At 42.9% G+C, this 49,830-nt stretch carries 42 protein-coding genes, 5 tRNA genes and 1 other RNA gene; 13 read left to right on the forward strand and 35 right to left on the reverse strand.

Annotation, left to right across the window (positions count from 1 at the left end):
- Positions 1-197 precede the first annotated feature (197 nt).
- Together galU and lon are read left to right on the forward strand one after the other, a co-directional pair.
- Positions 198-1,079 carry a UTP--glucose-1-phosphate uridylyltransferase GalU gene (gene galU, locus HZA10_09820; protein ID MBI5196607.1) on the forward strand — a complete coding sequence of 294 codons (882 nt, stop codon included), beginning with the start codon at positions 198-200 and terminating at the stop codon, positions 1,077-1,079.
- Between the two features lie 8 nt (positions 1,080-1,087).
- Positions 1,088-3,460, forward strand: coding sequence for an endopeptidase La (gene lon / locus HZA10_09825; GenBank protein ID MBI5196608.1), 2,373 nt, complete (start codon positions 1,088-1,090; stop codon positions 3,458-3,460).
- A gap of 98 nt (positions 3,461-3,558) precedes the next feature.
- On the opposite strand, the gene nadB is transcribed toward lon, so the two are convergent.
- Positions 3,559-5,154 carry an L-aspartate oxidase gene (gene nadB, locus HZA10_09830; protein MBI5196609.1) on the reverse strand — a complete coding sequence of 532 codons (1,596 nt, stop codon included), beginning with the start codon at positions 5,152-5,154 and terminating at the stop codon, positions 3,559-3,561.
- Positions 5,155-5,432: 278 nt separating this feature from the next.
- On the opposite strand from nadB, the gene HZA10_09835 reads away from it, so the two are divergent.
- The 3 genes from HZA10_09835 (at position 5,433) to HZA10_09845 (ending at position 8,465) form a co-directional block, all read left to right on the forward strand.
- Positions 5,433-6,986, forward strand: a complete 1,554-nt coding sequence (locus HZA10_09835) for a PxKF domain-containing protein (protein ID MBI5196610.1) — start codon at positions 5,433-5,435, stop codon at positions 6,984-6,986.
- 27 nt (positions 6,987-7,013) lie between these two features.
- Complete coding sequence (locus HZA10_09840) at positions 7,014-7,154, forward strand: hypothetical protein (GenBank protein MBI5196611.1); 141 nt, start codon at positions 7,014-7,016, stop codon at positions 7,152-7,154.
- Between the two features lie 117 nt (positions 7,155-7,271).
- Positions 7,272-8,465 carry an ATP-binding protein gene (locus HZA10_09845; protein MBI5196612.1) on the forward strand — a complete coding sequence of 398 codons (1,194 nt, stop codon included), beginning with the start codon at positions 7,272-7,274 and terminating at the stop codon, positions 8,463-8,465.
- Positions 8,466-8,926: 461 nt separating this feature from the next.
- Here the strand turns inward: HZA10_09845 and HZA10_09850 are convergent.
- The 8 genes from HZA10_09850 to HZA10_09885 form a co-directional block, all read right to left on the reverse strand.
- Positions 8,927-9,000 (reverse strand) — tRNA-Met (locus tag HZA10_09850).
- A 134-nt stretch (positions 9,001-9,134) separates the two neighbouring features.
- Entirely contained in the window at positions 9,135-11,264 is a 2,130-nt protein-coding gene (locus HZA10_09855) for an EAL domain-containing protein (protein ID MBI5196613.1), read from the reverse strand.
- On the reverse strand, positions 11,261-11,800 hold the full coding sequence (locus HZA10_09860; GenBank protein MBI5196614.1) for a YfiR family protein: 540 nt from the start codon (positions 11,798-11,800) through the stop codon (positions 11,261-11,263). Before HZA10_09860 ends, HZA10_09855 begins: the two co-directional genes overlap by 4 nt.
- Before the next feature lie 122 nt (positions 11,801-11,922).
- The gene (locus tag HZA10_09865; GenBank protein ID MBI5196615.1) at positions 11,923-12,228 is read right to left on the reverse strand and encodes a hypothetical protein; all 306 of its coding nucleotides are present in this window, start codon (positions 12,226-12,228) and stop codon (positions 11,923-11,925) included.
- 193 nt (positions 12,229-12,421) lie between these two features.
- Positions 12,422-13,279 (reverse strand): PhnD/SsuA/transferrin family substrate-binding protein, encoded by an 858-nt coding sequence (locus tag HZA10_09870; GenBank protein MBI5196616.1) that lies wholly within the window; start codon positions 13,277-13,279, stop codon positions 12,422-12,424.
- Positions 13,280-13,678: 399 nt separating this feature from the next.
- Entirely contained in the window at positions 13,679-14,536 is an 858-nt protein-coding gene (locus tag HZA10_09875) for a ParB/RepB/Spo0J family partition protein (protein ID MBI5196617.1), read from the reverse strand.
- The gene (locus tag HZA10_09880) at positions 14,517-15,290 is read right to left on the reverse strand and encodes a ParA family protein (GenBank protein ID MBI5196618.1); all 774 of its coding nucleotides are present in this window, start codon (positions 15,288-15,290) and stop codon (positions 14,517-14,519) included. The genes HZA10_09875 and HZA10_09880 overlap by 20 nt, the downstream gene beginning before the upstream one ends.
- A gap of 80 nt (positions 15,291-15,370) precedes the next feature.
- Positions 15,371-16,555: a hypothetical protein gene (locus HZA10_09885; protein MBI5196619.1), complete on the reverse strand. Its 1,185-nt coding sequence runs from the start codon at positions 16,553-16,555 to the stop codon at positions 15,371-15,373.
- A gap of 43 nt (positions 16,556-16,598) precedes the next feature.
- Here HZA10_09885 and HZA10_09890 point away from each other — a divergent pair, with 43 nt between their 5' ends.
- Positions 16,599-17,267 carry a SurA N-terminal domain-containing protein gene (locus HZA10_09890; protein ID MBI5196620.1) on the forward strand — a complete coding sequence of 223 codons (669 nt, stop codon included), beginning with the start codon at positions 16,599-16,601 and terminating at the stop codon, positions 17,265-17,267.
- A 17-nt stretch (positions 17,268-17,284) separates the two neighbouring features.
- Entirely contained in the window at positions 17,285-18,442 is a 1,158-nt protein-coding gene (locus HZA10_09895; protein MBI5196621.1) for an anhydro-N-acetylmuramic acid kinase, read from the forward strand.
- Between the two features lie 52 nt (positions 18,443-18,494).
- On the opposite strand, the gene tig is transcribed toward HZA10_09895, so the two are convergent.
- Positions 18,495-19,784 (reverse strand): trigger factor, encoded by a 1,290-nt coding sequence (gene tig / locus HZA10_09900; protein ID MBI5196622.1) that lies wholly within the window; start codon positions 19,782-19,784, stop codon positions 18,495-18,497.
- Positions 19,785-19,864: 80 nt separating this feature from the next.
- On the opposite strand from tig, the gene HZA10_09905 reads away from it, so the two are divergent.
- On the forward strand, positions 19,865-20,710 hold the full coding sequence (locus HZA10_09905; GenBank protein MBI5196623.1) for a pantoate--beta-alanine ligase: 846 nt from the start codon (positions 19,865-19,867) through the stop codon (positions 20,708-20,710).
- Here HZA10_09905 and recR read toward each other — a convergent pair.
- From recR to galT, 14 genes are all read right to left on the reverse strand, one after another.
- A complete protein-coding gene (recR, locus tag HZA10_09910; protein MBI5196624.1) occupies positions 20,707-21,315 on the reverse strand; it encodes a recombination protein RecR in 609 nt (202 codons plus the stop codon). The two genes, HZA10_09905 and recR, sit on opposite strands and share 4 nt — an antisense overlap.
- Positions 21,312-21,644, reverse strand: coding sequence for a YbaB/EbfC family nucleoid-associated protein (locus tag HZA10_09915; protein MBI5196625.1), 333 nt, complete (start codon positions 21,642-21,644; stop codon positions 21,312-21,314). The genes recR and HZA10_09915 overlap by 4 nt, the downstream gene beginning before the upstream one ends.
- Positions 21,645-21,828: 184 nt before the next feature.
- Complete coding sequence (dnaX, locus tag HZA10_09920; protein ID MBI5196626.1) at positions 21,829-23,421, reverse strand: DNA polymerase III subunit gamma/tau; 1,593 nt, start codon at positions 23,419-23,421, stop codon at positions 21,829-21,831.
- Between the two features lie 121 nt (positions 23,422-23,542).
- Positions 23,543-23,641, reverse strand: an RNA gene (ffs, locus tag HZA10_09925) — signal recognition particle sRNA small type.
- A gap of 127 nt (positions 23,642-23,768) precedes the next feature.
- Positions 23,769-23,859 (reverse strand) — tRNA-Ser (locus HZA10_09930).
- 93 nt (positions 23,860-23,952) lie between these two features.
- A tRNA-Ser gene (locus tag HZA10_09935) sits at positions 23,953-24,043 on the reverse strand.
- 199 nt (positions 24,044-24,242) lie between these two features.
- Complete coding sequence (gene tadA / locus HZA10_09940) at positions 24,243-24,815, reverse strand: tRNA adenosine(34) deaminase TadA (protein ID MBI5196627.1); 573 nt, start codon at positions 24,813-24,815, stop codon at positions 24,243-24,245.
- A gap of 12 nt (positions 24,816-24,827) precedes the next feature.
- A tRNA-Arg gene (locus HZA10_09945) sits at positions 24,828-24,901 on the reverse strand.
- A 71-nt stretch (positions 24,902-24,972) separates the two neighbouring features.
- Positions 24,973-25,509, reverse strand: coding sequence for a DUF2155 domain-containing protein (locus HZA10_09950; protein ID MBI5196628.1), 537 nt, complete (start codon positions 25,507-25,509; stop codon positions 24,973-24,975).
- Positions 25,510-25,609: 100 nt separating this feature from the next.
- A tRNA-Ser gene (locus HZA10_09955) sits at positions 25,610-25,702 on the reverse strand.
- Between the two features lie 301 nt (positions 25,703-26,003).
- Entirely contained in the window at positions 26,004-26,351 is a 348-nt protein-coding gene (locus HZA10_09960; GenBank protein MBI5196629.1) for a response regulator, read from the reverse strand.
- Positions 26,352-26,463: 112 nt separating this feature from the next.
- The gene (locus HZA10_09965) at positions 26,464-29,613 is read right to left on the reverse strand and encodes a GAF domain-containing protein (protein MBI5196630.1); all 3,150 of its coding nucleotides are present in this window, start codon (positions 29,611-29,613) and stop codon (positions 26,464-26,466) included.
- Positions 29,614-29,617: 4 nt separating this feature from the next.
- Positions 29,618-31,069, reverse strand: coding sequence for a glycogen synthase GlgA (gene glgA / locus HZA10_09970; protein ID MBI5196631.1), 1,452 nt, complete (start codon positions 31,067-31,069; stop codon positions 29,618-29,620).
- Between the two features lie 42 nt (positions 31,070-31,111).
- Positions 31,112-32,104: a galactose-1-phosphate uridylyltransferase gene (gene galT / locus HZA10_09975; protein MBI5196632.1), complete on the reverse strand. Its 993-nt coding sequence runs from the start codon at positions 32,102-32,104 to the stop codon at positions 31,112-31,114.
- 102 nt (positions 32,105-32,206) lie between these two features.
- Between galT and HZA10_09980 the strand changes: the two genes are divergently transcribed.
- The 3 genes from HZA10_09980 to HZA10_09990 all read left to right on the forward strand — a co-directional run bounded on the left by HZA10_09980 (position 32,207) and on the right by HZA10_09990 (position 33,936).
- Complete coding sequence (locus tag HZA10_09980; GenBank protein ID MBI5196633.1) at positions 32,207-33,175, forward strand: MBL fold metallo-hydrolase; 969 nt, start codon at positions 32,207-32,209, stop codon at positions 33,173-33,175.
- A gap of 153 nt (positions 33,176-33,328) precedes the next feature.
- Positions 33,329-33,562 (forward strand): ribbon-helix-helix protein, CopG family, encoded by a 234-nt coding sequence (locus tag HZA10_09985; protein ID MBI5196634.1) that lies wholly within the window; start codon positions 33,329-33,331, stop codon positions 33,560-33,562.
- Positions 33,559-33,936, forward strand: coding sequence for a type II toxin-antitoxin system VapC family toxin (locus HZA10_09990; protein ID MBI5196635.1), 378 nt, complete (start codon positions 33,559-33,561; stop codon positions 33,934-33,936). The genes HZA10_09985 and HZA10_09990 overlap by 4 nt, the downstream gene beginning before the upstream one ends.
- 347 nt (positions 33,937-34,283) lie before the next feature.
- On the opposite strand, the gene HZA10_09995 is transcribed toward HZA10_09990, so the two are convergent.
- From HZA10_09995 to HZA10_10015, 5 genes are all read right to left on the reverse strand, one after another.
- Positions 34,284-34,505, reverse strand: a complete 222-nt coding sequence (locus tag HZA10_09995; protein ID MBI5196636.1) for a hypothetical protein — start codon at positions 34,503-34,505, stop codon at positions 34,284-34,286.
- A gap of 77 nt (positions 34,506-34,582) precedes the next feature.
- On the reverse strand, positions 34,583-35,080 hold the full coding sequence (locus HZA10_10000) for a DUF3368 domain-containing protein (protein ID MBI5196637.1): 498 nt from the start codon (positions 35,078-35,080) through the stop codon (positions 34,583-34,585).
- The gene (locus tag HZA10_10005; protein ID MBI5196638.1) at positions 35,073-35,384 is read right to left on the reverse strand and encodes a UPF0175 family protein; all 312 of its coding nucleotides are present in this window, start codon (positions 35,382-35,384) and stop codon (positions 35,073-35,075) included. Before HZA10_10005 ends, HZA10_10000 begins: the two co-directional genes overlap by 8 nt.
- A 192-nt stretch (positions 35,385-35,576) precedes the next feature.
- Entirely contained in the window at positions 35,577-36,563 is a 987-nt protein-coding gene (locus tag HZA10_10010; protein MBI5196639.1) for a YncE family protein, read from the reverse strand.
- A gap of 20 nt (positions 36,564-36,583) precedes the next feature.
- The gene (locus HZA10_10015) at positions 36,584-38,545 is read right to left on the reverse strand and encodes a hypothetical protein (protein MBI5196640.1); all 1,962 of its coding nucleotides are present in this window, start codon (positions 38,543-38,545) and stop codon (positions 36,584-36,586) included.
- Between the two features lie 93 nt (positions 38,546-38,638).
- Here HZA10_10015 and HZA10_10020 point away from each other — a divergent pair, with 93 nt between their 5' ends.
- Together HZA10_10020 and HZA10_10025 are read left to right on the forward strand one after the other, a co-directional pair.
- Positions 38,639-39,295, forward strand: coding sequence for a histidinol phosphate phosphatase domain-containing protein (locus HZA10_10020; protein ID MBI5196641.1), 657 nt, complete (start codon positions 38,639-38,641; stop codon positions 39,293-39,295).
- A 17-nt stretch (positions 39,296-39,312) separates the two neighbouring features.
- Positions 39,313-40,038, forward strand: a complete 726-nt coding sequence (locus tag HZA10_10025; protein MBI5196642.1) for a tetratricopeptide repeat protein — start codon at positions 39,313-39,315, stop codon at positions 40,036-40,038.
- Positions 40,039-40,175: 137 nt separating this feature from the next.
- On the opposite strand, the gene HZA10_10030 is transcribed toward HZA10_10025, so the two are convergent.
- The 6 genes from HZA10_10030 to HZA10_10055 form a co-directional block, all read right to left on the reverse strand.
- On the reverse strand, positions 40,176-41,600 hold the full coding sequence (locus HZA10_10030; protein ID MBI5196643.1) for a transglycosylase SLT domain-containing protein: 1,425 nt from the start codon (positions 41,598-41,600) through the stop codon (positions 40,176-40,178).
- Between the two features lie 74 nt (positions 41,601-41,674).
- Positions 41,675-42,601: a transposase gene (locus HZA10_10035; protein ID MBI5196644.1), complete on the reverse strand. Its 927-nt coding sequence runs from the start codon at positions 42,599-42,601 to the stop codon at positions 41,675-41,677.
- A 129-nt stretch (positions 42,602-42,730) separates the two neighbouring features.
- Complete coding sequence (locus HZA10_10040; GenBank protein ID MBI5196645.1) at positions 42,731-43,348, reverse strand: hypothetical protein; 618 nt, start codon at positions 43,346-43,348, stop codon at positions 42,731-42,733.
- Positions 43,349-43,384: 36 nt separating this feature from the next.
- A complete protein-coding gene (locus HZA10_10045) occupies positions 43,385-46,891 on the reverse strand; it encodes a DUF2778 domain-containing protein (protein MBI5196646.1) in 3,507 nt (1,168 codons plus the stop codon).
- 10 nt (positions 46,892-46,901) lie between these two features.
- Positions 46,902-47,372, reverse strand: coding sequence for a hypothetical protein (locus HZA10_10050; protein ID MBI5196647.1), 471 nt, complete (start codon positions 47,370-47,372; stop codon positions 46,902-46,904).
- A gap of 48 nt (positions 47,373-47,420) precedes the next feature.
- Positions 47,421-49,830, reverse strand: a 2,410-nt coding sequence (locus HZA10_10055) for a right-handed parallel beta-helix repeat-containing protein (GenBank protein MBI5196648.1), incomplete at its 5' end; no start/stop codon positions are given.

Raw genomic sequence — 49,830 nt, forward strand, 5'->3', positions numbered from 1 at the left:
CGGCCGCTTGATGTTTTTTATAGCAAAATAGACAGCCTTGATTTGCGCCTCAACTATCCTTCAGATGTTTTGCGCTAAGGAAGTCTCCCACAGCAAAGAATAATCCACCCTCTCTATTCTCTTTCAATAATCCTTATTATCGTGCTAAAATATCAGGAATCCGAGATTAATTTTCAGGAAGGAATAAATTTATGAGTATGGAAGTGCGAAAGGCAGTATTCCCTGCGGCAGGACTTGGGACCAGATTCCTGCCGGCGACAAAGGCGTCTCCGAAGGAGATGCTGCCGATTGTTGACAAGCCCATGATTCAATACGCAGTTGAAGAGGCGGAAAAATGCGGAATCAGTGAATTTGTTATCATTACAGGCAAAAACAAACGGGCGATTGAAGACCACTTTGATTCTGTTATGGAATTGGAAGTGAATCTTAAGAATAAAGGCAAGCACTCCCTGCTTAATGAAGTTCAGCGGTTAAATCACCTGCATTTTGCCTTTATCAGGCAAAAAATGCCGCTCGGGCTCGGCCATGCCATCCTCTGCTCAAAGCCCGTTGTGCACGATGAGCCTTTTGCAGTTATGCTGAGCGACGACATCATAGACCCTGATGATGCCCTCTTGCAGGATATGCTGAAATGCTTCCAAAAATATCAGTCGCCTGTGCTTGCACTTCAAAAAGTACCCAAAAAAGATGTATCCCGCTATGGGATAATCAAAGGGACAAAGGTAAATAAAAACCTGTTTAAGATAGAAGACCTTGTGGAAAAACCGGGCCCGTCAAGGGCGCCTTCAAATATCGCAATCATAGGAAGATATATTCTTACGCCTGACATATTCCATTTTCTTGAGACAGTGACACCCGGTAAGGACGGCGAGATTCAACTGACAGATGCGCTGAAGGCGCTCCTTAAAACAAGGGACATTTATGGTTACCTGTTTGAGGGAAGGCGCTATGACGCCGGAGACAAGGCAGGTTTTCTTGAAGCCACAGTGGAACTCGCATTGAAAAATCCTGAAGTAAAAACACAATTCAGGAAATATCTGTTATCTTTAAAATCAAACCTTAAGACAAGGCAGGAATAAGGAGCATTATGGCAAACACAGTTATAAAAGAAGAGCGCGATGTTGAAATCCCGACCATTCTTCCCATTCTGCCGGTCAGGGATATGGTAATTTTCCCATATATGATACTTCCGCTTTTTGTCGGACGGGAAATATCAGTCAAAGCTATTGACCACGCCCTTGCGACTAACCGCATGGTTCTTCTTGTAACGCAAAAAGACATAAATATAGAAACGCCTTCTCCTGAGGACCTTTACAGGGTCGGCACAGTGGGAAGCATTCTGAGGGTATTAAAGCTTTCAGACGGAAGGCTGAAAATTCTCATACAGGGACTGGTCAAGGCGCGCGTTTACAGGTACACAAAGACAGAGGCTTATTATATAGGCGAGATTGAGAAAATCGTTGATGAAAAACCTGCTGAATTGTCAGTTGAAGTAGAAGCCCTTATGCGCAATATAAAAGAGCAGATGGACAAATCCGTAACCCTCGGCAAGCCGCTTATGCCGGACATAATGGTCCTTATTGAAAATATGGATGACCCGGGCAGGCTTGCGGACCTTGTTGCGTCCAATCTTGTTTTAAAGGCTGAGCAGGCGCAGGACCTTCTTGAAACCATGAACCCGATAGCAAGACTGAAGAAGATAAATGACATACTTAACAGGGAAGTTGAGCTTCTTATTGTCCAGCAGAAGATACAGTCCGACGCAAAGGGGGAAATAGACAAGTCACAGCGCGAGTATTTCCTCAGGGAGCAGTTGAAGGCAATACAGAGGGAATTAGGCGAGATAGACGAAAAGACAGAGGAAATCCAGGAACTGAAGGGAAAAATAGAGGCGTCAAAGATGCCCGAGCGCGTGGAAAAGGAGGCGCTGAAACAGCTTAAGCGTCTTGAAAAAATGCATCCTGACAGCGCAGAGGCAGGCACGATCAGGACTTATGTAGACTGGCTCATTGAACTGCCGTGGGCAAAAAGCACGCAGGACAACATTGACCTTAAAGGCGCCAAAAAAGTCCTTGATGAAGACCATTATGATTTAGAGCGGGTTAAGGAAAGGATACTTGAGTATCTGGGGGTCCGCAAGCTTAAGGAAAAGATGAAGGGCCCTATACTGTGTTTTGTGGGCCCTCCGGGTGTTGGCAAGACCTCTCTCGGAAAATCCATTGCGCGGTCGCTCGGCAGAGAGTTTTACAGGATGTCTCTGGGCGGAATGCGGGATGAGGCGGAGATAAGAGGGCACAGAAGGACTTATGTCGGAGCGCTTCCCGGCAGGATTATTCAGGGGATTAAAACAACAGGCAAGAACAATCCGGTATTCATGCTTGATGAGGTGGATAAAATCGGCATGGACTTCAGGGGAGACCCGGCGTCAGCCCTGCTTGAGGTCCTGGACCCGGAGCAAAACTTTGCATTTGTTGATCACTATCTTGGCGTGCCTTTTGACCTGAGCAATGTGATGTTTATAACTACTGCAAACCTGATAGACCCGATACCATCGCCCTTAAGAGACAGGATGGAGATAATACCGCTTTCAGGCTATACGTCTGAAGAGAAATTAGGAATAGCAAGGAATTATCTCATCCCAAAACAGTTAAAAGAACACGGTATCACCGGGAAAAACATAAAGATAAATGACAGCGCCGTGCTGCAGATAACTTCACATTATACGAGGGAGGCCGGCGTTAGAAACCTTGAGAGGGAGCTTGCAAACCTCTGCAGAAAAGTTGCAAGGAAGATTGCTGAGGGCAAGGAGAAGACTTATCATATTTCCGCCAAAAACCTCTCAAAATATCTGGGAGTGCCGAAATTCCTTCCTGAAGAAGAAATGGAAAAGGATGAGGTCGGGGTTGCAACAGGACTTGCATGGACAGAAGCCGGCGGCGACATAATATACATAGAGGCAACAACAATGAAAGGCAAGGGGCATCTGACACTTACAGGGCATTTGGGGGATGTGATGAAGGAATCCGCACATGCCGCCCTGAGCTATATACGTTCAAGGGCCAAGCACCTTGGAATAAACACTGACCTTTTCTCAAAAAACGACATACACATACATGTCCCTGCAGGCGCAACTCCGAAAGACGGTCCTTCTGCGGGAATAACTATGGCTACTGCAATTGCATCGGCATTTATAGGGAAGCCTGTTAGTAAGAGCACTGCAATGACAGGCGAGGTTACGCTTAGGGGCAGGGTGCTGCCGATAGGGGGATTAAAAGAGAAAACCCTTGCGGCAAAGCGGATGGGCATCAGAAAAGTTATTATCCCGCGGAGGAATAAGAAAGACCTTGAAGATATTCCAAAGTACATTAAGAAGGGGATGGAATTTGTGCTTGTTGAAGCCATGGATGAGGTATTGAAAAATACCTTAAAAGATAATAAGAGGGAAATAAAAGCCAAATAATAATTTTTATTAATGTCTAAATTACAAAGCTCAAATGCCAAATTATAACGGAAAGTCATTTGGCATTAATTTGACATTTGGATTTTGAAATTTTGAATTTACACATTGCCCCACCAGGGCGGTTTTTCATTCCGGCATATGCTGTGTCTGTGCCAGCCTTTGCCCTTTTCCTTAAAATCAGAGCGGTAATGTGCCCCAGAGCTGCCTTCCCTTAAAAGCGCTGAGTCTACGATTAGATTTGCAACGGTAAGCATGTTTTTAAGCTCAAGCTCTGCCCTGCCGGGGAAATTCAGCTTTGTAATAAAATCATGTTTCTTAAGCCATGCCTTTGCAGTGTTTAAAGACTTCCTGCATCTAATAATCCCTGCCTTATTCCACATTAACCGCCTGAGAGAAGTTCTTATTTTTTCAATGTCAAAATGGGGGTTAGGAGTTAGGGATTGGAGATTGGTGATTGATAAATTTTTGTATTTTCTGCCAAACGTTAACCCCAAATCCCCAACCCCTGCTTCTAATGCTGCTGTTCTTCCAGCCCTTGCCCCGTAAACAAGTCCTTCAAGAAGGCTGTTTGAGGCAAGGCGGTTTGCGCCGTGAACGCCTGTGCAGGCCACCTCTCCGGCAACAAAAAGACCTCTTATGTTTGTTTTCCCGTTCAGATTACTTTTTACACCGCCCATTATGTAATGAGCGGCAGGGCTGACTGGTATTAAATCCTCAGTTATATCAATATCAAACTTCAGGCATGTTGAATAGATGCGGGGAAAACGCTTTTTAACAAAATTCCTGTCAAGATGCCTCAAGTCAAGATAGACATGTTTTGCATTTGTCCGGACCATCTCAGAGATGATCGCCCTTGTCACAATATCCCTCGGCGCAAGCTCTGCCATTTTATGATAATGGGGCATGAAGCGCCTGCCGCGGATATTTTTTAAGACTGCGCCTTCGCCCCTCATCGCCTCGCTCAGAAGAAATTGCGGGGCAGATGGCGAGTAAAGGGTTGTAGGATGGAACTGAATAAATTCCATGTCTTCAAGCAAAGCGCCTGCCCTGTATGCAATCGCCATTCCGTCGCCGGTTGCAATCAGCGGATTGGTTGTGCGTGAGAAGAGCTGTCCGGCGCCCCCTGTTGCAAGCACGACAGCCTTTGCATAAATATATATAAGCTCCCTATTTCTGAAAACAACGGCGCCGATGCACCTGCCGTCTGCAATAATCAAATCCATGGTAAATGCAAACGCATGCCTTGAAACGCTTGAGAAAGAACGCGCCTTATTAATAAGCACACGCTCAAGCTCTTTGCCAGTTGAATCGCCGTGGGCGTGAAGTATCCTTTTCCTTGAATGCGCCGCCTCTTTTGTAAAGGCGAGCCTGCTTCCTTCTTTGTCAAACTGTGCGCCCCACGAGATAAGCTCGCGTATAACCCCCGGCCCCTCTTCAACCAGCGCCTTGACTGCATCTTCCCTGCATAAGCCGTTGCCTGCCTTTATGGTGTCTTTATAATGAATGCCGACCTCATCTTCATCGCTTAATGCAACGGCAATCCCGCCCTGGGCATATCCAGTACTGCTTTCAGCAGGATTATCCTTTGTGAGGACAAGAACGCTGCCCCTCTGCGCAAGTTCTATTGCCGCCCTCAGCCCTGCAACTCCGCCGCCGATTATTAAAAAATCTACCTTCTCGGTTGAAACACTCATAATGAAAATATAATGACATTTAAGGATTAAGTCAATGAAGGAATGAGCGTTTGTTTATAAAAAAATTTATTACGCACATAAGCATCATAAAAATAGTAACAGCAGCATCATAAAAATAGCTTGACATTTTTGTTTTTAAAGGTAAATCTTAATATAATCTGCTGTATTTAGAGGGGCAAGATATGAGACCACAGAATTTAACCACAGAGAACTCAGAGAGTATTTATTGCAAAATTATCAATTATCATTTCAAACTGCAAATTTTAAAGGAGGGTACTATGAATTTTAGCAAAAGGAGCTTGCCCTTAAAATTTATCGTATTACTGTTTTGTGTTTTATTGCCCAGCATCAGCGCATATGCGTCTGACTGGCTTATCAGCACACCGGATTCTGACGGGAGTATTGGCTGGGATACGTCAATAGCCGTTGATTCAAATAATAAGGTGCAGATCAGTTATTATGATGAAACAAACGGCGACCTCAGATATGCCACAAATGCATCCGGCGGCTGGGTTACTGTAACCATTGATGCAGAAGGCGATACAGGCTGGCTGACATCAATAGCCGTGGATTCAGACAACAAGGTGCATATAAGCTACTATGACAATACAAATCATAACCTTAAATATGCTACAAACGCTGAAGGGACCTGGGTCACAACCACAGTGGATTCTTCAGGAAACGTTTACTGGTTTAATGCGCTGGCCCTTGATTCAAACAACAAGGCGCACATAAGTTATTGGGACGGCATTAACTGGGACCTTAGATATGCCACGAATGCCGGAGGAAGCTGGGTCACAACAGCAGTAGATTTTGAAGGTGAAGTCGGCAGTTCCTGCGACATAGCAGTGGATTCCAGAGACAAGGTGCATATCAGCTACCGCGACAGCTATAACTCCACACTCAAATATGCCACAAATGCCGGAGGAAGCTGGACAACCACAACCATTGACCCTAATGAATTTTCAGGATGGTTTTCCTCCATAGCCGTTGATTCAAACAACAACGTGCACATAAGCTACTATGACGACATAAATTCCGTACTTAAATATGCCACAAATGCAGGCGGAAACTGGACAACTGCAACCGTTGACGCAGACGGCTATGTAGGCTGGTACACCTCCATAGCAGTGGATTCCGGAGACAATGCGCATATCAGCTATTTTGACTGGGGCAATGCTGATTTGAAATATGCAACAAATGCCTCAGGTGTGTGGGTTGCTGAAACGATAGATTCTGAAGGGTTTGTGGGCGGTTTTACATCTATAGATTTAGGCGCCGGTAACAGTGTGCATATCAGCTATTATGACTGGCTCAATTCTGACCTTAAGTATGCGGTAAAAGCCTCTGCGGTGGTTGACAATGACAATGACGGCTATGCCTCTGATACAGATTGCAACGACAACGACCCTACAATTAACCCCGGTGCTTTGGAAATCTGCGACGGCAAAGATAATGACTGTGACGGCTCGGTAGATGAAAATTATGTATTCGGCGGCTTCAGACAGCCGTTAAATCAGAATGGTTCAAACACATTTAATTCAGGCAGGACAATACCGGTCAAAATTACACTTGCAGATTGCGCGGGTCAGGAAATATCTTCTGCCGCGGTAACAATCGCTGTTTACAGAATCACGGCTTCAGGAACCGAAGAAGCAGTGCCTGTTTTCTCATCAGGGAATGCCAATACCGGGAATCTTTTCAGGCATGATGCGGCCGGAGGGCAATACATCTACAATTTAAGCACTAAAAATTATATGACAGGAAATTACAGGATTTATGCAGTACTTGATGACGGCAGTAAATATTCAGTAAACATTTTACTGCAATAAGGAGACAGATTCTTCCTTATCAGTCAGATGATTGTCCCCGGCTCAATCTACTGGAACATAGGCTTTGGCAGGGAAAAGGGCGAGGTTGAAAAGGATGAAGAGGGGCTCAAGACCATGCAGGCGCTCGGCGAAAACATAGCATGGCTGATGAAGAAGATAGGGAAATAAAAGGAACAGGGGAATATGGGGGTAGTTATAAAAACCCTTTCCCCTTGGAATCCATTATACCCATTCCAATCGTATAATATCTTGACTTTTTATACGATGGCATCGTATAATTTCAGCATGGAAGAGATTTTATACCGCTATAATCCGTGGTGGGAAGAAGGACACGTTTTTGAAAGCATTATTGAAAGACCCTGCCTATTGGAGAGAATAAAACATTACGAACAATCCAGACATGTTGTTTTTCTTACAGGCTTGCGAAGGGTGGGAAAAACTACACTTCTAAAGCTTCTGATAAAGCATTTTATAGAAAACCTGCACATCAAGCCCGGGCATATCTTTTACATCAGTCTTGATGATTATCAGCTTTCAAAGAAAACCATCCTTGAACTTGTTGAAGAATACAGAGCAATCCAACGGCTTAGTTATAAACAAAAAGTTATTCTCTTTTTTGATGAAATTGCCTATCAGAAAGACTTTGAGTTGCAGCTTAAAAATCTTTATGACAATCAGGATGTTAAAATATACGCATCATCTTCAAGCGCCTCCATACTCAAGAGCAAAAAACCGTATCTTACAGGCAGGAGCGCAATAGTAGAGGTTTTGCCGCTTAACTTCAGCGAATATCTTACTTTTAAACAAATTAAAATCAGCAAAGCGGATAAACATCTCAAAAAGCAATATTTTGAAGATTTTCTGCAAACCGGCGGATTGCCTGAATATGTTTTGCGCGGAGATATTGAATATTTAAAAGAGCTTGTTGATGATATTATTTACAAGGACATCACGGCTTTTCATAACATTAAGAACCAGCAAGTGCTTAAGGATTTCTTTTTATTGTTGATGGAAAGGGCAGGAAAGGCTGTTAGTATTAATAAAATTGCCCGTATTCTGAAAATTTCTCCGGATACTGCAAAGCGTTATCTAAAGATGTTTGCTGACACATATCTGATATATCTTGTTTCACGCTGCGGCAGAACCAATGAAAAGATTCTGTCGCCTAAAAAGGTTTATGCCGCTGATTTAGGAATCAGGACTTTTTTTACGGGTTTTAGAGATATTGGAAGTCTGTTTGAAAATTATGCATATCTGGAAATCAGACATCTGAAACCATGTTACATTTATGAGGACGGCTATGAGATTGATTTCTTAACTGAAGATAAAACCCTGATTGAGGTCAAATACTACAACGCCATGCCTGAAAAACAAAAAAAACTCTTTGACCGTTTTGCGGCTAAGAAAAAGATAATTATCAAAGACATTGATGAGTTGGAACGTATAACTCCCAAGCCCGCCGTAAAACAAAAGAAATAACTGCTGTCTCTATCCTTTCGCACTTCTCAATAGAAGCCCCTATAGTTTTTTTAAATGGATAGTGAGCGTATTCCCCGTGGTTTTGCCACGGAGTTAAGCGAGCGAATATGATAAAGAAAATTCTAACATTAGATTCCCTGCGGTCATGCCGTAGGGAATATCAATTTCCAATAGAATAAATACTCCTCTGTGGAAAATACGGGAAGTGTCCCTCCCTCCAAATACAACTGGAATATGCAGCTTCAGAAAGGAGATGCCTTGTTACAAGAAACAGAAATGATTATATTATCCTGACACGCCAGTTTTTTGCCGGACACAAATCGCATAAAGGGGTGCTTATTATTTCATCCTCCCACCGTTTTGATGATTTTAGCGCAATAGCAAAGGCTGTTTTAAAATATATTGAACACTATGACCAGCCTACGGATTATCTTTTTGATTTTGTATGAAAAATTTTTAAATGGCGGTGGCTGGACTCGAACCAGCGACACTACGGATATGAGCCGTATGCTCTAACCGACTGAGCTACACCGCCGGATTTGGAGAGATAAGAAACGGAGTTATCAACAGTAACAAAATCAAGCCGTCAAAGTCAAATTGAAGGCTCTTCTTAAAAACCCTGGATTCCCGCCTTCGCGAGAATGACGACTTTTTATGGAGGAACCAGTTTTACAAGCTCTTATTCCCTTCTTTTTCCCAGGGATTATTTTTAAGAAGCTGTTCAAGTTCTTCAGGAGGCAGGGGCCTGCTGAAGAAGTATCCCTGCATATCATCGCACTGACCGGAGCGCAGAAAATTCAACTGCTCCTCTGTCTCAACTCCCTCGGCGATTACCTTTAATTTAAGGATATGCGCCATGGCAATAATGGCATTGACAATAGCCGCATCATTGGGGTTGATGGTGACTCCCATTAAAAAGGCACGGTCAATTTTCAGCATATCAATGGGGAATGCCTTTAAATAGCTTAATGAGGAATACCCTGTGCCAAAGTCGTCAATGGCGATTTGAACACCCATGTCGTGAATCTTGTTCAGGACACGGACCGTACGGCTGACATCCTTCATAATAGTGCTTTCGGTAATCTCAATCTCAAGCCAGGCCGAACTGAGTCCTGTATTATTTAGGGCTAACGAAATCATCTCAACAAGATTCTGCTGCTGAAACTGCCTTGCAGAAAGATTAACGCCGACACGGAGATGCGGAAGCCCTGCGTCCTGCCAGATCTTATTCTGCCTGCAAGTCTTCCAGAGTATCTGCTCGCCGATTGGTATAATGAGCCCGGTTTCCTCTGCAATAGGGATAAACTGCGCCGGAGGGACTAATCCGAACTCCGGATGCTGCCACCTGACCAGCGCCTCCATGCCTGTAATCCTGCCTGTCTTTATATCAACCCGCGGCTGGTAATGCAGAATAAACTCATCTTTTTTTATTGCCTTTCTCAGGCTGTTCTCCACTGTCAGACGCTCAAATACTGAGGCATTCATGGCAGAGGTGAAAAACTGATAATTGTTTCTGCCGTGTTCTTTAGCCGTGTACATTGCAATATCCGCATTTTTAACGAGCGTTTCTGCATTATCGCCGTCTGCAGGGTACATGCTTATACCGGCGCTTGCAGAGATAAAAAGCTCGTGGATGCCGACACTGAATTTCTCTGTCAGTATATCCAGCACCTTTTGCGCTACTCTGGCGGCGTCGCGGACATGGTTAACGCCGGGAAGGAGTATAGTGAATTCATCGCCTCCATGGCGTGAAATTGTAAATTCATCAATCACATCATGTGAAATGGTATCTGACTGACGGAGTGATTTTGACAGCCGGTCTGCCACTGCCTTGAGCAAAAGGTCTCCTGTCGGATGCCCCAGTGTATCATTGATATTTTTAAACCGGTCCAGGTCCAGAAATATCACGGCAAGTTTTTGATTATTGCGCTGTGCCTGCAGTATAACCTGCGAGAGCCTGTCATTAAACAGTGAGCGGTTAGGCAGACCTGTAAGCGAGTCATAATAAGCCATATATTTTATGGTATCTTCCGCCTGCTTGCGCACTGTAAATTCCTGCAGCAGTTGTTCATAGGAACGTTTAATTTCCATATCTCTTGACTGTATCTGTTCAAGCATTTCGTTAAATCCGCCGGACAGGACTCCTATTTCATCCTGTCTTTCAATGGACGACCGCAATGTGTAGTTTTTGGTCGTAGATATGGTTTTCATGAGCTGGACCATGCTCATCATCGGCTTTGTTATGCTTTGCAGCAGCTTTGACATCAAAAGAAAGGCGACAAAAATAGACAAAGCCAGTAAAACAAGCACCACCCCTATATTCCATGAGATCCTCTTATAAAGCTCGTTTAAATCGCACCGTATATAAACCGTGCCTATTACCTCATTGTCAAGGACAATGCTTTGAAATAGAGTTAAATGTTCTACTCCAAAATCATAGCCGTCTTCCCGAATCTCCGGGGGGGAATAATCTTTCTTCACGTCTTTCCGCTTGTATTTGGCAAAGACGCTGCCGTCTTTTGCATAAATCAGGGCGAAATCAATATCCGGGACAGATTTCAGCGCTGAAAGCGTTTCCTCTGCGGCGTTCTGATCATTAAAAGTCAGTGCGGCAGTGGAATTATTTCCTATTATCTTTGCCTGCGCAGTAATATTTTCCACCAGCGACGACCTGAATGATACAATCTCCCCGGCAATCAGCACAAGGCCTGTCAGAAGCAGTGCAACCACAGTCGTCAGCAGGCTGATAGATATAAGCTGTTGTTTTAGCGGGATGTCTTTAAACGGCTTTATTTTCAATGGTCCACCTTGACTATTCTCCCGAGTTTCAGGAGTTTTGAACTTATTTTCAGGTCGGCGCTTTCTGCCGCCTTCGGATTAATCTCAAACCGGACCTTTTCATCTTCAATATAAAAATTGATTATTACCCCCTGCTGGATGAATCCATTTGTATCGCCTATTGTCAGGACGCTTAAATTTTCAACGGCATCCAGTATCTGAGCCAGGTGTTCTTTTTCCGAGGCGCTTATAAAAACAATCTGGCAGGTTTTTAACTGCTGATGAGATTTAATCCGTTTGACCGCTACATTTTTATCTCTCACAGGTTTGCCGTTGATTGAATCAAGCGCGGCGCCGAAAGGGTCTTCTCCGAGAACACAAAGATTTATATTGGCTCCGGTATCTGCCGGCCACTCTATAAATTTGGCAAAGTTATAGATAAATGCCGCCTTGACTTCATACTCGGCAGGCTTTGCATGCTCTGTATACGCTTGCGTTGCTGCGAGTAATAACGTAGACAACGATAATAAAATTAAAAAGCTTATGCGGTTTTTCATAGATAAACAGGTCAAGTGTTGCGTCTCTTAAATTCCATGCTATTATTTTTTACTTTTATAAGGAACTGGATTCCCCGATTTAATCGGGGAATGACAGCTTATTTATGAAATGTTACAATAGTCTAAAATCTATAAGTAAGTTTTGTCCTGAAACTCCTGCCGTCCTGCTCTATGATGTCCTGTGTGTGCTCTCCTGCCCCGGGGTCTCCGTATTTTTTTATTTCATCAGCGCTGACAATGCTGATAGAGGCAGGGGCTTCGGTGACTTTCTGCTCAAACTTTGAGGCGCCGTAGACAGTGACAACCTCAAGCTCCATGAGTTGTTCAATGTCAAGCTGGGTCAGGTCAGCCGAAGCTCCGGTGGCCTGCGCTAAGACTGATACTATGAGTAAAACTATAACCGGCAGGAATTTTATCAGTTTCCTCATATAGGTTTAAAAATTATACCACAGGATAACGAGTTCAAGGCATAATTAATAGGATAATTATGAAAATTTATCAATTCCTGAATTAATGGAAATTGAAGAATTTTTTTACCGGACAGTACTGATGATTAATGGTAGAAATAGGACTGAAAAATCCCGATAATAAATTAACCGCTGCCAATGCCGGCACAGCATATCACTTAAAGACAAAGTCAAACGACTTATCCACTCCGGCTTTTTTCAGTAATGCAAGGGTATGCTTGAAATCTCCTTTTGTTGTCTTAATATAGCCCTGAATATCCAGTTCATTCCGTGCCAGATAAGCCTGTGTAGAGGTATCATCTTTGAGTGAAAGCAATACTTCAGAAATCTTTGCTGTAAGTGTTGGGTCGGTTTTATTGGAAACAATCAGTGTGCCGTCTGGATTTTCACCGGTATCCTCGCCTATAAGCTTAAGCTTCGGATATCTGCTTTTTATTTTATTCCATACATGATTTTTCACTATTGCAACATCGCCGAGACCGCTTGCAAGCATCTCAATTGCACTGTCATGAGAGGCAGCCTTGATAATTGTTGCGTTAACAGCGCTGACTCCCGGGATTGAATGATAATAAAATTCACCTGCCGAGGCCAGAGAGCAGAATACAACCTTTTTACCTTTAAAATAGTCTCCGGAACCGGTAAATTCAGGCGAGCCCTCATGCGCAATAATGACAGCATGATAGGTACTGTGGCCTTCCCTGCTTAAGGGCCGTACTAACGGCACGGCCAAGCCCTTGATAATCATGGTGCCTGCTATGCCTGAGCCGCTGAACATGGCATCAACAGTCCCTGCAGCAAACATCTTTGCGGCGGCAGCGAAATTGGGCGCTTCAATAAGGTTAACTTCAATGCCCTTATTCTGCAGATATGCAACCAACGGCTTAAATTTAAGGGCGGCATTTTTTTCACCCTGCATTATTGCGAGGTTAAATTTTTCAGCCCGGGCAGCGCTGTGTGTTAAAATAATTGCAAATATAACAAGAAAAACATAAAACAGTTTTGTCGTCTTCATGCCGTCTCCTTATATTAAAATTGAAGTTATGTTTAATGATATGCCCAAATCAAAAAACTGTCAATAGTTAAGCTTGATAGTTGTAGCCGCAGGCTTCAGCCTGCGTTAAACATACCTGAGACGCTGAATATATCAGATGCTTGCAGCGCAGACTAAAGTCTGCGGCTACATTTTTTAAAAAGCAAAAAAAGTTGACTTTATTTTGTGAAATGGTAAAATGATAATTAGATTTGCAGTTGACATATGAATTTTTTAAAGGAGGTAAAAATGGGCTGCGGAACTTGTGCGCCGAAGAAAAAGGCTAAAAAAACCAAAAAGAAAAAATAACTAATCATTTCAGACAAAAAGAGGCTGACCATGCATGGTCAGCCTCTTTTTGTTTTCAGGTTTAAACACCATTTAAGTCGCCAATATTTCCAGAAGCCTGTCCAGCTCGTCAAGGGAATAATACATTATCTCTATCTTTCCGCCTTTTTTGCCTTTATGAATCAGGTGGACCTTTGTTCCGAGGCTGTGCATGAGCTGTTCTTCAAGCGCTGCAATCTGAGGCTCCTTCCATCCTGATGAAGCCTTTGCAGGGGCATTTGAAAGGGCTTTCTTAGCCAGCGCCTCAGTCTCCCTGACGCTTAATCCTTTTTTTATTACCCTTCTTGCCGTATCCATCTGAACCCGCGCGTCTTCTATCTGAAGCAGGGCCTTGGCATGCCCGATGCTTAATGCACCCTCTGCAATCCATGTCCTGATTTCAGCGGGAAGTTTTAATATCCTGAGATAATTGGTTACAGTTGCCCTGTCTTTTCCAACTCTCATGGAAAGGTTGTCATGAGTAAGATTAAATTCATTAATGAGTCTTTGAAATGCCTCTGCCGTTTCAAGGGGATTCAAATCCTCCCTCTGAATGTTCTCTATAAGCGCAAGCTCAATTGCCTCCTGAGGAGCCGCCTCTTTTACAAGCGCGGGAATTACCGCAAGACCGGCAATTTTTGCCGCCCTCAGCCTTCTCTCGCCGGCAATCAATTTATATGTGCCGTCTTCACCGTATCTTACGATTACAGGCTGAATAATGCCTTTTTCTTTTATTGACTGCGCAAGCTCCTGAAGCGCTGCATCCTTAAAAACTCTTCTCGGCTGGTATTCATTGGGGACTATTTTATTTATATTAAGCTCAAGCACTACGCCCTTAGGAATGTCAGTTCCAATGGCGTTTTCCTTTTCAGGTATTAATGCGGAAAGTCCCTTACCCAACGCTGTTTTCATTGCCGATTACCTCCTCAGCCAGTGATATGTAGCTCTGAGCGCCCTTTGAATGATTGTCGTATAAGATAACAGGCTTGCCGTGGCTCGGCGCCTCGGCAAGGGTTACATTTCTTGGGATTATTGTTTTGTAAACCTTGTCTTTGAAATGCCGTCTTAATTCATCGGCAACCTGATTTGTAAGAGTATTCCTTCCGTCAAACATCGTAAGCAAAATCCCCTCAATTTCAAGCAGCGGATTAAACGCGCCCCTTACAAGCGTGAGTGTCTTAATCAGAGAGCCGATGCCTTCCAATGAATAATACTCGCACTGCATCGGCACCAGGATGCTGCCTGCCGCCACAAGGGCGTTAAGGGTTAGAAGGCTCAATGCCGGCGGGCAGTCTATGAAGATAAAATCATACCTGGATTTGACAGGCTCCATGGACTTTCTTAATATGGACTCCCTTCCCGTTTTCTCGGTAAGTTCAACCTCGGCGCCCACGAGGTCTATACTTGAAGGGATGAGCTTAAGGTTGTTAATGCCGGTGTCAAAGATTACTTCTTCAATGTTTTTTGTTTTGTTATAGATGTCGTAGAGACTTCCGGTAAGGCTGCTCCTGTTTATTCCAAGCCCGCTTGTAGAATTCCCCTGAGGGTCAGTGTCAATAAGCAGTATGCTCTTACCGGCAACTGCCAGGGATGCGCCTAAATTGACTGCGGTAGTGGTTTTTCCCACACCGCCTTTTTGGTTGGCTACTGCTATTACTCTTCCCATAAGAATAATGAATCAAGATAATATATGTTTAATTTTGAACAATATTCAACTATGTTAAACTATTTGAATTTTTTTATTTATTACGCCCCATCCTGAACAAATTTAAATTTCCTCTTAATGGATAACTCTGCCTTTCCGAGTTCCCTCCCCATGTATGCGGCATGTGCCATATCTGTTATCCACTTGTTATTAATAAGCGTAAAATAGACATCCCTGCTGTTCTTGCCCTCAATAATCCTCAGCAGTTTATTGTCGTATGAATAATGCTCAACGGTAATGACTCCGGTCTTTCTTGAGGGGATTATTACAAAATATCCTGCCCTGTCCAGCTTTACGGCCTTTGGCAAAGGCGCTGCAGCCTTGACCTTAGGCGCTCCGACAACTGCTTGGACATTAGTTTCCATTGTAACGCCGGAAGGCTGGTCGTGACAGTCGCGGCATCCGCATGAAGAACCCACAACAGACTCTGCCTTTTCTGCAAGCTGCTCTATTTTATCGGCAAGCAGTTTTACATCTTCACAGCCGATCATGTTTTCAATACGGACCTGCGTGCGGAAGGTGTCTATCTCCGAGGGGGTGACATTCTTCAGTATGGGTCTTCTCCCTGCAGAGCTTATGACACGCATGTCTTTATTTACTCCGTGCTCCCAAAGAGCTAAAAGTGTCTCGCCGCTCTTATGCCCCGCAGCTTCTTTCCCTGCGACAATGAGAAAACTGATTGCAGGGTTAGTAACCACATTCTTGACAATCTTATCAATTCCTATATTTTCTGTCTCGGTTTTTCCGGTAATGCACAGCCCTGCAGGTTTCAGCCTTGCCAGGTCCTCCGACAGCTTGTCGCTTGAAAGTGTAGAAACAGCTACAGGCGCTGACTTTTTCAGCACAGTATACTCTCCTGCTACAGGCGGCCAGATGCTTTTATTTACCTCAAACTCACAGGTTGAGAGGGTTGACGAAGTAATAAAAGGATATTTTGCAGTCAGAAGACTCATGGCCTCAGGCGGAATGCAGAACTTGCACTTAAAACATGAATACGCCATGGGCTCCAGCCCGTTTTTCCATTCCTTGACGCTGTTAAGAAGCTCTTTTGCGTCTGCCTCCTTAATTTTAGGCAGGGCAGTCCTCAGGTTTTCAAGCGTTGTATGCATACAGCCGCACTTCCTGCATTTTGCAAGCCGCATGCCTCTCTGGAGTTCTGAAGATACGTCACTAAACGGGGATTTCACCCAAATAGTATGGCTTATAATGCAAAAAATTTCAACCATGATATCTCTTGTATTTTGGCTGTGTATTAGGCTATATTAATCCATGCTTGAGATAATGCGCAGTCATAAATTCTTCAGTGTTTTTCTGCTTTCTGTGATAACAGGCGTAATCATTGTCACCTTTGTATTTTGGGGGATAGGCACGCAAAACCAGCAGGTTAATAGTGTCCTCGCAGAGGTGGAAAAGGAAAAGATAACACAGGAAGAATACTGGAGGGTTTTTGACAATGCCGAAAGGTATTACAGGGAGCAGAATAAGACCGAAGAAGAAATGAAAAAGCTTAACCTGAAAGACAAGGTGCTGAACGACCTTATTGACAGCAAAGTGCTGATGATTGCCGCCAACAATATGAAAATAAAGGTCACTGAAGATGAGCTTCAGCAAGAAATAATGAACAACCCGTCTTTCCAGAAAAACGGCGTCTTTGACAAAAACGTATACCTAAGAACACTTGAACTGAATCGTACGACTCCGGCGGCATATGAAAGCTCTATGATGAAGGAACTGACGCTCAAAAAAATGCAGATGCTGATAGGAGAGACCGCAGAACTTTCGCAGGATGAGATAAAAGTCCTTGAGGCGCTTCAGGGTGAAAAGACCCAGTTAGCCAATGCCTTTTTGTCCATAAAACGCGAATTATTAACAAAGGCTTATGTTGAAGGGCTCAAGCGGCAGATGAATATAAAAATCAACAAAGATATGATTAATTAGCCGGGCGCTCTCCTGAAGTGAAGAATATTTTAAAAGTCTGCCGGAAATCCTCCCGTACAATCCTGAGCCTTATGTCAGGCACTTCGCATGACGGCGTAGATGCCGTGATTGCAAGAATCGTTGAGAGGAATAATCAATTAAAAGTCCGGCTTTTATTCCATTGCCCGCATCCATTCACCGGCGCCCTCAGGACAAAAATACTTACGGCTTTTTCAGGAACGACAAAAGACATCTGCACGCTTAACTTTGAACTCGGAGAGGTGTTTGCGGATGCGGCACTTAACTGCATCAAAAAAGCAGGATTATCACCCAAGGATATAGATGCAATTGCCTCTCACGGACAGACGGTATACCACATGCCTCCTGAGGGCAGGGCAGGCGGTTCAACCTTGCAGATAGGCGAGTCTTCTGTAATTGCCGAACGCACGAAAATCCCGGTTGTATCGGATTTCAGGACCAGGGATATGGCGGCAGGCGGGCACGGCGCGCCGCTGGTCCCGCTGGCTGACTATATACTCTTTCATGAAGAAGGGGCTGTAAAAGCTGTTCAGAATATCGGCGGCATAGCCAATTTAACCGTAGTCCCGGAAAAGATAAGCAAAGTCATGGCATTTGATACGGGTCCCGGCATGAGCCTCATTGATGAGGCAGTGAAATTGCTCACAAACGGCAGGATGCATTATGACATTAACGGCGCGCTTGCCAAAAAAGGCAAGGCTATAATCCCTCTCCTTGATGAACTGCTTTCACACCCTTATTTTAAGAAACATTCCCCGAAATCAACAGGCAGGGAGACCTTCGGGAAAACTATGGTTAAAGAAATAATAACCAACTACGGCAATGCGTCAGTTGAAGATATACTTTCAACTCTTACAATGTTTACCGCATTATCCATACAAAGGGCATACCGTGATTTTGTATTGCCTGAATTCAAAGTTACTGAAATCATCCTCTGCGGCGGGGGGTGTAAAAACAAATTTCTCCTGATGCTCCTGAAAGACCTGCTGGCTCCGGTTATGCTTATGCCTGTTGAAAAATACGGCATACCGTATAAAGCAAAAGAGGCGCTGAGTTTTGCAATCCTTGCAAATGAGACATTGTCCGGCAGGGCAGGAAATATTCAGGGAGCCACAGGCGCAAAGCATCCGGTAATTCTTGGAAAGATTACGCCGTAAGAGATTAAAAGCTTGCCCGCCGACAGGCAGGTTTGAACCTCTGACCTTCAGGTTAAGGGGCAATTACTGCTTTTTCAAGCACAAAGTCTAAAACCTTCTCTGCGCCGAGTCTGCTTTTCATCCCGTCTAATGAGCCGTCTTTTGCAAAAAATAATTTCTTTACCTCTTCAGGCTGGATTTTGTATATGACAGCCAGTTCATTTATGTACCGGTTCTGGTCCTCTTCCATGACCTCTATTTTTTCTTTATTGCCTATGGCTTCAAGGATAAGCACGCCCTTCACATTGTCCCTTGCCGTTTGTTTGAACGCCTGCCTTAATTCATCATCTCCTTTCGGGGTCTCGCCTTTCTGCCCGGCATTTTGCTTTGCATTCTGCACAAGCGCTTCCAGTTCATTCTCAACCATAGAGGAAGGCGCCTCAAAGTCATTGGAGCTTATAAGGGCATTCAGCAGTTCTTTCTTATATATCATGTCAGCCTGATTTTTCTTTTTCTTAAATAAATCATCATGCACTTTTTTCTTCAGTTCATCCATATCCCCGCAGCCGAAACTTTTTATAAACTCGTCATCCATCTCCGGCACAAACTTTTTCTTGACCTCTGTTATGACGGCTTTTAAAAGGACTTCTTTGCCTGCAATGGTTTTATTCGGATGGGAGGCGTTAAAATGAACCTTTAGATCCACAGCGTCGCCTTTTTTCTTTCCGGACAGGGCGTCATTAAGTTTTTTGTTTATTTCCTCGTCTTCATCCTTAACAACATGTGCGGTGTGAACAACAAAAGGATAATCCTTTACTGATAATTCATTGACGCTTACGCCGTCAATAAAGGCATCGCAGTCAATTATTGCCATATCTCCATCGCTTATTGCATCTTCCGAGACCTTAAACAATGCCCTGTCTTCCTGCACGGCATTAATAGCTGCATCAACCTCTGTTTCCTCCACGGAAAATACCGCCTCTTTTAATTTAATGCCCTCGTAGGAAAGATTTTTCATCTCAGGCTTTACCTCTACAGTGATTGTGAATGAAAGGGGGCGGCTTCTTACAATCTCAATTTTTTCGTCAATACTCGGGTAGGCAACAGGAGACACCCCGGCCTCTTTAATGGCGTTTGAATAAAACTCAGGGACGACTTTTTCCATTACCTGCGCCTCAATATCCTTTGCGAATTTTTTTTCAAGGATTGCCTGAGGCGCCTTGCCTGCCCTGAATCCAGGAATTTTTACAGACGCCCTGAGTTTATCATAAGCGCGGACAAACTCCTGCTCAATGACCTCCTGAGGGATGCTGATCCTGAGTTTTTTTGTAGTAGGCGTTATTTCTTTGACTTCCTGAAGCATATGAACCCTTCCTTAGCCTGAGAATAATTAAATATGTTAGAATTATCAAAGATATTTTGTCAATGCGAAGGTAACATCCCATGCAGATTATAAAAACCATAAAAGACATGCAGGCATTAAGCAGGAACTTTATTGCCGGAGGTAAAACCATAGGTTTTGTCCCGACAATGGGCGCACTGCATGAAGGACATCTAAGCCTTGTAAAATATTCTAAAAGGGAAAATGATGTAACAGCGGTCAGTATTTTCGTAAACCCGGTGCAATTCGGACACGGAGAGGACTTTAACCGGTATCCAAGGGATATTGAAGGGGATTTAGGCAAATTGTCGACGTTTGACGTGGATGCTGTTTTTATCCCTGAGGCAGATGAGATATATCCTCAGGGTTTTTCAACGCTTATAAATGTGGGTCGTATCGGAGAAAAACTCTGCGGCGCCTCAAGACCGAGTCATTTTAACGGCGTGGCAACTGTAGTTTCAAAACTCTTTAATATTGTCATGCCTCACAAGGCGTATTTCGGACAAAAGGATTTTCAGCAGACGGTGGTTATAAAAAAGCTGGCAAAGGAACTGAATTTTGACATAGACATCGTGGTCTGCCCGACGATGAGGGAGGCTGACGGACTTGCCATGAGTTCAAGAAACAATTATCTGAATCCTGCGGAAAGAAAGGCGGCGCTTGTTTTGTACGATGCATTAAAGCGCGGTAAGAGTTTTATAGACAGCGGCGTTAAAGACGTATCATTTATCAGGGAAGCGCTGACAGACCTGATAAACTCCGAACCGCCGGCGACAATAGATTATGTAGAGATTGTGGAACCTGAGAGCCTTGAAAAAATTGAAACGGTAAAACTGCCTGCTGTCTTATGCCTCGCCGTTAAAATAGGCGCAACGAGGCTTATTGACAATATGGTGTTCACCCCCTAATTCTTGTCTGTCATCTCCTTTCTTCCCTCAAGCGCCTTTGCAATCGTGACTTCATCTGCAAATTCAATGTCCCCGCCTATTGGAAGCCCCTGCGCAATACGGGTTGTTTTTATGCCGAGCGGTTTTAAAACCTGAGATAAATATTGCGCAGTAGTTTCTCCCTTTGTGTTGGGATTTGTTGCAATGATAACTTCTGCGACTTCTCCACTTGTCTTTATCCTGTCAATCAGTTCAGTAATCTTTAATTTTTCCGGGGTGACGCCGTCTATGGGGGAAAGGGCGCCCAGAAGCACGTGATAAAGCCCTTTGTACGTCTTTGTCCGTTCAATAACAATCAGATTGCTCGGCTCCTCAACAACGCATATCCTGCTTTTATCGCGTGTTGAGTCACTGCAGATAGCGCATATCTCCTCTTCTGTAATATTAAAACAGAGGCTGCAGAACCGTGCTTTTTCCTTTATTTCAAGGAGTGCTCTGGCTATAGATTTGACCTCATCAGGCGGCATCCCCATTATAAAAAAAGATAAACGCTGCGCAGTCTTTCTCCCGATGCCCGGAAGTTTCGTGAACGCATTTATTAGATTCTCCACAATCCCGTTGCTCATTGACCAAAAAGACCGCCCATGCCCGGGATTTGCAGTCCGCCCGTAAGCTTGCTCATATCCTCTGCTACCATATTCTGTGCGCGCCTTAACGCTTCATTGACTGCCGCGGCAATCAGGTCCTGAAGCATCTCGATATCATCAGGGTTTACAACATTTTTTTCAATTTTAATGGATACTATTTCCATCGCACCGCTTGCAGTTACGGTAACCATGCCTCCGCCTGAGGAGGCCTCAACGGTCTTTTTCTTTGCCTCTTCCTGAATCTTTCCCATCTCCTGCTGCATTTTCTGCGCCTGTTTCATAATGTCGCCAAACATTTTCTTAGACATGCAAATCCTCCTGTTTTATATCAGTGAAAGTAATATCCATTTCTGTGTCATTTCCGCAGTTCTTAAGCGGGAATTCAGATGTCTTTGATAGTTCTCCGCTTACTATCCGGAGGACAACGTCTGGATTCCGTGTCAAGCACGGAATGACAAACCAACAACAAAAACTTACCCTTGGTGCTTTATGTTATTCACTGCCGTTAAGCGGTTTAATCTTTAACAGCTTTCCATTAAAAAGTTCCAGCGTATTTCTGACTGTGGGGTCGGAAAGTATGGCTTGTTTTATTTCCTCGCCTGTCTTTTCCCCGTTTTTGTCCGGCAATGACACAACTTTTAATTTCAGCCGTTGTCCGGTGATATCTTTGAGTGCATCTTCAATAATGCGTGCGTTTTTCCCAACGGACTCGGCAAGCACTGACATGCCGCCGTTAAAGCTTATTGTGAGCCCTGCATCGGTAAGACCGACAACTTTTGCCTCTGTCAGTTTGCACGCTATGAGACTGTCTTCGGCTTTAAGTTTTTCAATTACTTTATGCCATAATTCCAAGCTGCCGTTTGCTTCTTTTTTGTTGTTTGTCTGTTTATCTTCAGCGGATGATTTTGCCTGCGCCTTATGCTCAACTGCGAGTTTTGCGCTAATGCCTTTAACTGTGGTGCCTTCCAGCTTTTCCAAGAGATCATTGAGTGAAGTCATGCCTTTAACAAACGATGTGCGTAAAAGGCCGAGTTCAAGAGCATATCTCGGGTTCGCGGCAGTTTTTACCTCTGCCTCAAGTTTCATAAGCTGGCTCAGGAGCAGTGTCAGCTCTTCCATGCTGACCGTTGATGCCTGCTGACTCAGATGCTCCATTTCGGACTCTGTAAATTCAAGAAGCGCACCTGCTTTCCCGGATATTTTTACAACTGCTAAATTGCGGAAGTGCTCAACTATCTCTTTGACTACCGGTTTAAGATCATATCCCCTGTCAGAGAGGTCTTTTATGATGAAAAGATTCTCAGAGATATCGCCTTTTAGCGTTGCCTCTGAAAGTTTTAAAATTATGTCCGCCTCAGGCAGTCCAAGGAGCATTTGCAGTTCATTCTCGCCGACATCGTCGCTGAAGGAAGATGCCTGGTCCAGCATGGTAAGCGCATCCCTCATGCTTCCGTCTGCAGCCCTTGCTATCATCTCAAGCGCGGTATCATTTATATTTATATTTTCAGCCTTTGAAATCTGCTGTAAATGCTCTTTGATTTTTCCTCTCAGAACTTTCCGGAAGACATGATGCTGACACCGGGATAGGATTGTTGCTGGTATCTTTTTAGGCGCTGTAGTGGCAAAGATGAAAATGACGTGAGGCGGCGGCTCTTCAAGCGTTTTCAGCAGTGCATTAAATGCAGATTCTGACAGCATGTGAATTTCGTCTATGATGTATATTTTATACCTGCTGCCTGAAGGCGCGTATTTCACGGTTTCCCTCAGATCGCGCACATTATCAACCTGCGTGTTTGATGCGCCGTCAATCTCAAAGACATCAACAGATGAGCCGGTTGTTATTGACAGGCAGTCCGGGCATTTTCCGCAGGGTGAGGCAGTAGGTCCTTCGGCGCAGTTGAGGGCTTTTGCCAGAATCCTTGCGGCAGATGTCTTGCCGACCCCCCTCGGGCCTGAGAACAGATATGCATGGACGACCTTACCGCCTGTGATGGCGTTTTTCAGGGTTTTGACAAGCGTCTCCTGCCCTGTCAGTTCGTCAAAGCCCTGAGGTCTCCATTTCCTTGCAAGAACAAGATAACTCATATCAAATCAGTTAACAGTTGACAGTTGTCAGTGAACAGTGAATAGTTTTAAAATACATTTTAATTAAAAATTCCTTAACTCTTAACTTATAACTGTTAACAGTTAACTGTAGTTTAAGTCAGGCTTTCAGGTAATCCTGCGGCACACGGGGCAACTGCTTACCGTTGCTTCCTTCCGAACCTGGCGGAGTTTACAGCACCCTGTCGCACAGGGCCCAAAAGCCTGACAATTATTAAGACAGTGTCGGTGTCAGTTGTCAGTGTCAGTATACAGTAAAAACAACTAACTTTGAAATTTTATTATTATAATTTTCTAACTGTTCACTTGTCACTGTTCACTGATGTTCATGGCGGAGAGGGCGGGATTTGAACCCGCGAGACGCTATTAACGCCTACACGATTTCCAGTCGTGCTCCTTCGGCCGCTCGGACACCTCTCCGTTTAACTGCAGTAATCAGTGATCAGTAAAAACTAACTGCATTTAAAAAACAATCAGCAATATTTTCAACCGGTCACTCATCACTGATTTTTATGGCGGAAGGAGCAGGATTCGAACCTGCGTCCCGAATAAATCGGGAAACGGTTTTCGAGACCGCCGCATTCAACCGCTCTGCCATCCTTCCAATTTTTTTTAAGCCAATCTCTGCCTATGTGTCTGAGATAATTTCAAATTTCAAAATCCAAATTTCAAATAAAGATCAAATAAACAATAAGCAAATAATCATTTAAACTTTAACCTTCATTTGGCATTTGAGCTTTGTAATTTGACATTAATAAATTACAATGCCTGTAAAGATAAATATTAATCACTACAGATAATACCTATCTGCGTTTTTGAAAAAAATCCCTGAGTAATGCGGCGCATTCGTCCGCTAAAACACCTGAGACAACTTCAACCTGATGATTCAGCCTTTTGTCTGAAAGTATCCGGTAAAGGCTGTTGACTGCACCGCCCTTTTCATCCGCACACCCGTAAACAACCCTGCCAAGCCTTGCATTAACCATGGCCCCCGCACACATAACACAGGGCTCTTTGGTTACATAGAGGACTGCATCTGTCAAACGCCAGCTTTTAAGCAGGGAAGCCCCATCCCTGAGCGCTGTCAGCTCTGCATGCGCTGAAGGATCGTTTTCCGTCTCCCTCATATTGCAAGCCGATGTTATGACAATGTTGTTTTTTACAAGAACTGCACCGACTGGAACCTCATCCCTGAGAAATGCCTTCTGCGCCTCTGTCAGCGCAAGACGCATAAACCGCTCATCAGGATTTTTTTCAGGGAAACAGACAGGACAGTATTCCTCTCCGTAATCAAGGCTGCAGATATGACTGCATTCAGGACAACATATACAGTCTTTTACAGGCTTTTCGCATACAGCGCAAATTTCAGTCTGCATAAATTACTACAGCGCGCCCAGAGGGAGTCGAACCCCCGACCTTCGGATTCGTAGTCCGTCGCTCTATCCATCTGAGCTATGGGCGCTTTAAAAATAGTTCACAGCGGACAGTTGACAGTTTTATCCCACTGTCAACTGTCAACCGTTAACTCCCTTGCTACTTTTTTACCCCTTCTTTAAGGGTGATGCCAAACCGGTCATGCTGGAAAGGGTGTATGTTGGGAAACTTTGCATAAAGCCATCCGCCTTCACCTGAGCCCGGGAATATCTGTTTGCCGCTCTCGTAAACTGATATGCCGGCAGCCGGATTGTTGGCATTATTGGACGCTGAGGTAATAATATTGCCGTTCATCTTGAAATCCGGCAGAAAGTCGCTTACCTTAACCGTCAGGTTTGAATCAGGAATCTTCAATTCACTGCTAAGGCCAACTGTGTACTCCTGTGTCTTTTTTGTTTTTTTATCGTCTATAATTAGCTTAACTGCAGACCATTTGCCTTTTACATCAGGCGGTACAGATACTGTGAGCGGGCCGATTGAGCCTGTAGGTCCATGTCCGGGCGGCAAAGCCGGCGCGCCTGCCTGGCCTTCCTGTGAAAAGGTTTTTGGGACAGGCTGTTCCTCCTTTTTCTTACATGCAACGACTGACAGCAGGATCATTCCTGCAACTGCTGAAACTGCCAAGAACTTCTTCATCTTAAATCCTCCTTTTTTTTTAGTTTCCAGTTAAAAGTTATTTATATTAAAGTTTATGGGTTATCTGACTCATAACTCATAACTTAGAACTGCTTTTTACTGGCGGAGAGGCAGGGATTCGAACCCTGGGTGGAGTTATTAGCCCCACAACCGCTTAGCAGGCGGCTGCCTTCGACCTCTCGGCCACCTCTCCTTAGTGAATAGTAAACAGTATAAAGAAAGTGGCATGAGAAAAAGGGTCAAGTGCCCCTTTGCTGCTATTTGATTATCCTCGCCCCTTAACCATTTTGCTATTACTCACTAAATACTGTCTTTAATATTAACAAATAAGGGATTTTTTTGTAAATACTTATTGAGAAAGGATAGTGGGAGGCTTTTAAGGCGGATGCAATTTTATAAAAATGCGGGATTCGTATGATTACCGCCTGGATCTTAAAACGCAGCCGGACGACATTATGCCGAAGTATATTACTGCGCTTAGCGGCTGGTTTAGCTTACATGTTTGTAAGCTTTTTAATTGTTGCCTTCAGTTCATTAAGGTCTGACGACTTTACCAGATAAGCCTCAGAAGCCCATACGGAAAAATTGTCTTTATAGTCGTAAGCCGTTGACATAATGATCGGAACCTTGGGCCGCTGTTCTTTCATCATCCTTAGAAGACTAATGCCGTCTATATCAGGCATAAGAATATCCAGTGTTACAATATCAGGTTTTTCCTTATCAAACAATGTCAGCGCTTCTTTCCCTGTTCCCGCAACAACTACCTCGTAGCCTTCCTCTTCCAGCTCCTCCTTATAGAGCAGTTGTATATGCTGATCGTCGTCTACAATAAGTATCTTCATGTCTACCCTCCTTATTTTAAGATAATATGTTGAAAAAGTAAAATGATTTGCGATTCATGTTTAATATCCTGCATCATGTATCCTGTATCGTGAATTTTGTATCTTTGTATCTTTAATTTTGTCCTTCGTCCAGCGGCAGATAAATTCTGAAAGTCGTGCCTCCCGTACCGCTCAATACTCCTTTCTCGTCAATATCCCTTTCACCGCCCCATATGCTTTCTACCGTTATCCTGCCGTTATGCTCCTCAATAATCCTGTGTGTAATGGCAAGCCCCAAACCTGTTCCATGGGGCCTTGTAGTAAAAAACGGGTTGAAAATATTCTTAAGGTCATCCTGTTTGATGCCGCAGCCTGTATCTGTGACCTCAATAATCGCCTCCCTGCCTTCCTGTTTTGTTTTTACAGTAACCACACCATGGTCAGTGGCCTGATTGGCGTTTGCAATAACATTTAATATTGCCTCCTTAATCCTCTGCGGGTCTATGGTTGTTATTATCGGTGCGGGCAGGAGGTCTTTAACGAGGATATTTCCCCTTTCCAGCGTCTCATGGGTGATGAAATTTATTGTGTTGTCAACAATCTCGTTTATATTTATCTTCTTTTTTGTTATTTTCGTGGCCCTTACAAAACCCAAAATATCTTTTAATATATCTTCAAGCCTGCTGACTTCTTCAACGATAATATTTGCATAGTCGCGGAGGTTGCCGCTCAACTTTTTCTCAAGCCTGCGTGCAAAGCCGCCAACAGAGACAAGCGGATTTCTTATTTCATGCGCTACCCGCGCAGCCATTTCACCGAGCGCAGCCATTCTTTCAGCGGCGACAACCCTGTTCTTCAGGGCGTGCATCTCTGTTATGTCGCGTGAGATATGAACGGTCCCTGCAAGATTGCCTGCCGAATCAAAAATCGGGGAGCTTGATACAACAAAAGTGCCGCCGAGATGAGGGTCTTCTATTTCTCCGACATATGCCTTTTTTGTGCTGATTGTCTGATGATGCGGGCACTGGTTCCACGGCTCGCTTCTGCCATGAAATATTTCATAACACTTTTTGCCTATTATTTCTTCTTCGGGTTTTCCGATTCTCGCTATCACGGCCTGGTTTACATGTCTTATGTTGTAATCCTTGTCATTAAAGTAAAGCATATCTGATATTGACTCAAATATGTTCTGAAGCTCGGACTGAGCAAGGGAAATCTCCTCAAAAAGTCTTGCATTTTCAATTGCCGAAGCTATGTGGCTTGTAAATCCCATCAGAAAATGCAAGTCTTCGTCCTTTATCGCCCTTCTGGTGAAAAGGTTATCAACCCAGATAAGCCCGATGGCCTTATTTCTTGTAATGAGCGGGATGACTCCAAATGCTTCTGTGCCAAGCTCCTGAATTAAAACAGGCTCTGCAAGAGGGTTTTCCGAGGCGCTTGCAACATTAATCGGAGTCATCTCCTTAATGCATTTTGAAAGTATGCATTCGGTGTTAAGGTTTATAACCAAATGCTTGCTTACCTCATTAAGATAGGTGTCTGTCCTAAATACCCCTCCTTCAATTTCCTCTATCATGGTCTCAAGGCTTTTCCCCTCAAGCGAGCCCCATATATGCCCTGCATCCTCATGGCTTGCAGGCCCAACGCCCATCTCTCCTTTAAGAACATTTTTAGACTCATCCACAAGAAAAAGAACCGCCCTGTTAAAACCAAGACCGTCGCTCATTGTGACAACGGTAAGCACCATCCTTAAAAGGGCATCAAGCTCAAGAGTGCTTCTGACAACCGAATTTATAAAAAACAATTTTGACAATTCCTGATTTTTTCTTATAAGCTGATTTTCAACCCTCTTTTTCTCAGAAATGTCTCTGGAGATTCCGGTTATTCCAGTGACATTGCCTGCGGAGTCAAGTATCGGGGACAGCGTCAGGCTCACCTCTATCTGTTTTCCATCTCTTGTCTGTCTCAGCGCCTCTATGTTTCTTATCGTTTCTTTCTGTTTTATTTTTATCAGCGCCTGTTTTTCTTCTTCTATCAGACGCTCCGGAACCATTGGAAGAAATTTTCCCAAAACCTCATCCTCAGTATAGCCGTAAATTTTTTCAGCCCCCATATTCCATGAGGTAATAAGCCCGTCTATGTCAGAGGTGATGATTGCATCGGCAGAGTTATCTATAATGCTTTCAAGGTAGTCTTTTGTCTGTATGACCTCCCAGTAAAGCGACAGTATTTTTTTCTCTTTTTCAGTTTCAGTTTTGTAAAGGCGCGCATTTTCAATTGCAATGGACGATACCGACGCAAAGGTGACAAGCAGTTCAAGGTCATCATGGGAAAAGGTTGTAACCCCATGCTCATCTTTCTTGTCATAAAGCCCCAGAGTCCCTATCAGGCGTTCGCCTGCCTTAAGCGGTACGCATAGCACGGACGTTGCTTCAATCCCCGGGATGCGCAGATTCTCCGGCATGGTTGAAACATCATCAACCAGCAGGGGCTCTCCTGTCTGAGCCACCCATCCGGCAATTCCATTTCCGAGTTTAAGGCTCATTGCTTGCTCAATCTCCTTCGGCAGGCCATAAGACGCCTTTATTCCGACCTCTCCTTCCTCTATAAGTCTGAGTATGCAGCCCCTTGCATTAAAGAGTCTTGATACCTCCTTGCATATGTATGGAAGGAGTGTATCAAGATGTAAAATAGAAGCTACTGCCTTGCCGAGTTCATGAATTGTCTGCAATTCATGAAGACGAATATTAGAGTCCTTATAAAGTTCAGCATTTCGTATGGCAGAACTTATATTGTGGGAGATTATCGTAAGCATGCTGATCTCTTCAGGTGTATAAACATAAGTTTTCTGTGTCTGAAGCGTTATAACCCCTATCGCCTTATCATCCCTCAAAATCGGGATTGCAAGCATTGAAAGAAAATCGCTGGCCCCTGTTATCGGAATATCCTTAAACCGCGGCTCTTTTCTTATGTCTTCAACAGCCAGAGGCTGAAGTTCCTTGGCTACCCAGCCGGCTATTCCCTCTCCGATTGGCATGCAGGCAACGCCTGCTGACTCCTCATTAAGACCTTTTGTGGCTTCAAGACATATGAGATTCTTTTCACGCTTCACCAAATAAATGGAGCAGACATCTTTTTTTAAACTCTTTGCCACAAGCTGCGTAATTCTATTGAAAATGTCCTTCAGGTCAAGCGTTGAGTTGACGATGCATGCAACATTTGTCAGAATCTCGGCTTCCTGCAGCTTATATTCATGTTTTCTATTTTCAATGGCCTCAAACATTTTATTAATTCCTGCCTCTAAGTATCTTTTTATAAAGAGAGAGGTAATCTTTTGCCGATTTCCTCCATGAAAAATCCTGTGACATGGCGTTTTTCCTGAGTTTCAGCCTGTGTCTTTTGTCACTGAACAGACTGCACGCGGTCCTGACTGTTTCCAGCAGTTTCTCCGGTGAATATTCTTCAAATAAAAACCCTGTGCCGCTTCCGTCTGCCGGGTTGTACGGGATGACCGTATCGGCAATTCCGCCTGTTGCTCTTCCTATGGGTATTGCACCGTACCGCTGGGCTATCAACTGCCCCAGTCCGCAGGGCTCATATTTTGACGGCATCAGGAAAAAATCAGAACCCGCATAAATATTATGTGCAAGCCTGTCGTCAAAACCAATGGTAACGGAGAGCTTTTCCTTATATTTTTTCTTGAGGTCGAGAAATATTTTGTGGAATGACTCGTCTCCCTTTCCAAGGATTATCATCTGAGCCCCCAACCCGGTAATCCCCTCCATTGCATCTGCAACAAGGTCCAGCCCTTTCTGCGCGGAGAGCCGTGTGACCATGCCGATAAGATGGACATCCTTCTGCGGAAGACCGCATGTCTTTTGCAGGGATTTTTTGCAAGCAGCCTTTCCTGATAATTTTCCCCTGCTGTAATTAACCGGAATGAGGCTGTCATTTTCAGGATCCCACTCGTTGTAGTCAATGCCGTTAATGATGCCGCAGAGGTTTTTACTCTTTTTGGCAAGCACGCCTTCAAGGCCGAAACCATACTCGCGGGTGAGAATTTCCCTTGCGTAATTACCGCTTACCGTGCTTACGGCGTCTGCAAATACAATACCGCCTTTAAGAAAATTTATCCTGCCGTAAAACTCCAAGGCCTCCATATTGAACATCTCCCACCCGAACCCTGTCAGAGGCAGGTCATGGGAAGGGAATAATCCCTGATAACCAAGATTGTGAATAGTCATTAAAGTTGCGATTTCAGGAAATTCATTTTTGCATATTGTCTTAGTGTAGACCGGAATTAATCCCGTCTGCCAGTCATTGCAATGTATGACATTAATATTCAATTCTAACGCCTTTACCGCCTCAAGCACTCCGCGGCAATAAAATGTAAACCGCCCGGCATTGTCAGGGAAGTCGCCTTCAGGCGTTCCGTATAAATCGTCCCTGCCGTAGAATTTGTCATTTTCTATAAAATATGCCCTGCCTCCTTCGGCAGTCTTTCCTTCCCAGAGGATTCCCTCTTCAATATTGCCGCCCACGGGAACGGTTATTTTCCTGCCTGCAGGCTTAATGTTAAATTTGCCGGCATTTTTTTTAATCTTCCGATAAAGCGGCAATATTAGGGCTGCATCTTCCCCCATGCGCGCATATTCGTTAAGAAGCGCTCCGGCGACATCCGCAAGCCCGCCTGTTTTTACAAAAGGCAGCGCCTCAGGAGATGCGATAAGTATCTGCATATTAAAAAATTTGAGATTTGAAATTTGAGATTTGGAATTTTCTCATATCTTCGCTTCTCTCATAAATTTTGCCGCCTCTTCCGGAGGAGTTGGATTTATGTAGAAACCTGAGCCCCATTCAAAGCCTGCAATCTTTGTGAGCTTAGGCATTATCTCAAGGTGCCAGTGGTAGTGTTCATTTACCTCGTCATTGAAGGCAGATGTGTGAAGCATTAGGTTGTAAGGAGGGTAGTCAAGGACTTTGTCTATCTGTTTCATGGTGCGCTGCAGTATCTCGGCCAACATGGAAAAATTACCGTCAGGCGCAAATGCTGATTCGTGTTTCTGCGGCAGAATCCATGTCTCAAAAGGCGCCCTCGGGGCATACGGGGCCAGGGCGATAAATCCCTTGTTCTCGGAAATCACCCTTGTCCTCATTGACAGCTCCTGACGTATTATATCGCAGAAAATACACCGTTCTTTATTGTCATAGTAATGTTTTGCATTTGTTATTTCTTCGGTCACCTGACTCGGCACAATTGGAAGCGCGATAAGCTGTGAATGCGAATGTTCAAGCGATGCGCCTGCCGCCTCGCCTTCATTCTTAAATACAACCACATATTTGAAACGCAGGTCTTTCTTAAGGTCGGAAATCCTGTAGTGATATGCCCAGAGCGTATCTTCAACCGACTTCAGCGGCATTGTTGACAAAGAGGAATTATGGTCTGGGTTTTCTATTATAACCTCATGAGCGCCGACGCCGTTCATCTTGTCATAGATGCCTTCGCCGATTTTATCCAGATGACCTTCTATCTGAAGAGCCGGAAACTTGTTTGGGACGACACGGAGCGTCCAGCCCGGGGTGTTGGGTTTGCTTCCATCAGGTCTGAAGGCTATAATCTCCGGCGGAGTGGTGTGCTCGTTTCCCCTGCAGAAAGCGCAAAATCCTCCTTTTTTAGCGGCTGCGCCCAGGCTGAAATCAGCCGGCCTTTTACCCCTTTCTACCGAGATGATAACCCATCTGCCGACAACAGGGTCTTTTCTTAGTTCAGGCATTGAATCCCCCTTAAAAGAAAATTAAAAATCAAAACCTTAATTTTTAATTTTAGAATTTGAAATTTCTTAATATTATATCACTATTTAAGTTATAATTTCTTCATGAAACCTTCTTTTCATGCAAGACTTGTTAACGGACCGTTTGAAGACCCAGGGCTTTATGTAAGGCTCTTGAGGGAAAGCAGGGCGTTTCTTTTTGATGCAGGTTTTACTGCGAACCTCTCTGCAAGGGATATTCTCAAAGTAAGCGATATATTTATCTCTCATACGCATGTGGACCACTTTATCGGGTTTGATAATATCCTGAGGCTCCATCTGAGGAAAGAAGAGCCTATGAGACTCTATGGGCCTGAGGGTTTTCTGGATCGCATTGAGGGAAAGCTTAAAGGCTATACATGGAATCTCATAGGAGATTACCCCCTGATTATTGAAGCTGCGGAGATTAATGAAAAGACTGTCACAAAGGCACGTTTCAGGACACAGAATTCCTTTAAGCGCGAAAATACGGCATCAGCGTCTTTTGACGGTGTTTTGCTTAAAGATTCTTTTTTTAAAGTGGAGGCGGCAGTTCTTGACCATCAGATTCCATGCCTTGCGTTCAGCATGGAGGAGGATTACCACATAAATATTGATAAGGCTGAATTAAATAAATTAGACCTTCCCGTAGGGCAATGGCTTGGAGAGCTTAAGCAGGCTATACGGGATGGAGCCGCGGACAGGGTTTTTAAAATTAATGATAAACAGTTTAATTTCTCAGAACTCAAATACATAGCTAATATAACCAGAGGGCAGAAATTGTCTTATGTCGTTGACACCATCGGCACAGAAGAAAACATGAAAAAGATTATAGACCTTGCAAAAGGCTCGGATGTCCTGTACATTGAGGCGTATTTTTTAGACAGGGATGATGACAGGGCAAAGGAGCGGTATCATCTTACTGCAAAAGAGGCAGGCAGGATTGCCAGAGAGGCAGGGGCGGGAAGACTGGAGGTCTTCCATTTTTCCCCGAAATACACAGACGTCCCGGGTGAGATTGTGAAAGAGGCGGAAGAGGAGTTTGGAGGCGGATAAACAGTAGTTATAGGGCAGTTGGATGATGCCCTATGGGTTGCATTAGGGCTTTCGTAGGCAGAGCATGAAAATGCAGAGACACAGAGCCTGATATTTTTGACTTTTCCTTGTTTTTATTTGTATAATGTATATATACATCATAAGGAGGCAGTAATGAAAAGAACACAGATATATATAGACGAAAATACATATGGTTATCTGGAAAAAGAAAGCAGGGCAAAGGGCGCTACCATATCAGAGATTATAAGGGAAAGCATTAAGGAAAAAATGAACAGGAAAGTGCAAAGAATTATAAAAACACTGGAGGATGTGTCCGGCGTCTGGAAAGACAGGGACTTTGATGTAGACGGTTATATAAGGGTGCTAAGAAAAGACAGGAAGTTATGATAATTATTGATACAGATGTTCTTATCTGGATATTAAGGGGCGATAGGTCCGTAGGGGAAACTTTCAAGCAGATAACTGCCGAAACTAAAGGGTATGTTTTTATCACGCCTGTTCAGGTAGCTGAAATTTACAAAGGCTTGCGGACAAAAGAGCGGCTGAAAGTTGAAGCATTTTTGGAAACGCTTAATGTAATAGACATTAACAAAAATATCGGAAGAATAGCCGGCGAGTTTCTTAACAAGTATGAAGGTTCGCATAATGTAACAATTGCAGACGCCCTTGTCGGAGCCGCCGCGAAGATAAACGCGTTTAAACTCTGGACGCTCAATAAAAAACATTATCCGATGTTTTCAGATAAAGAGTTTGCGGGATAGAGATGTTTTAATGCAGCATATTTTTATTTAATAGAACCGTCCCCTATTTCCGTCCGCTATTTCCGTCCGACTACCTGCCCGAAGCGGAGCGAGGGCACCAGTTATTATCTGAACGGTATCATAATTTTGATTATGTAGTCAATAAAAAAACCCAGTTTTATGTTATCTGAAGAAGTTTATTACACTTTCTCGGGGACTAATATGCAAAATTGAATATTAGTCCCTAATGTAAGCTGCATACGTAATTGATTCCACCTGATATTTAGGCATGATATTCTACTGTCATGTTTTTAGGATATAACGCCCTAAATCAGTGGCGGCTATCAGTTGTCCGATAGATTCTATTATCAGGCTGCTATCAGTTCTAATTTTTCTTTTGTGACGGATGGTAATCGTACGGGGGCAAAGTACTCCTCGGGGTATAAGTAGTCCTCGCTGGACTCATCAATGACTCTTGTCTGGTGATGTCTCTCAGCTTCTCTGTCGGCTAACACTTCATATATTTTTCTAATCTCCAATGACGCTTCATAACCATGATTAGCAACGCATATCATAAAATGTTTCTTCATTATTAGATTTTAGCAAATTCCATGAAATTATTAAATTGGTTGGTTAATTGGGGTTATTGTTTGAGGGGGCTAAGGCTCTAAAGAATTTCCTTTATTGAGCTGACGGGACAATAGAATCCATAAGCGGTCATACGGTGTAAAATTTTGTCAGCCTGTCGGGAATTAATAACATTCTTTTTTACGCCTTTGATGAGAATGCCGATAGTGCCGGTAAGTTTTACGCCTAAAAGCCCTGCCTCTCTTCTTGCCGCTTTATCATCACAGGCAAAAACAAAGCCTCTTGTTTTTGCAACGGCAATGCCTGATGCCTCGCCAAACCCGATTGATACTGCGAGTGATTCAAAAAGAGTTTTTTCCTTCATGTTTTTTAATGCGGTTTCCTTAAGCCAGCCGTCTCTCGCAGCCTCTCTTATTTTGACAAGCCCCTGATAACCGCTGAAAATTCCCTTCAGGTTCTCAGAAGACACAAAATCCGTAATGTATGCTTTGTTTTCGTAAAGGCTTTTAATAATATGGAGGGAATCTGATAATGCAAAATTACTCAGGACACAATTATCAAATACAATCTCAGGCATTCACTGCGTCCTGCTTAATATCGGCTAATGCCTGAATACCGATGGCAATGCCGTGCTCTTTCAGATAACGCCTTGTACTGATAAGGTCAAGTCCTAAAATCTCTGACAGCTTCCCAATGCTGATAAGCCCTTCTTTGTAGGCGTTAAGGGCAATCATTTTTCTGTGTTCTACGGCATCTTTTTTCCCGTATGCAGCTTCTATAGATTCCCTCACAAGTTCTCCGAGGGTTGCCTTCTCTTTTTTTGCATAAGACTTCAGTTTTTTATGCTGTTCGTCAGTCAGCATGATATTTGTGCGTTTCACTTTACCTCCATGATATGTGTAACTATATGTGTATAATATCATAGATATGAAGTAAAACTCAATATTATTATATTTGTTTTATGTAAAGAAGGTTGGCTAAATAACACCCTCCCCCACACCCCCTCCCGTCAAGGGAGGGGGAAATATAAAGGGCATCCATAGGAATAACTAGAGAACATTATAGTAGAAGGATTAATACACCGCTATGCCCCATGGCGAGCCGGCATACGGGCTGTCGGGCGTCAGGCTCAGCTTGATTATATTAATCACCTTATTTGTTGCAGAATCAATCACCGAAACGGAAATATCCTTATGATTGGCGACATAGACCCGGTTGTTTTCAGGGTCCACTGCCACGCCCGTAGGCTTTACGCCGACTTTTATTGTCTCAATTATTTTATTGTTTGTGGTATCAATAACCGAGACGGCGGCATCATCCCTGTTGGTTATATATGCCCTGTTATGAACAGCGTCAACTGCTGCATACCACGGGTTTCTGCCGACCTTTATTGTTGCAACAATTTTATTATCTGCGGTATTAATTACCGATACAGTATTTTCGCCATTATTAACAACATATGCCTTTGTATTATTTACGGCTATGCCGAGGGGTCCTTTCCCGCATTTTACAGTTGCAGTTACCTTATTGCTTACTGCGTCAATAATTGAGACTGTATCGCCGCCGGAATTGGTCACATAAACTTTTTTGCCGGCAGCGGCAATGTCAAAAGGTGCGGCTCCGACTGTCACTGTGTTTACGACTTTATTGCTTGCAGTATCAATGACCGAGACTGTATTTTCTTTTGTGTGTGCAACATAAACTTTTTTAACTTCAGGATTCACTGCCGCATGCATTGGCTCTCTGCCCACCTTTATTGTTGTTTTTACAGTATTGCTTTTAAGGTCAATGACTGAAACACTATTGTCTCCGGGATTGGAATTTGCCACATACGCCTTTTTACTTGCGCTGTCAATTGCTATTCCGGCAGGCCATACGCCTACTCTCACTGTTGCCGCCACCTCATTTTTTTTGCTGTCAATAACTGAAACCATGCTGTTGCCGCCGTTGACCACATATATGCGCTTTGCAGGTGCAGTCGCACCTCTGGATGCAGATAGTACCAAAGCTGAAAAAACAAAAATCGCGACTGCTAAACAAACAATATTTTTAAATCTCATTTCATCCCCCTTTTGGTATTTTATTCAGCAATTTTTAATATGATGTATTCTTTATCAGAATATACTATCTTGAATTCATTGTAAATGGTTTCCCACCGCGGAATGTGTCTGAATTTTTCTAATTCCGTCAGCCACCAGTTTTCAATGGATTTCCGCAAAATTAATGCGTAGGCTGCATTGTTTTTATGTAAATTTTCATGCCAGTCAACTATATTTTTCCCCCTTAGATAAATAATCCTGTTTGAAAAATTGTTATTCCACAGCGGAGCTGTCAATAGAGGCTCAAATGTGTAGGCCAGAGTTTTGCCGGCAGATACATTGGCGTTAATCCAGGACCACATACCGTAGTCGCCCTTTTGTGTTGAGAGGCACGGCGTATTCATTTTTGCAAGTGTGCGCTCCTTTGCAGGTAATTGCGCAAACTCTTTAATCTTATTGGGAGTTATGCAGAGGGAGTTTGATGTGAAAATAGTGTATAACACAAATATCAGGGCAAGAAACTCCGGCGCTTTGCTTTTTTCTCCGATCCGGTTAAGTAAAAATGCAAAAGACAAACTACCAAAACCAAATATGAAGATGACATACCGCGGGTTCCAGTTCCTCGGTGAAAGGGCAAAGGTAAACACCGCAACCGCAGCTATGAGCAGGAAATCATAACGCTTTTCCTTTATTGCATAAGCAAGCGAGAAAATGACAGCCGGCAGAAACAATATAAACCAGAGAGCGCCAAATCCGCTTAAATACGCCGAGTAAATATAAGCGCTTTCCTTTTCAAGCCATACTTGCAAAAGGCTCGCGGCAGGCGATAAATTTTCTAAAGCCTGAGGGACGCTGTCCAGTATCTCTGTAAGTATCCCGTCAAAAATAACTTTATCAAAAACCCTGACTACAAACGGATATACGGGATTTTTGTAATGCAGCCAGTTTTGTATGTACCAGTAACTCCCGAATAGGATTACAGGCAGGATGAAGTAAGATGAATTTTTTATGATTGAGGTTTTCAAGTTCATTTTATTGGCAAGACCATCACTGCGCATTGAAAGCCATTTTTTAGTTTCAGATGCCGTTATCATTGCCAGAAGGGCGGCGATGAATAAGGCGCCCGACCCTTTTGAGCCGAGAAGTATTCCGGCTGCAGCCCCGGCTAAGAGTACAGGCACAGATCTATACTTTGCCGTATCCCGGGTTGAGGCGCAGATGTATAAAAGAAAATTTATTGCGGTAAGGAACAAAGCGGACACTGCAAGATCCACATACTCAATAGTTGACTGCTGAATTACCACAGGGGCAAAGAAAAAAAGAAGCGCGGATAAAGCCGCATATTTCTTTTCAACTTTGAGTTTGACGGCCATGCCGTATATTGACAGCATCCCTATAAAAACAAAAAACATCTGGCTTAAATCCACAACTGCGGCGGTTTTTAAAAACATGACATTCCACAGGAAAAACAGCTCGATGTTTTTAGGGAATATGTTGAGAAAAGTATAGATGAGCGAGTAGTCCGGGATTTGCTCAATAGCTCCTGACTGCAAAATATATCCCATGATAGGAAGATGGTACAAAAGGGCGTCCCAGGTGTATGAAGGGAAAAGAAAGCCAATGAATATCAGATAGCACAGGTAGAGTGAAAACAGGATTGAGATAATAAGTAATATCCGGCTGTCCTTTATAATATTTAACAGGCGGCTTGCATTATCCTTAATTTCTCCGAAGACGTCTCTATAATTTAATTTCCCGCCGGCTGAGCAAAAGGACAGCACGCCGAGCGATATAATAATATTTAATATAAAAAGCGGCGCTGCATGGAGTTTTTTGAATATACTGCCGAGCGCCATTTCGGTCAGTATTATCTGAGAGAGGCATAAGAGCAGAGCGCCTGATACCCTGTCGGCAAATAAAAGATAACCCCTGCGCCTGTAAAGAAGCGCATGCCAGGAATAAAACAGGAGGAGATTAACTGTTACAAATAAGAATATTTCCACACAATCAAGTTATCATATTTTACAACTATGTCTCAAGTAAAAAGGAAAACAGGATAATTTATATGTTAATATATTTGCCTGTCAGCCGAACTTATGATTGACCTTCATACGCACAGTCTTTTAAGCGACGGCGAGCTTCTTCCATCAGAGCTTGTAAGGAGGGCGTGCGCCGCTAATTACAGGGGGCTTGCAATTACGGACCACGTTGATTCATCAAATATTGATTTTGTGATTCCGAGAATTGTTCAGGCAGTTGAAGAAATTGGAAAAGACGCTGGGATTAAACTGGTCCCGGGCGCGGAGATTACTCATGTGCCGCCGAGGCTCATTGGGAAACTCGTATTTAGGGCAAGAGCCCTCGGAGCAAAAATTGTCCTGGTCCACGGAGAGACTGTTGTTGAGCCTGTGGCGCATGGCACAAACAGCGCTGCCATAGAAGCAGGGGCTGATATTATTACGCATCCAGGACTCATCAGCGAAGAGGATGCCGCAAGGGCTAAGGATGCCGGTATTGCCCTGGAAATTACATCAAGAAAGGGGCACTGCCTTTCAAACGGTCATGTTGCCAGGATAGCGGAGAAGACAGGTGCGGCCCTTGTGATAAACACGGATTCGCATGCCCCTGAGGACTTGATTACAATTGAAAAAGCAAGGATAATACTGCTTTCTGCCGGCATTCCGGAAGATGCGCTGCAAAGGATTTTTCAAAATTCCGAAAAACTTATTAATAAAGTTTTGGGGTCTGGATAACCTTAGGGAGGGAATTAATGCCAAAGGCAATTAAAAAGCGAGTCACAAAAAAAACAACGCTTCAGGAAGAAGAGGTAAAGGGTATTGTCAGTCATGCAATGGATTTTGTCAGGGAAAAAAAGAAAACCTTTATCTTAATTTCATCTGTCGTCGGAGCTGTCCTTGCCGCATATATTATTGTTATGTTTTATACCGCATCACTGGCTAATAAGGCATATGCGCTTGAAAAGGAGGCGTTTAATTATTATTACGGCATTAATTTAAAATCCCCTGTGCAGGAGGACGAACGCCTGAAAAAGGCGCTGGAGCTTTACCAGCAGTCGCTCAAGGTTAAATCAACGCCTGTTGCGCTGTTTTATCTGGGCAACTGCTACTATAAACTCAATGACTACGCCAATGCGGTAAAGTCCTACGCTTCATTTATTGACAAATACCCCGGTGAAGAAGGCATGCTCCCGCTTGTTTATCAGAAGCTTGCGTCTTCGCATGTTAATAACGGCAAGGCCGACGATGCGTTAAAAACGCTGCAGGTTCTTGAAAAATTTAAAAACGGAGTGTTTAAGGATACTGCATTAATTCAGCAGGCGCGGCTTCATGAGACGCTCGGGAAACCGGAAGATGCAAAGAAAAAATATGAGGAGCTTATCAAGGAATTTCCCGGTTCAGTATGGAGCGCTGAAGCCAGGTCAAAAATTGGAGCCGGTTTGCCGAAGGAAGAGAAGCCGGCAACTTCTGCCCGTTAGTGTGGTGTCTCAGAAATAAGTTTACACAATTCTGTCATTCCCGCTTGTCGGGAATCCTTCTTTTAAAAAGGGGAACGATTCTGGACAAGCCAGAATGACACCACATAAAGTGTAAAGAAGTGTTACAGACAGGACAATCAGGACGTCTTGCCTTTCTTTTCTGCAGAGGTCACGAGATAGTTTCTTCTCTTTTTGGATGCCTTCCTGGATTTCGTGGAAGATTTTTTCTTGTTTGAGACTTCCGTGTCTTTTGTTAGAGAGGCAGCGCTTTTGGGAGGCACTAAAATAGTCGTGCCTGCCGCCAACCGTGAGTTTCTGTCAAGGGAGTTTAATTCAGTAACGGCATCAGTGGATATACTGAAACGGGATGCTATTTTCTTTAGGGTATCTCCTTTTTTAACAGTGTAGCGCTCAATGGAAAAGCTGTTGTCTTCTGCATTGGAAATGCCGGCTAAAAATTTCTCCCTTGTGCCGGCAGGGACCCTTACAGTGTAGTTTGAGACATTCGGGGGGGTGCACCAGCGCTTAAGTTCCGGGTTAAGATCCCTGATTTCCTTCTCATCAGTCTCTGCATAACGGGCTATGGCCTCTATATCCATCGGAGAGTTGATGATAACTTCATCGTATGCCATCGGCTCATTATAACTTACATTCTCAAAGCCAAAACCCTCCGGGTCTTTTGCAATTGCTGTGGCTGCTATGTAAAAAGGCACATAGTCTTTTGTCTCCTTTTTTATATGCCTTGTTTCCCTCAAGGCCCAAAAATTGTCGGTCTTTGTCTTATCAATAGCCTTGACTATCCTCCATTCGCCTGCATTATACGCAGCCAGCGCAAGATTCCACGAGCCGAACATTCCATAAAGATCACTCAGATAATCGGCAGCGGCTATAGTTGCCTTAATCGGGTCCCGCCTCTCATCCACCCACCAGTCTATCTTTAACCCGTATCTTTTGCCGGTTCCTGCAATAAACTGCCATAAGCCTGAAGCCCTTGCCGGCGAATAGGCGTACATATTAAAACCGCTTTCAATCAGCGGGAGAAAGACGAGTTCCTGCGGGAGGTTTTTCTCTTTGAAAATTTCCGTTATCATTGAAAGGTATCTTCCGGAACGGCCCAGAACCACGTTGAATTTTTCCTTTATCTTCTTGGAATAGTAGTTAAGGCTTCGTTCAACCGACTTGTTGAATCCATAATTTTCATAAAGGGTCGCAACTTCCGCCTTCCTTGCATCTTTTAGCGTATCAGGAAGCGCCTTTAATACCGGGATGGCGTCTGAGATGCCGTCTGAAGCTGTGCCGGACGGTGTTACAGGGGCAGAGGCATCAGGTAAAGAGAGTGCAGTCACAGGTTTTTCCTCAATGACCTGTGCAGGAGACTCTTTCTGAAGCAGGCTCTGGGCCAGTGAATATTCGGATGAGAAATCTATCCTGTGGTTAACCGTTGATGCAGAATGATTATTTGCCGTACCCGTGTGTTCAGCCTTATCCTGTGAATAAGAAGGTGACGTGAAAACAACAATAATACACACGAGACTAATATATAGTATTAGTCTTTTACACATAACTAATTATTAACAGGAGTTTTGCTGTTTTGTCAAGCTTAAAATAAAAGGGGTCAGACTTGACTATTGACATTTTATTGTTCACCCCGCACCGTTTTAATTGTTTTTTCCACTTCCCCTTTTAAGTCATCTTTCTCTTTTAAGTACCGCGTAACCATAGCCGGATCCTTCTGTATATATTTGGCAACCTCTCTGCCTGCATATCCATACTCTTTTGCTACAAGACTAATCAGTTTTCTCCCTAAAGAAATGTCCCTATCCTTAGCCTTGCTTCGAATCTGCTTGAGTATAATCCCATAAGCCTTCTCTATCCCTCCGGCTATCTCAGATAATGTGTATTCTTTTTGTCTTCTTGTCTGCCCCGGTTCTTCATTATATTTATCCAATATTTTTTCTGCAAATTCTTCATTCCCCATTATCCTCTGATCAATTGTACGGTATACATCTTCTTTTTTAACTGCTAAGTCAGCATTTATAAATGAACGATAAAGCTTTCTTGCTTTTGTATTGTCTTCTGAAAACATCCTTAAAACCTGTTCTTCATCAACTATGCCTTTTCCACTTTTGATATAGCTCCCATGACTGCTCCATAGATATTCGTCAGGTGTTTTAACTACATTGGCTCTTACAGGGTTAAGATGTATGTATTTGACAAGAGACAGTAAGTACTCATCTCTGTCGCACAGTATTGCTTTGTATCTGCCCTGAAATAAATGCCCTTCTGTCATGTATTTTCTGTTGAAGTATATTGTGTAACTCTGATTGATTCCCTGAAGTGCCTTGGATAGAGGAGTTTTCTGTGTCTCAATCAATAGATGCACATGGTTATTCATAAGAACAAACGCATAAAGAAAATATTTATATTGGCTTTTGTATCTGGAAAGTATCTTAAGATATTTTAAAAAGTCTTCTTTGTCTTTGAATGTATTTTGTCTCTGATTCCCTCTGGTTATTACGTGATAAAATGCACCCTCATACTCTACCCTCGGTTTTCTTGCCATGAAAAAGAATAACAGAAGACCGTATAAATATCAATAGTCAAGCCTGACCCCATTCTTGCATTAGTAGAGTCAGTTAATGCTGTAATTGAGCCTAATCCGTTAGTGTGATAATAATAAATTGCCCCATTTTTACGCATATGTATAAATGTCAATAGTCAAGCCTGACTCCATTCTTACATTCTTATGAAATTTTGCAATTCCAGACTTCGCTTCTTCTAACAATTGAATACATTTAGTAGAAATAATTTTGAGCTTCGGCTCGGCAATAGCTGAGATGCTCTTTTGCCTTTGATTAATAGCCTTTATTGCAAGACTGTAAGAATTATAACGCTCATCATCTACATCTGGACCACTACAAATAGCTTCTAATTGAAACTCAGTCAACGCAACCTTGAAGACATTCGAAGGTGATCGTTCAAGGGCTTCACCAACTGATAAGGTCAACATTTCACTTGCTCCTGCATCAGAACCGGGATGAAGTGCAACAGCCACTTTCAACCACGTTTTTGTACCTGTGGCAATATGCTGTAAAACAAAATTCCATTCGGTAGGATGATTATATAGCTCAGATACAATCGTGCGCGCTCCTTGCTTTGAAACCTCATCTAATATCACCTTAGGATTTTTGTAGTAGTTTCTATTTTGAGCATCAGCCAAAGATGAAAACGCTGTAAGAAAACATAAGAGGAAGCCAAATAATATACTGTGCAATAGCACAAGTTTATCGCGCCGATTGTTCAAGAACATAAACTCTCCTTAATCTTTCCAATAGATAAATTACGGCTACGGTACAACATGCAGGATATTGTTACCTTCTTCCTGTGACAAAAGAGAATTCAACCTATCACGCGTCACGTTTGTGGTTGCAGCAATACACCCCTGAGAACAAGTATTTGGATTCCCGCACCCATGAATCTGGAAGTTATTCCTGTCTTGCATATTATTAGTGGGATCAGGAATCAGATTCCTTCGACTCGAATTAGGTCGCTGAGGACCAATAGTATAATTACCCGGAGGTATTGGCCCCTGAAAGGGAACGCCACTAAAAGCAGGGTTATTTTGCGCAGTTAGAGGACCAGAAAGACCTGTGTTATTTCCAGAAACATAATTGCCGCTATTAAATGGGGCACCGACAGCCGTATTTGTAGGCGTGCATGTCATTGTATGGCTGCTTATAGAATATGTGCAATCATACAACCCGAACGGATCCACAAAGTTCACAGGATTATTTCCGACATACGCATACAGGTTCACATCACCCCCTGCAAAGCCAACAGGGTCTTCGCTTATAAATCTTCCAATTGTGGCGTCATAATATCTTGCCCTGTAATAATACATTCCTGTTTCGGCATCGTATTCTCTGCCTGTAAAGGTATATGGATTTGTGATTGTGCCTGTTTGTGAGATAATCTGGCCAAAAGAATCGTAGACATAAGACTGCACAACTGCCTTTGTAGAGTCTGTTAAAGCGGTAATTGAGCCTAATCCATTAGTGTGATAATAATAGTTTGCCCCGCTTCTACGCATAGCCAATGGTTCGTCTATCCCATGCCCATGAGTATATTCGGCAGTAATTGTCCCTACAGCATCAGTCTCAAATCTTATATCTTCATTGTCGTAAATGTAATATGTAACGGTACTATTAACGTTCTTCTTAATACGTCTCCCGAATCCGTCATATGAATAAGATACAGACGAGATTAAAGTTGGAGTTGAATTATACTTATCAACCTGCACAAGCTTATTCTCTGCATCGTAATAGAAATATGTTGTTTCATTTGTAGTCTTGTTCTGTTTGCTTGTAATATTCCCATCTGTATCATAACCATAAATAAAGCTATTATCTTCCGTTAATCTGTTTAGTTCATTGGTTGTATAAGAGCTTGAAAGATGACTATCAGTCCTATTGCCCACAAAGTCATAATTAAAAAACTCATTGGGATTTCCTGCAGGATGCGTTGCAGTTATAAGCCTGTAAAGCTCATCATAATTATAGCTGTGCGTACCAGATAGGTCTACCTCTGTTTTGACATTGCTGACATCATCGTAAAGTGGGTATTCATTTGATGTTACTGTGCCAGCGCCGTCTTTAAATACAAAACTGCCAAGCTGTGATGCATCGTCATAGCTGTATGTTGCAGCTATCCCATTGCCCATTGTCATATTCTGCCTTCTGTTCAGAGCATCATAACTAAATGTGTAAGTCCCCATATATGGCGTTGTAATAGTCTCAATTGGATTTATTGCAGTACGCAGGGAATAATTTGAAACCCCGCCTGCATCTGTCATCATTTTTCGTATATCGTTTTTATAATATTCGTAGGATATGGTTGTTCCCGGCATTGCGCCGCTTGTTGTTGCTGATGTAAGCCTGTGGGCTTTGTCATAGCCTAATGTAAGATTTGCAGATGAATTGTTTATGTTTGTAAGCCTTCCTGAATCATCATAGGTGTAATTTACTAAATCATCAACATCAATCCCGTTTTCTTTATATAACGTCTTTGTTTTAATTTTATTTAAAGCATCGTATGTATAAACTATTTTTCTGCCACTTGTATTTGTTATCTGCTCAAGGTTATGGCGACTATCATAAGTGTATGTTGCCTTTGTGTTTAAGAAATAGTCTTTAATGGTTGTGAGTTGGTTTATTGAATTGTATTCAAAATAGGTATCATGCAATTTTGCATCTGTAACCTTTGCAATATTGCCGTTAGCATTATAATCAAAAATTGTTTTATGATTTAGCGCATCAGTGACCTCCTTTAGTCTCGTGTAGTTCTCATAAACATAATCTGTTGTACGGGTAAGCGCATCTTTTACCTGAGTCCTGTTGCCCACAATGTCATGGGTGAAATAGGTTATCCTATTTAGAGGGTCTTTTATTGATTCTAAATAGCCGTGTATATCATAGGTTATATATGTATATTTTTCATTGGCATCTTTTATTCTTCTAAACTGCCCCTGTAAGTTGTAGTCTTCAAAATAAGTAATATTGCCGAGGTAGTCTTCAATGCTGTATAAATTTGCCTTCCCATCATTTGTATAGGTAAAAGTTGTTACATTGGTTTCGGGATCTGTTATTTTTTTGAGCTTGCCAAAATACTGCTGGTCATAATACTCAAAAGTTGTAGTCTTTGATTCTGTAGCTGAGATTGTTTGTGTAATTGTCCAGATTTTGCCGTCAGGATAATATGTATAGCTTGTTACATTCCCAAGAGGGTCTGTAACACTCATGAGTTGTTTTGTAGCTATATCCCATGTGTAAGTAGCCCATTTATTAAAAGGGTCTCTGTATTGGGTTATAAAGCCATAAGTGGTGTTAAAGTAATAGATAGAGGTGTATAGTCCTTGTTCTCTGACTGTTGTATAACCATTATCATAAGTAAACTCATATAATTTCCCCGCATGGTTCTGAGCTAACACCCTGCCTTGTGTGTCATAAGTGTTAGTAAGATAAATAACGCCTGCAGGGTTTTTGATTGTTAAAAGATAATAAGTTGATGGGTCATAACTATATTCTATTGTCTCATTAACAGGGTTTGTAACATGGGTGAGTAGATCACCATTGTATGTGTAAGTTACTGTCCTCAAGACAGGGTCTGTGATTGTTTTTATCTTACCGTTTTCATAAGTAAAGTTGTAGGTTCTATTAACAGAATCCACAATCGTTGTAATCTCTGCTGTTGGAGAGTTGTCTGTGTAATTTATCGTAAGCTTGTTTAAATTTAAATCGGCTGTCTCTTTAAGTCTTCCGCCTTGATTAAGGGTATATGTAAGATTATCTATTGTCTTCAATGTAGAAGTGCCATCCGCATTCAAGGTAAGGGAGTTGTAAATACCTGATGGCGGGCTAAATGTATTATCTGTGCCTTTAGTGTAAGTATCACGCCTTCCATTTGGGTTTATGATAACTGCATGAGTTATGTCTCCGGAGTAATTGCTTACAAAAATAATTCTCATATCCAATGAAAATCTCCAGTTCCATCCCATTGAGCCAACTTTGAGGTCAAGGTTGTTGAAAACCCTTGTAATTGCCACTGGGATACCTGGAGAGGGAACAAAAAGGTCTGTTACAGTATAAGTGCAACTTCCTGTTGCCACATCCACAGGGTCGCCGGCGCATGTTGGAAATAATCCCTGGAAACCGGGTTGTGGTCCTGAGCTCACAACTGTATTTGTTGTCCCATCTGCACCTGCATACCATGCACAGGCAAAGACAGAGGAAGGATTTACCATGACTGACACAAGGGTTAAAATACAGAATAAAATTATGGTAATAAAATATCTCATTTTCCCCTCCCTAATTATCAACTATAACCCTCATTAATACACTGCCGAAGTGATTATAATGGTCAGTGACGTTAACATTTATTGAATGAGTTCCATTGTTTAAACTTCTTGTATTTAATTGATAGGTCATATTTAGGATGTTTCCTTCTGTAAATCCTATACCGCCTTGCTCTCTGCTCCCATACTGAAACACGCCAGTGTAGTCAATAGAAATGAAGACCTCATAGCCTGTATCCCTTCCATATCCCTGAAATAGAGGAGACATTTCTATCTTTATTGGAACAATGCCTCTTAAAACCTGTATTCCATCTACAAAGCCGCTTGTGGGCATAAGAAGATTAAATTGCAGGTTATGACATTTGTTTGGGTCATGTTTTGTATGGTCTTTTTCTATGGGAGGAGAAGTATCTGCAATAGAGCGCCAGAGTACAAAACACAAAATACATAATACAGAAATTAATGCTATTTTTTGTTTAAACATAATGGTTCTCCTCTTTTTTTATCTTCAACTTTCTTATCCCTTATCATGTCAATAATATACTTGTGCTGCGCCTGCTATTTCCGGTCCTATGACTCCATCGGAGTCAGCGGCAATTAGCTTAAATATATATGCGCCCGGATAGACATAATTACCGTTGTTATTTTTACCATCCCAGATTACAAAATTATTGCCCTGTAACTGTGAAATGTTGGTTGCTACATTTCGTATAAGATTGTTATCATAATCATATATGCTTACAGTAACCATTGAGTCTTTGCTTATATTGTAAGAAATTGTTGTACCGGTAGTAGTTGTTGGGTCAAATCTTGTGGGTGTTGACAGTGGGTCTTTGATTCTCGGCGCTGTCACAGGCATTGGTTCAGGGTCTGTAGCTGAGTTTATTGTAATTAAATAACTCCCTGCTGGCAGAAGGTCTCCAAGGGAATTTCTTCCATCCCAGTAATCAGTATTTTCACCTGCGGGTCTTTTGACGTTTTCTATTAGAGTCCTGAAGGAAGCAGCATATGTGCCCACTCTGATTGTGACAGACCCTCCCCTTGCAAGAGTATAGCCGATAGCGCTTGACTGGTTTGATGAAGGATTAAAACTTACAGATGCGGCAAAATTGCTTACATCAGCATTGTTGACAGTTACAGGTATCAATACCGCTACATTGTTACCAGCCTTATCCATTACAAGGAGTTTTAAAATATAAATACCGTTAGTCAGCGTGTGGGTATTCCATGGCCAAAGTATTCCATTAGTAACATTAACTGTGAAAGATGCAATAAGGGTGTATGAGCTTGGATTTGTGCCTGTACCATAATAGAGATTATGATATTCATTATTAGCATCAGAGGCTGTGCCTGTTATAGTTACCGTCTCATAAACTTCCTGATCTGCTATAGGGTAAGTAATCTGGGCAATTGGTGGAGTCAGGTCTATGGTGATGTTACTGGCGCTCTCTTTTGTGGTAGTTGTACCTGAAGTTATTTCTATTGCAGTAATTGTATAAGAATATTCACCCTCCGGCTGTACAACTCCGGCTGTATCTTTACCATCCCATATGGCTGATATTGAAGTCCCTATCCCAGCTAAAGTTCTAATTACTGTGCCGCCTGAATTCTTTATGTCCACTGTCCAATTGGATGAATAATTCATTAAAGCGCCTATCGTGGTTGTGTCTTTAGAACCATCTTCATTGGGTGAAAAGTAGGGATTAGAAATCCAAGTGGTGTAAATATTAAAGAGTTTGACTTCTACAGAGGCAGTTGCAGTATTCCCTGCACTATCTGTTACGGAAAGCCTGATGGTGTAATATGTACCCGATAAATTTGATGTATCCCATATAGCAAGAGTACCTGCAGGGTCAACTGGATTTGCAGAGTTAATTATTAGTGTCCATGTTGTTGGCGATGTGCCAAAACCATACTCTACCTTATAGTTATTAAAATCAGTATCAGTAGCCATACCTTGAATATTAAGGGCGGTAGTACCAGTAATAAATTGACCGTTTACCGGGAAGGTAATTTCTGCTTTTGGTAATCCTTCCTTAACTACCACATCTCCTATAAAAGGCGCTGATTGGGAACTATCACCTATGCTTGTAGATGATAATTGATAAGTGTAAGTGCCATCAGACACAATTACTCCATTATTATCTTTTCCATCCCATGTAACTGCTCCTGACGTGCCAGAGCCGGAAAAGGTTCTTATGATGGTTCCTACTGAATTCTTTATGTAAAAATTCCAAGTAGAATTCTCAGATATTGAGAATGTGTATCCAACTGAATTATTTAAGGGGCTAAATTCTTGAAGCGTTGCAGACAGATCTTTATTGTAAAAAGGATGAGTATAAGTTGTACCAAGCCAAGGCTCAAAATTCACCCCAGAACTTACAAGTGTGCCAGGACCTATAGAACTTCCCCACCAGTTAGAACGTGTATCTGCTACTAATCCAGCGAGGCTATAAATACCATTGCCATTACCGGTAATATTACAGTGATTCACTTTTAAAATAGGTGATTCTGAATACATTGCATAGTTGGTATTATCTTTAATTGTGCTAAAACTTATACTCCTGTTCCCTCCGCCTACTACATAAACTCCGTAACCTCCATTGTTTGAAATGGTTGAACCTGTAATAGTTAGATCGCCTGTGCTTACCATATAAACCCCGTCTGTTCCATTGTTTGAGAGTGTGGAATTTAAAAGTATTAGAGCAGAATCACCAACTGAGTATATACCGCGGGCTGGACTATATCTTATGATAGAGTTCTTTATGGTTGGTGAACTGTTGTTGATGTATATGTTTGCATAGGGAGACCCTCCATAGTCAACTGTTACATAGTCAAGGATGCTCTCTGAAGTTGCATGGTTGTAGAATCGTATCCCAAGCCAGTCTCCTGCGGCAGGTGTTACCTTGTTAGAAGTAACAACAATTGGAATTGTTGCTGTA

Source organism: Nitrospirota bacterium, assembly GCA_016212185.1.
In the GTDB taxonomy this organism is placed as follows: domain Bacteria; phylum Nitrospirota; class Thermodesulfovibrionia; order UBA6902; family DSMQ01; genus JACRGX01.

What these genes read in the sequence shown, in the direction of transcription:
- glgA (MBI5196631.1), bottom strand. Translation starts at nt 31,069, where the DNA reads ATGCAGATACTTATCGCATCTCCTGAGGCGCTGCCTTTTGTAAAAACA.
- HZA10_10010 (MBI5196639.1), bottom strand. Translation starts at nt 36,563, where the DNA reads ATGAGATTTAAAAATATTGTTTGTTTAGCAGTCGCGATTTTTGTTTTT.
- dnaX (MBI5196626.1), bottom strand. Translation starts at nt 23,421, where the DNA reads ATGAGTTATCTTGTTCTTGCAAGGAAATGGAGACCTCAGGGCTTTGAC.
- HZA10_09860 (MBI5196614.1), bottom strand. Translation starts at nt 11,800, where the DNA reads ATGAAAAACCGCATAAGCTTTTTAATTTTATTATCGTTGTCTACGTTA.
- HZA10_09965 (MBI5196630.1), bottom strand. Translation starts at nt 29,613, where the DNA reads ATGTTTGAGGCCATTGAAAATAGAAAACATGAATATAAGCTGCAGGAA.
- HZA10_10000 (MBI5196637.1), bottom strand. Translation starts at nt 35,080, where the DNA reads ATGCCTGAGATTGTATTTGATAATTGTGTCCTGAGTAATTTTGCATTA.
- HZA10_09960 (MBI5196629.1), bottom strand. Translation starts at nt 26,351, where the DNA reads ATGAAGATACTTATTGTAGACGACGATCAGCATATACAACTGCTCTAT.
- HZA10_09905 (MBI5196623.1), top strand. Translation starts at nt 19,865, where the DNA reads ATGCAGATTATAAAAACCATAAAAGACATGCAGGCATTAAGCAGGAAC.
- HZA10_09865 (MBI5196615.1), bottom strand. Translation starts at nt 12,228, where the DNA reads ATGAGGAAACTGATAAAATTCCTGCCGGTTATAGTTTTACTCATAGTA.
- HZA10_09840 (MBI5196611.1), top strand. Translation starts at nt 7,014, where the DNA reads ATGATTGTCCCCGGCTCAATCTACTGGAACATAGGCTTTGGCAGGGAA.
- HZA10_10020 (MBI5196641.1), top strand. Translation starts at nt 38,639, where the DNA reads ATGATTGACCTTCATACGCACAGTCTTTTAAGCGACGGCGAGCTTCTT.
- HZA10_09880 (MBI5196618.1), bottom strand. Translation starts at nt 15,290, where the DNA reads ATGGGAAGAGTAATAGCAGTAGCCAACCAAAAAGGCGGTGTGGGAAAA.
- lon (MBI5196608.1), top strand. Translation starts at nt 1,088, where the DNA reads ATGGCAAACACAGTTATAAAAGAAGAGCGCGATGTTGAAATCCCGACC.
- HZA10_09870 (MBI5196616.1), bottom strand. Translation starts at nt 13,279, where the DNA reads ATGAAGACGACAAAACTGTTTTATGTTTTTCTTGTTATATTTGCAATT.
- nadB (MBI5196609.1), bottom strand. Translation starts at nt 5,154, where the DNA reads ATGAGTGTTTCAACCGAGAAGGTAGATTTTTTAATAATCGGCGGCGGA.
- HZA10_10025 (MBI5196642.1), top strand. Translation starts at nt 39,313, where the DNA reads ATGCCAAAGGCAATTAAAAAGCGAGTCACAAAAAAAACAACGCTTCAG.
- galU (MBI5196607.1), top strand. Translation starts at nt 198, where the DNA reads ATGGAAGTGCGAAAGGCAGTATTCCCTGCGGCAGGACTTGGGACCAGA.
- HZA10_10040 (MBI5196645.1), bottom strand. Translation starts at nt 43,348, where the DNA reads ATGTTCTTGAACAATCGGCGCGATAAACTTGTGCTATTGCACAGTATA.
- galT (MBI5196632.1), bottom strand. Translation starts at nt 32,104, where the DNA reads ATGCCTGAACTAAGAAAAGACCCTGTTGTCGGCAGATGGGTTATCATC.
- HZA10_09950 (MBI5196628.1), bottom strand. Translation starts at nt 25,509, where the DNA reads ATGAAGAAGTTCTTGGCAGTTTCAGCAGTTGCAGGAATGATCCTGCTG.
- recR (MBI5196624.1), bottom strand. Translation starts at nt 21,315, where the DNA reads ATGAGCAACGGGATTGTGGAGAATCTAATAAATGCGTTCACGAAACTT.
- HZA10_10045 (MBI5196646.1), bottom strand. Translation starts at nt 46,891, where the DNA reads ATGAGATATTTTATTACCATAATTTTATTCTGTATTTTAACCCTTGTG.
- HZA10_10050 (MBI5196647.1), bottom strand. Translation starts at nt 47,372, where the DNA reads ATGTTTAAACAAAAAATAGCATTAATTTCTGTATTATGTATTTTGTGT.
- HZA10_09890 (MBI5196620.1), top strand. Translation starts at nt 16,599, where the DNA reads ATGCTTGAGATAATGCGCAGTCATAAATTCTTCAGTGTTTTTCTGCTT.
- tig (MBI5196622.1), bottom strand. Translation starts at nt 19,784, where the DNA reads ATGCTTCAGGAAGTCAAAGAAATAACGCCTACTACAAAAAAACTCAGG.
- HZA10_09845 (MBI5196612.1), top strand. Translation starts at nt 7,272, where the DNA reads ATGGAAGAGATTTTATACCGCTATAATCCGTGGTGGGAAGAAGGACAC.
- HZA10_09875 (MBI5196617.1), bottom strand. Translation starts at nt 14,536, where the DNA reads ATGAAAACAGCGTTGGGTAAGGGACTTTCCGCATTAATACCTGAAAAG.
- HZA10_10035 (MBI5196644.1), bottom strand. Translation starts at nt 42,601, where the DNA reads ATGGCAAGAAAACCGAGGGTAGAGTATGAGGGTGCATTTTATCACGTA.
- HZA10_10030 (MBI5196643.1), bottom strand. Translation starts at nt 41,600, where the DNA reads ATGTGTAAAAGACTAATACTATATATTAGTCTCGTGTGTATTATTGTT.
- HZA10_09990 (MBI5196635.1), top strand. Translation starts at nt 33,559, where the DNA reads ATGATAATTATTGATACAGATGTTCTTATCTGGATATTAAGGGGCGAT.
- HZA10_09835 (MBI5196610.1), top strand. Translation starts at nt 5,433, where the DNA reads ATGAATTTTAGCAAAAGGAGCTTGCCCTTAAAATTTATCGTATTACTG.
- HZA10_09985 (MBI5196634.1), top strand. Translation starts at nt 33,329, where the DNA reads ATGAAAAGAACACAGATATATATAGACGAAAATACATATGGTTATCTG.
- HZA10_09995 (MBI5196636.1), bottom strand. Translation starts at nt 34,505, where the DNA reads ATGAAGAAACATTTTATGATATGCGTTGCTAATCATGGTTATGAAGCG.
- HZA10_09885 (MBI5196619.1), bottom strand. Translation starts at nt 16,555, where the DNA reads ATGGTTGAAATTTTTTGCATTATAAGCCATACTATTTGGGTGAAATCC.
- tadA (MBI5196627.1), bottom strand. Translation starts at nt 24,815, where the DNA reads ATGCAGACTGAAATTTGCGCTGTATGCGAAAAGCCTGTAAAAGACTGT.
- HZA10_09915 (MBI5196625.1), bottom strand. Translation starts at nt 21,644, where the DNA reads ATGTCTAAGAAAATGTTTGGCGACATTATGAAACAGGCGCAGAAAATG.
- HZA10_09980 (MBI5196633.1), top strand. Translation starts at nt 32,207, where the DNA reads ATGAAACCTTCTTTTCATGCAAGACTTGTTAACGGACCGTTTGAAGAC.